55 protein-coding genes, 1 tRNA gene and 2 pseudogenes (1 of these 58 cut by a window edge) are annotated in these 56,578 nt (G+C 54.8%); 40 read left to right on the forward strand and 18 right to left on the reverse strand.

Annotated features, from left to right (window positions below; translation table 11 throughout):
- A pseudogene (locus tag ACWYRJ_RS00795) lies at window positions 1-259 on the forward strand (hypothetical protein); the annotation flags it as partial.
- 607 nt (window positions 260-866) lie between these two features.
- Here ACWYRJ_RS00795 and ACWYRJ_RS00800 read toward each other — a convergent pair.
- A complete protein-coding gene (locus tag ACWYRJ_RS00800) occupies window positions 867-1,154 on the reverse strand; it encodes a hypothetical protein (protein WP_128301981.1) in 288 nt (95 codons plus the stop codon).
- 590 nt (window positions 1,155-1,744) lie between these two features.
- Between ACWYRJ_RS00800 and ACWYRJ_RS00805 the strand changes: the two genes are divergently transcribed.
- The gene (locus ACWYRJ_RS00805) at window positions 1,745-2,191 is read left to right on the forward strand and encodes a hypothetical protein (RefSeq protein WP_455507255.1); all 447 of its coding nucleotides are present in this window, start codon (window positions 1,745-1,747) and stop codon (window positions 2,189-2,191) included.
- 492 nt (window positions 2,192-2,683) lie between these two features.
- On the opposite strand, the gene ACWYRJ_RS00810 is transcribed toward ACWYRJ_RS00805, so the two are convergent.
- The 6 genes from ACWYRJ_RS00810 to ACWYRJ_RS00835 all read right to left on the reverse strand — a co-directional run bounded on the left by ACWYRJ_RS00810 (window position 2,684) and on the right by ACWYRJ_RS00835 (window position 9,518).
- A complete protein-coding gene (locus ACWYRJ_RS00810) occupies window positions 2,684-5,455 on the reverse strand; it encodes a DUF927 domain-containing protein (protein ID WP_455507256.1) in 2,772 nt (923 codons plus the stop codon).
- 117 nt (window positions 5,456-5,572) lie between these two features.
- Window positions 5,573-5,773, reverse strand: a complete 201-nt coding sequence (locus tag ACWYRJ_RS00815) for a helix-turn-helix transcriptional regulator (protein WP_128301978.1) — start codon at window positions 5,771-5,773, stop codon at window positions 5,573-5,575.
- A 118-nt stretch (window positions 5,774-5,891) separates the two neighbouring features.
- The gene (locus tag ACWYRJ_RS00820) at window positions 5,892-6,884 is read right to left on the reverse strand and encodes a hypothetical protein (protein WP_128301977.1); all 993 of its coding nucleotides are present in this window, start codon (window positions 6,882-6,884) and stop codon (window positions 5,892-5,894) included.
- Between the two features lie 91 nt (window positions 6,885-6,975).
- Complete coding sequence (locus tag ACWYRJ_RS00825; RefSeq protein ID WP_128301976.1) at window positions 6,976-8,253, reverse strand: tyrosine-type recombinase/integrase; 1,278 nt, start codon at window positions 8,251-8,253, stop codon at window positions 6,976-6,978.
- Window positions 8,254-8,438: 185 nt separating this feature from the next.
- Window positions 8,439-8,513: transfer RNA gene (locus ACWYRJ_RS00830), tRNA-Arg, on the reverse strand.
- A gap of 75 nt (window positions 8,514-8,588) precedes the next feature.
- Entirely contained in the window at window positions 8,589-9,518 is a 930-nt protein-coding gene (locus ACWYRJ_RS00835) for a formate/nitrite transporter family protein (RefSeq protein ID WP_149366423.1), read from the reverse strand.
- Window positions 9,519-9,831: 313 nt separating this feature from the next.
- Between ACWYRJ_RS00835 and mlaA the strand changes: the two genes are divergently transcribed.
- Window positions 9,832-10,584 (forward strand): phospholipid-binding lipoprotein MlaA, encoded by a 753-nt coding sequence (mlaA, locus tag ACWYRJ_RS00840; RefSeq protein WP_023336447.1) that lies wholly within the window; start codon window positions 9,832-9,834, stop codon window positions 10,582-10,584.
- Between the two features lie 44 nt (window positions 10,585-10,628).
- Here mlaA and fadL read toward each other — a convergent pair whose 3' ends face one another.
- On the reverse strand, window positions 10,629-11,912 hold the full coding sequence (gene fadL, locus ACWYRJ_RS00845) for a long-chain fatty acid transporter FadL (protein WP_223580089.1): 1,284 nt from the start codon (window positions 11,910-11,912) through the stop codon (window positions 10,629-10,631).
- Window positions 11,913-12,284: 372 nt separating this feature from the next.
- On the opposite strand from fadL, the gene ACWYRJ_RS00850 reads away from it, so the two are divergent.
- The 4 genes from ACWYRJ_RS00850 (at window position 12,285) to sixA (ending at window position 17,000) form a co-directional block, all read left to right on the forward strand.
- On the forward strand, window positions 12,285-12,569 hold the full coding sequence (locus ACWYRJ_RS00850; RefSeq protein ID WP_149366424.1) for a YfcZ/YiiS family protein: 285 nt from the start codon (window positions 12,285-12,287) through the stop codon (window positions 12,567-12,569).
- A gap of 278 nt (window positions 12,570-12,847) precedes the next feature.
- Window positions 12,848-14,158, forward strand: coding sequence for an acetyl-CoA C-acyltransferase FadI (fadI, locus tag ACWYRJ_RS00855; protein ID WP_111965243.1), 1,311 nt, complete (start codon window positions 12,848-12,850; stop codon window positions 14,156-14,158).
- Window positions 14,158-16,305 (forward strand): fatty acid oxidation complex subunit alpha FadJ, encoded by a 2,148-nt coding sequence (gene fadJ / locus ACWYRJ_RS00860; protein WP_455507257.1) that lies wholly within the window; start codon window positions 14,158-14,160, stop codon window positions 16,303-16,305. Before fadI ends, fadJ begins: the two co-directional genes overlap by 1 nt.
- 209 nt (window positions 16,306-16,514) lie before the next feature.
- Complete coding sequence (gene sixA / locus ACWYRJ_RS00865) at window positions 16,515-17,000, forward strand: phosphohistidine phosphatase SixA (RefSeq protein ID WP_045330962.1); 486 nt, start codon at window positions 16,515-16,517, stop codon at window positions 16,998-17,000.
- Between the two features lie 46 nt (window positions 17,001-17,046).
- Here the strand turns inward: sixA and smrB are convergent, their stop codons facing one another.
- The gene (gene smrB / locus ACWYRJ_RS00870; protein WP_008502613.1) at window positions 17,047-17,598 is read right to left on the reverse strand and encodes an endonuclease SmrB; all 552 of its coding nucleotides are present in this window, start codon (window positions 17,596-17,598) and stop codon (window positions 17,047-17,049) included.
- Window positions 17,599-17,743: 145 nt separating this feature from the next.
- Here smrB and prmB point away from each other — a divergent pair, with 145 nt between their 5' ends.
- Genes prmB through ACWYRJ_RS00900 form a run of 6 tightly spaced genes read left to right on the forward strand, consistent with a single transcriptional unit; the run spans window position 17,744 to window position 22,295 of the window.
- Complete coding sequence (gene prmB, locus ACWYRJ_RS00875; RefSeq protein ID WP_008502612.1) at window positions 17,744-18,676, forward strand: 50S ribosomal protein L3 N(5)-glutamine methyltransferase; 933 nt, start codon at window positions 17,744-17,746, stop codon at window positions 18,674-18,676.
- A gap of 60 nt (window positions 18,677-18,736) precedes the next feature.
- Entirely contained in the window at window positions 18,737-19,822 is a 1,086-nt protein-coding gene (aroC, locus tag ACWYRJ_RS00880; RefSeq protein ID WP_455507258.1) for a chorismate synthase, read from the forward strand.
- A 2-nt stretch (window positions 19,823-19,824) separates the two neighbouring features.
- Window positions 19,825-20,649: a penicillin-insensitive murein endopeptidase gene (gene mepA, locus ACWYRJ_RS00885; protein ID WP_111965247.1), complete on the forward strand. Its 825-nt coding sequence runs from the start codon at window positions 19,825-19,827 to the stop codon at window positions 20,647-20,649.
- Window positions 20,649-21,458 (forward strand): sulfite exporter TauE/SafE family protein, encoded by an 810-nt coding sequence (locus ACWYRJ_RS00890; RefSeq protein WP_008502609.1) that lies wholly within the window; start codon window positions 20,649-20,651, stop codon window positions 21,456-21,458. Before mepA ends, ACWYRJ_RS00890 begins: the two co-directional genes overlap by 1 nt.
- Window positions 21,458-22,003 carry an elongation factor P hydroxylase gene (locus ACWYRJ_RS00895; protein WP_111965248.1) on the forward strand — a complete coding sequence of 182 codons (546 nt, stop codon included), beginning with the start codon at window positions 21,458-21,460 and terminating at the stop codon, window positions 22,001-22,003. Before ACWYRJ_RS00890 ends, ACWYRJ_RS00895 begins: the two co-directional genes overlap by 1 nt.
- Before the next feature lie 13 nt (window positions 22,004-22,016).
- Window positions 22,017-22,295 (forward strand): YfcL family protein, encoded by a 279-nt coding sequence (locus ACWYRJ_RS00900; protein ID WP_048029667.1) that lies wholly within the window; start codon window positions 22,017-22,019, stop codon window positions 22,293-22,295.
- A 58-nt stretch (window positions 22,296-22,353) separates the two neighbouring features.
- Here ACWYRJ_RS00900 and mnmC read toward each other — a convergent pair whose 3' ends face one another.
- Window positions 22,354-24,351 (reverse strand): bifunctional tRNA (5-methylaminomethyl-2-thiouridine)(34)-methyltransferase MnmD/FAD-dependent 5-carboxymethylaminomethyl-2-thiouridine(34) oxidoreductase MnmC, encoded by a 1,998-nt coding sequence (gene mnmC / locus ACWYRJ_RS00905; RefSeq protein ID WP_455507259.1) that lies wholly within the window; start codon window positions 24,349-24,351, stop codon window positions 22,354-22,356.
- A gap of 158 nt (window positions 24,352-24,509) precedes the next feature.
- Between mnmC and fabB the strand changes: the two genes are divergently transcribed.
- Together fabB and ACWYRJ_RS00915 are read left to right on the forward strand one after the other, a co-directional pair.
- Window positions 24,510-25,727, forward strand: a complete 1,218-nt coding sequence (gene fabB, locus ACWYRJ_RS00910; protein WP_455507260.1) for a beta-ketoacyl-ACP synthase I — start codon at window positions 24,510-24,512, stop codon at window positions 25,725-25,727.
- 207 nt (window positions 25,728-25,934) lie between these two features.
- Window positions 25,935-27,113, forward strand: a pseudogene (locus ACWYRJ_RS00915) (arabinose transporter).
- Window positions 27,114-27,155: 42 nt separating this feature from the next.
- On the opposite strand, the gene flk reads toward ACWYRJ_RS00915, so the two are convergent.
- Window positions 27,156-28,160 carry a flagella biosynthesis regulator Flk gene (flk, locus tag ACWYRJ_RS00920; protein WP_045402671.1) on the reverse strand — a complete coding sequence of 335 codons (1,005 nt, stop codon included), beginning with the start codon at window positions 28,158-28,160 and terminating at the stop codon, window positions 27,156-27,158.
- Window positions 28,161-28,273: 113 nt separating this feature from the next.
- On the opposite strand from flk, the gene pdxB reads away from it, so the two are divergent.
- The 15 genes from pdxB (at window position 28,274) to hisP (ending at window position 42,288) form a co-directional block, all read left to right on the forward strand.
- Window positions 28,274-29,410 carry a 4-phosphoerythronate dehydrogenase PdxB gene (gene pdxB, locus ACWYRJ_RS00925; protein ID WP_455507261.1) on the forward strand — a complete coding sequence of 379 codons (1,137 nt, stop codon included), beginning with the start codon at window positions 28,274-28,276 and terminating at the stop codon, window positions 29,408-29,410.
- 67 nt (window positions 29,411-29,477) lie between these two features.
- The gene (locus ACWYRJ_RS00930) at window positions 29,478-30,491 is read left to right on the forward strand and encodes an aspartate-semialdehyde dehydrogenase (RefSeq protein WP_024908943.1); all 1,014 of its coding nucleotides are present in this window, start codon (window positions 29,478-29,480) and stop codon (window positions 30,489-30,491) included.
- A complete protein-coding gene (gene truA, locus ACWYRJ_RS00935; protein WP_111965254.1) occupies window positions 30,491-31,303 on the forward strand; it encodes a tRNA pseudouridine(38-40) synthase TruA in 813 nt (270 codons plus the stop codon). Before ACWYRJ_RS00930 ends, truA begins: the two co-directional genes overlap by 1 nt.
- A gap of 28 nt (window positions 31,304-31,331) precedes the next feature.
- Window positions 31,332-31,991, forward strand: a complete 660-nt coding sequence (locus ACWYRJ_RS00940; protein ID WP_008502599.1) for a DedA family protein — start codon at window positions 31,332-31,334, stop codon at window positions 31,989-31,991.
- A 154-nt stretch (window positions 31,992-32,145) separates the two neighbouring features.
- A complete protein-coding gene (accD, locus tag ACWYRJ_RS00945) occupies window positions 32,146-33,051 on the forward strand; it encodes an acetyl-CoA carboxylase, carboxyltransferase subunit beta (protein WP_111965256.1) in 906 nt (301 codons plus the stop codon).
- Window positions 33,052-33,121: 70 nt separating this feature from the next.
- Entirely contained in the window at window positions 33,122-34,390 is a 1,269-nt protein-coding gene (folC, locus tag ACWYRJ_RS00950) for a bifunctional tetrahydrofolate synthase/dihydrofolate synthase (protein WP_455507262.1), read from the forward strand.
- Window positions 34,380-35,078, forward strand: a complete 699-nt coding sequence (dedD, locus tag ACWYRJ_RS00955) for a cell division protein DedD (protein WP_111965258.1) — start codon at window positions 34,380-34,382, stop codon at window positions 35,076-35,078. Before folC ends, dedD begins: the two co-directional genes overlap by 11 nt.
- 165 nt (window positions 35,079-35,243) lie before the next feature.
- A complete protein-coding gene (gene cvpA / locus ACWYRJ_RS00960; protein WP_000262116.1) occupies window positions 35,244-35,732 on the forward strand; it encodes a colicin V production protein in 489 nt (162 codons plus the stop codon).
- A gap of 33 nt (window positions 35,733-35,765) precedes the next feature.
- Window positions 35,766-37,283, forward strand: a complete 1,518-nt coding sequence (gene purF / locus ACWYRJ_RS00965) for an amidophosphoribosyltransferase (protein WP_455507263.1) — start codon at window positions 35,766-35,768, stop codon at window positions 37,281-37,283.
- Window positions 37,284-37,372: 89 nt separating this feature from the next.
- A complete protein-coding gene (locus ACWYRJ_RS00970) occupies window positions 37,373-37,942 on the forward strand; it encodes a UbiX family flavin prenyltransferase (protein WP_149366434.1) in 570 nt (189 codons plus the stop codon).
- A gap of 284 nt (window positions 37,943-38,226) precedes the next feature.
- A complete protein-coding gene (argT, locus tag ACWYRJ_RS00975; RefSeq protein WP_023616063.1) occupies window positions 38,227-39,009 on the forward strand; it encodes a lysine/arginine/ornithine ABC transporter substrate-binding protein ArgT in 783 nt (260 codons plus the stop codon).
- A gap of 226 nt (window positions 39,010-39,235) precedes the next feature.
- Window positions 39,236-40,018, forward strand: coding sequence for a histidine ABC transporter substrate-binding protein HisJ (hisJ, locus tag ACWYRJ_RS00980; RefSeq protein WP_023336423.1), 783 nt, complete (start codon window positions 39,236-39,238; stop codon window positions 40,016-40,018).
- An 88-nt stretch (window positions 40,019-40,106) separates the two neighbouring features.
- On the forward strand, window positions 40,107-40,793 hold the full coding sequence (locus ACWYRJ_RS00985; RefSeq protein WP_014832782.1) for a histidine ABC transporter permease HisQ: 687 nt from the start codon (window positions 40,107-40,109) through the stop codon (window positions 40,791-40,793).
- A complete protein-coding gene (locus ACWYRJ_RS00990; protein WP_008502590.1) occupies window positions 40,790-41,506 on the forward strand; it encodes an ABC transporter permease in 717 nt (238 codons plus the stop codon). The genes ACWYRJ_RS00985 and ACWYRJ_RS00990 overlap by 4 nt, the downstream gene beginning before the upstream one ends.
- A gap of 8 nt (window positions 41,507-41,514) precedes the next feature.
- On the forward strand, window positions 41,515-42,288 hold the full coding sequence (hisP, locus tag ACWYRJ_RS00995; RefSeq protein WP_014832781.1) for a histidine ABC transporter ATP-binding protein HisP: 774 nt from the start codon (window positions 41,515-41,517) through the stop codon (window positions 42,286-42,288).
- Window positions 42,289-42,336: 48 nt separating this feature from the next.
- Here hisP and ACWYRJ_RS01000 read toward each other — a convergent pair whose 3' ends face one another.
- From ACWYRJ_RS01000 to yfcG, 4 genes are all read right to left on the reverse strand, one after another.
- Window positions 42,337-42,846, reverse strand: a complete 510-nt coding sequence (locus ACWYRJ_RS01000) for a GNAT family N-acetyltransferase (RefSeq protein WP_223580061.1) — start codon at window positions 42,844-42,846, stop codon at window positions 42,337-42,339.
- Window positions 42,847-42,890: 44 nt separating this feature from the next.
- Entirely contained in the window at window positions 42,891-43,784 is an 894-nt protein-coding gene (locus ACWYRJ_RS01005) for a TIGR01777 family oxidoreductase (protein ID WP_455507264.1), read from the reverse strand.
- Between the two features lie 13 nt (window positions 43,785-43,797).
- Window positions 43,798-44,166, reverse strand: a complete 369-nt coding sequence (folX, locus tag ACWYRJ_RS01010) for a dihydroneopterin triphosphate 2'-epimerase (protein ID WP_023312555.1) — start codon at window positions 44,164-44,166, stop codon at window positions 43,798-43,800.
- A gap of 75 nt (window positions 44,167-44,241) precedes the next feature.
- Entirely contained in the window at window positions 44,242-44,871 is a 630-nt protein-coding gene (yfcG, locus tag ACWYRJ_RS01015) for a GSH-dependent disulfide bond oxidoreductase (protein WP_023312554.1), read from the reverse strand.
- Window positions 44,872-45,012: 141 nt separating this feature from the next.
- On the opposite strand from yfcG, the gene yfcF reads away from it, so the two are divergent.
- From yfcF to yfcD, 3 genes are read left to right on the forward strand one after another with little or no spacing between them, the layout of a single operon-like run.
- Window positions 45,013-45,657, forward strand: coding sequence for a glutathione transferase (yfcF, locus tag ACWYRJ_RS01020; RefSeq protein ID WP_455507265.1), 645 nt, complete (start codon window positions 45,013-45,015; stop codon window positions 45,655-45,657).
- Between the two features lie 56 nt (window positions 45,658-45,713).
- Window positions 45,714-46,265 (forward strand): phosphodiesterase, encoded by a 552-nt coding sequence (gene yfcE, locus ACWYRJ_RS01025; protein ID WP_455507266.1) that lies wholly within the window; start codon window positions 45,714-45,716, stop codon window positions 46,263-46,265.
- A 55-nt stretch (window positions 46,266-46,320) separates the two neighbouring features.
- Window positions 46,321-46,875, forward strand: coding sequence for an NUDIX hydrolase YfcD (gene yfcD, locus ACWYRJ_RS01030; RefSeq protein ID WP_032641987.1), 555 nt, complete (start codon window positions 46,321-46,323; stop codon window positions 46,873-46,875).
- Between the two features lie 3 nt (window positions 46,876-46,878).
- On the opposite strand, the gene ACWYRJ_RS01035 is transcribed toward yfcD, so the two are convergent.
- A complete protein-coding gene (locus ACWYRJ_RS01035; RefSeq protein ID WP_029741925.1) occupies window positions 46,879-47,898 on the reverse strand; it encodes a LacI family DNA-binding transcriptional regulator in 1,020 nt (339 codons plus the stop codon).
- A 234-nt stretch (window positions 47,899-48,132) separates the two neighbouring features.
- Here ACWYRJ_RS01035 and ACWYRJ_RS01040 point away from each other — a divergent pair, with 234 nt between their 5' ends.
- The 5 genes from ACWYRJ_RS01040 to ACWYRJ_RS01060 all read left to right on the forward strand — a co-directional run bounded on the left by ACWYRJ_RS01040 (window position 48,133) and on the right by ACWYRJ_RS01060 (window position 52,115).
- Complete coding sequence (locus tag ACWYRJ_RS01040; protein WP_111965265.1) at window positions 48,133-48,576, forward strand: PTS sugar transporter subunit IIA; 444 nt, start codon at window positions 48,133-48,135, stop codon at window positions 48,574-48,576.
- A gap of 80 nt (window positions 48,577-48,656) precedes the next feature.
- Complete coding sequence (locus tag ACWYRJ_RS01045; RefSeq protein ID WP_003861447.1) at window positions 48,657-48,929, forward strand: PTS sugar transporter subunit IIB; 273 nt, start codon at window positions 48,657-48,659, stop codon at window positions 48,927-48,929.
- Window positions 48,930-48,950: 21 nt separating this feature from the next.
- Window positions 48,951-50,342: a PTS ascorbate transporter subunit IIC gene (locus tag ACWYRJ_RS01050; protein WP_023617386.1), complete on the forward strand. Its 1,392-nt coding sequence runs from the start codon at window positions 48,951-48,953 to the stop codon at window positions 50,340-50,342.
- The gene (locus ACWYRJ_RS01055; RefSeq protein ID WP_111965266.1) at window positions 50,339-51,169 is read left to right on the forward strand and encodes a transketolase; all 831 of its coding nucleotides are present in this window, start codon (window positions 50,339-50,341) and stop codon (window positions 51,167-51,169) included. Before ACWYRJ_RS01050 ends, ACWYRJ_RS01055 begins: the two co-directional genes overlap by 4 nt.
- Window positions 51,162-52,115 (forward strand): transketolase family protein, encoded by a 954-nt coding sequence (locus tag ACWYRJ_RS01060; RefSeq protein ID WP_133294857.1) that lies wholly within the window; start codon window positions 51,162-51,164, stop codon window positions 52,113-52,115. The genes ACWYRJ_RS01055 and ACWYRJ_RS01060 overlap by 8 nt, the downstream gene beginning before the upstream one ends.
- A gap of 72 nt (window positions 52,116-52,187) precedes the next feature.
- Here ACWYRJ_RS01060 and pta read toward each other — a convergent pair whose 3' ends face one another.
- A complete protein-coding gene (pta, locus tag ACWYRJ_RS01065) occupies window positions 52,188-54,329 on the reverse strand; it encodes a phosphate acetyltransferase (protein WP_271368583.1) in 2,142 nt (713 codons plus the stop codon).
- A 76-nt stretch (window positions 54,330-54,405) separates the two neighbouring features.
- Window positions 54,406-55,608 carry an acetate kinase gene (ackA, locus tag ACWYRJ_RS01070; RefSeq protein WP_063145415.1) on the reverse strand — a complete coding sequence of 401 codons (1,203 nt, stop codon included), beginning with the start codon at window positions 55,606-55,608 and terminating at the stop codon, window positions 54,406-54,408.
- A 337-nt stretch (window positions 55,609-55,945) separates the two neighbouring features.
- On the opposite strand from ackA, the gene yfbV reads away from it, so the two are divergent.
- The gene (gene yfbV / locus ACWYRJ_RS01075; protein ID WP_023312543.1) at window positions 55,946-56,401 is read left to right on the forward strand and encodes a terminus macrodomain insulation protein YfbV; all 456 of its coding nucleotides are present in this window, start codon (window positions 55,946-55,948) and stop codon (window positions 56,399-56,401) included.
- A gap of 91 nt (window positions 56,402-56,492) precedes the next feature.
- A protein-coding gene (locus tag ACWYRJ_RS01080) for a YfbU family protein (protein WP_023617380.1) crosses the window boundary here: on the forward strand, window positions 56,493-56,578 show its 5' portion. It continues 409 nt past the right edge of the window; only the first 86 of its 495 coding nucleotides appear in the window; it begins with the start codon at window positions 56,493-56,495; the stop codon falls past the right edge of the window.

The raw sequence follows: 56,578 nt of genomic DNA on the forward strand, positions 1-56,578 counted from the left end.
AGGTGGGCCAGTTGGTGATTTTGAACTTTTGCTTTGCCACGGAACGGTCTGCGTTGTCGGGAAGATACGTGATCTGATCCTTCAACTCAGCAAAAGTTCGATTTATTCAACAAAGCCGGCCGAGAGCCCAATGCGTTCTATATCACGCCATTCTCCTGGATTAGAAATGACATTCATCAGGCACATCTGGATTATCTGGATAAACATGGCGGACACCGTGCTCAAAACGATGAATCAACTCATCACGCTATATCAGTAAAACGCATTGCTGGCTGGAAAGATAACTGGGAGCAGATGGGTTTTTAGTAGCAAGAGTTGTCATGAATACATCTTTGATATGAGCGTGCCATAAAGCTTCATGATGTCGTTCTAATTCCCCGGCAAGGATGCCAGCGAGACATTTCTCATTCTGCACATCCCTCGACTATCCCACTTGTTTTGAAGGTCAACAGGCAGACAATTTCAGGGTACTGATTATATCCTGGATTGAGCTGATGGAACCAGTCTCCCGTATAAGCTCGTAACTAATGACAGTCCGGTAAACCACAGCCTGCTTGGCTTTAAGGTTGGTAAGTTATCAGTTAATCTCATTTTGCGCGGTATGCTTTTTTTAATGGGATGCATATAGTGGTTTCGTTGTTTTTTATTTCAGGCTGAAGTGAGTGATTCTTCATATCTTCGATCGTGTGATTTTCCTCTGACTGATATTTTATCTGTCGCATCAAATTTGATGTGATAGATGAAATTGAACATTCACCTTATGCTTTTTTGATGACTAGATAACCCACCCTCTGCGCAATAGTGAACATCAACCAAATTTTGACAGATAAGCTCAGAGGGTTATTGTTTTTTTGCCCTATGGAGTATTAGTCGATTTCATCATTGATTAATGAACTCCGGAATGCACAATATTCGTTACTCAGAAGAATTAACTGGGTAAGAAACACTCGTGGGACAGCGCGAAACCCCATCTCTTGCTCGACTTCATCCTGCCGGATGACTTCAAAAGCATCAAATAGCTCATAGGCTGCTGAGTTTCCATTTGCTATATATTCCTGAAGTTCTTTCAGATTAATGGTTATTTGTTCTAGATTAAATAATTCAGGTTGTCGCTCCAGTAGCTCACCATATTTTTCCCACAGGCTATTTTTCATTTCGTTACTCCTAAGGATGAATGCCGTTTTGTTATTTTCATTGTTCTGTCCTTTGGTTTGTTTTTACTGTTTTAATTCAGTCTATATATGCGTGCTTATCTCGATAAAAAGTGCACTCTGATGTATAGCTTGGCCTGACCATGTTTAAGTTTCACTAAAAGCACTTGAATAGGTTGTTAGCCATGCTGGAATGTCAGGTTGCACCGCTCAAGAAATCATACCATCCAAAAGGGAAATGCCAATGTTAATGCGTTATATGACGATCGATAGTTTTGATTTAATAGGTTTTATCTATCAAGATTATTATAATTGATCGACACAAACGATATGATGTTTTTAGAGATTAATTTCATGCTATTCGATGCAGGCTATTATAAATCGCGTACTCGATATGATGAACATGGCATGAAGCATTCAACATATAAATTTGATGGTTCGGTCATTTTTTTTAATTTTAGTTAATAAAGCGACCAATACAACTGCAGACGTTCGAGAGTATATATTGAAATATGATTGTTCAATATTACTTGGAATGCAGGCGAGGTGGCATGAATTGTTTATTACAAGCATGTATTACGGAGGGCTTACGCATGAAAAAAATTATGATTGCTGTGCTACTGATCGCATCCAGCGCCAGCGCACTGGCTGACGGGCAGCAAATTCAAAGGGGGTTTCCTGAGTACAAAGTAACTAAGCCACAGGTACCAGCTTCAAAGGCCAAAGAATGCCCGATTAAAATGGACTTTATGCAGCAGCAGATCTCCGATGCCTTCGTGCAATATGATGGCTCAAGGCTAACAGCAGAGGATTTCTGTAAAAACGGCACCATTGCACAGATAACATTCATGATGAAAATGGCTGCGCGTGAGGGCCGCAGCTATAAGGGGATGAAGGTGAACCCGAACAGGCTTGACGATCGTGCTTGGGAGGAAGTATCTAAATTAAGCTACTGGCGGTTTTACGGGGTGAATAGCGCTCTTGGTGGTGCGTTGGTCGAATTATATAAAGCCTCATTTATCGCGGCCCAGATGGCGTAAAGAACTATGTGAAACTGCATTTTCATTGTGTAGCATTCACCTGAGAATTTGTTATCGTTGCTGGTGGTGCGGGACTGGGGATCTGCCACCAGCCGCCCGTATGCTGAAATTTGTGCTGTCATTATTTCCTCGCCGAATTATTAGTTTATTTATGGCAATTTCCTAATGTGGGACACCTGCCAATTTTTTTGTATATAAACAGAAATTGTGTCGGTTCAGTCGGTTCAGTTGGTTCACGGGCTGGCAGGCCTTGTCACTTCTGGGTTTCACTGAACCAACATTGGTGATTTTGTGTTGGTTCAGTAGCCCTTTATGTTGGTTCACTTCCAGCCAGGTGAAATACTCAAAGTAATGCTGTTGGTTCAAAACAGGTATTTGTTGGTTCAGTGTTGGTTCAATGCCTGCAATAAAATCCTTTAAAAACAATGATACTTACATATTGAACCAACTGAACTAACTGAACCGACACCAAAACTACGCACATGAAAAAAATCATTCTTCTGGCTGGCTGATCTCCGGCATGTAGTGGAGCACATAGACATTGAACTGCCGCCCATCGATACGAGGGGATTTACGCTGATAGCCACGCCCGCTTGTAGGCGGTGTCAGCATCCCGGCATTTTTCAGAACTTCAGCAAACTGCTTATGATTGAAGTTCTGCGCTATCTCTTTTTCAAATGCGCCGGGGAAGGTATAAAAAATCATAGGGCTTTCGTCGTGACTCCCTTTTTGGCGGTATCCAGCCAGATCCTTAATGGGCATGTCTGTTGAACAGTATGGAAACGGCGCAAAGCGGCTCAGGCCAAAGGAATTTAGAAATGCTTCTGTCTGCTCAACAATCTGCTGATGCTCTTTGTTACCGGTGCCAAACTCTCGCAGCCACGCGTTGTAACTGTGCTGTACCGCGTCACGGCATGTTTGCACATCCCATCCTGTGATAACGTTCCCCAGAATCAGCGCTGCTTCCAGAATGGCAAAGCGAGCGCCTACGCGGTGAACCTGTTCCCCATAGTCAGCAGGAATAAGACTGCGCCAGCGGGCTTCGCACTCGCGCACGGTATCAATGGCCTGCTGCTGATGGTCTGCCAGCCACTTGATCCACTCTCGGCCCGCTGCGCCGTGGTGGTGCTGGTAGGCGTCTTTCAGCGCATCAGCGTGTTGTTTGCCGTTCTGGTGGTCGTGGAAGCGTACCGCCTTACTCAGCGGAATATTCAGCAGGCGCACTAGTTGCCCGGCTTTGGTCTTGCGTCCGGCGCTTGCAATAAAGGTATCCAAGTCCATTTCCCCAGTGCTGATCGCCACCGTGCGCCAGCGTTTTAAATCACGGTTGCCGCCTTCCTTTGCCCCCTGCAATTTTCCCACACCGTTAAACAGCGCATAGGCAGACTGAGACACGCTTACCGGGTCAGCGCCTTGCCCGACCTCATCCAGTGGCATCAGTCCGTCATTGTGGGCAGCAGCCTCGTTTGCCAGCCCCAGCGCGGTGCCGTACCACGTCAGGCGTAATAAGTCCGGGCTACCGTATAAGCTGCTGGCCACGTTCGCCGTGGTGGTCTTGCCTGAGCTCGATTGCTCGTAGAAATGAATGCCGAAACCATCAGCGCCAGCCAGCCCGATTAGTGGTGCTGCCAGTGCGGCGGCGGTGGCTGTCATCATGGAGTAGTTGCCGTATGTCAGCCGCGCCACACAATTACACCAGCTCGCGGTGGTGCCCTGGATGGTATAACCGGCAGCAGCAGAACTGCGACCGCTGAATAAAACCGGATGTGCTGGCGTGCCGATTATCTCCCCGTCAGGCATGATGTATGCCCCGCATTGCCAGCCAGTAGCATGAGCAACACGCCATAGCTCACGTGAGCCACTGCGCTGTAACCAGTCAGCCAGAATTTCCCGAAAGCTGCTTTTGGTTGTGACGTTAACACCACCCGCTTTCATAGTGCGCCAGCCTTCACGCTCCCCGATATCGGCCAGGGGAATTGCGGCGGTTGTTGAAACATCGGAACCAAAGGCCAGCCAGCGCAATATCAGATACTGATCCTTATCGTCACGCCCGGTGCCGATAACGTCCATTGGTGAAGCCAGCCAGCTTTCATTGCAGATGATTTCCCCGCTTTCCTTGTCAACCTTCGGCGTAACCCAGAACACGCCATCTTTTCGGCTCTCGATGTGGGGTTTCAACGGGTCTTTCTCTGGCTGGCTATCCTTGTTGCCCTCAATGGCCTGTAACTGTGGCTTCACACTATCCCCCTGCGGCTGGTACATTGAATCGTTAAAGGCTGCTGTAGTGGCTGCCAGTCCGTTTTGCTGGTGGTAGTCGTTCCAGTCTGCTTTGCAGTCAGTCGGTGGGACTGATACCCAGCCAGCCACGGATAAAGCGGCTTTCTCTGCGGACTTCTTACCGGTGTTGGTGGCTCCGGTTTCGGCGTCACCTTCGTGGTTGTCGTTATCGGCGGCAATGATGATCTGCGCGTCCGGGTGCCGCTGGCGCATGACCTGGGCAACGGGCAGCAGGTTGCCAGCATCAATAGCGCATACTGTCAGCGCGTCAGGGCACACAAGGTGAACGGATAAGGCCGTTGCCAGTCCTTCGGCAAGGATCACTTCCTGCGGTTGCTCTGATACTTTAATGGCGTGGAATGCTCCGCGTTTGGCTGAATCCAATAGAAGGCGCTTTTCCCCGCTCGAAGTAATGGTTTGTGCGGCGGTGACCGCACCGGTGTTATCCACCAGCGGCAGTAGGATCGCGCCATTAGTGAGAAGCGGATAGATGAAACCGTTCAGCCCCTTTGATTTCAGATAGTCAGATTCGCCCTGCGTGACGTTCTGGCACATCGCAGCATAGCGGCTAGCAAAGGCTAGGCGACGGTGCTCTGTGTCCTGTGTGGCCCGTTCCTGTCGCGTCTGCTCACATTGCAGGCGCTCTGTCTCAAGTAATGCCCGGCGCTCAATGACAGCGCTTGGATCGGTTTGCGTTGTCCGGTAATCAATACCCAGTACTTCCGCCACCAGTTGTGCGGCCTTTGTCGTGTCGCAGTCATTCACCTTCTTAATCAGGTCAAGGCCATCGCCAGCGCCACACTGATTGCATATATGGTTCCCGCGCCCGTTGTCGTCGAACCGGAAACGATCTGTTCCTCCGCACGCGGGGCAGGGAGTATGCCTGAGTGGTGAATCAGATACTGCGATGCTGAGGGCCGACAGAACAGACTGCCATTGCCCAGCAGCGATGTGTGTCACTTCGCGGATAATGTCGATATTACGCATCGGATTCACCGCACCTGTGTTTGAAAATGATTATTAGCGGATCACTTTTTTCAGCGTGAGTTTGGCCACTGGCAATTAAGCCAGAATTATTTAATTTCATGGTTTTTACTCCAGGGGTTAGTTGTGTTTCTTCGCTTCCAGCCAGGACCGGATCTCTGCTGCATCGTATACTGTGACACGCTCAGAAAGACGAATGGATTTCGGAAAGTCGGGTTTGCTTGTTTCCCAGCGCCAAAGAGTGACGGTACTGACTTTAAGAAAATCAGCAGTAGCTCGTGGTCGGGCATGCCCGGTTTGAGGGTAGGAATTTGTGGTCATGTGTTCTTACCTGCCATGTTGTGTTGCTTGTGTAATCGACAGGTAGATTTTGCAGAGAATATTATGCGTGTATCAGTGGCAGCATTTTGTTTTTATTGTGGAATAAATTATCCCCATACTAATTTTTACCCGTCATAGCTATCCTAAGGCATTGTTTTACTTTATCTATTCCTAGCTCAATCTTAGCTTTAGGATTGTTTTTTTCAGCGATGATTTTTTCTGCCCAAGCTTCAATAGTCAGATCGCCGCGCTTACCTTTGCAAGCCGAAGGGTCATGTTTTAACCAGTAAATTGCCGCTTGGTAGACAGCCTCTCTCTTTGCTGCGGAGGCTTCGACATTCCCATGCTCTTTGATGGGGACTTCCGATTCTGGATGATGCACTCCGCCATTTATGTAGCTTGGAATTAATTTTCCTCGATAGCGATCAATTTGTTCTATATGTTTTCTGGTGATAAAAAAATCTGATGAAGTAATAACAAATAGATCAGGTGCTGGTCCAATAGGATTACCTAATTCAGTAAAGCTATCAAACAATTCAGACCATACGGGTTGTATTCGGATCGAGTCTGATGTCAATTCTTCATCTGCGGCTTTTAGTTGTAAATTTAATGCGGTCACTTGTACTTTTTCTGATGATTGTAATTCTGAAAATAAATTATCAAACGGGTTTGATATCAGTCCCCATAATCCAAAAATATGGCATATAGGTGAGGGGAATGTATCTTCAATGCAGTAGTTTTGCTCAATACTTCCGTCATTATTGAGTTTTGTTGGCTCAGGAATTAGTTGTAACAACCCAAGTTGATTGTGGTTATTCGTTGTGTATTTATTTAAAAATCCTGAATTAATTTTCTCTTTAATCCAGTCGTTAGGATTGCTTCGATATTTAGTGTTTAGGTCTATAGATTTTATTGATGCTCTAAATGCATTGAATTTTAAACATAATTCGATCGCCCCAATGTCAGCCCAATGGAGTAAGTCAGCCACTTTGCAATTGAGTAATTTGGCTGCACGGTTAAGATCACAATATTCCAGCGCTGGCAGATTATTTGTTTCCCAGATGCTGGCGTCCCCTTGATTTTTTGGAGGAGCGGGTATTCTATTAGTCATTACGCCACCGATATATGCACCTGATGAAAACTGAGGCAGGCAGCAGGTGTTACTGCTTTTCGCCTGACCGGGCTAGCCTCAGTTTGTTCGGTTAACTGCCAACAACCCGTAATTTCTTCATGTCATATGGTGCGACATGTTTATCCGAGTTTGCTTCAAGATAGTCTGACCACCACTGCATCATTCGGCGGCGCTCCTGCATATGCTGCGCCAGATGAACATAAGCCGCACGTACCTCATTACGTTCCTGATGGCTCATTTGTCGCTCTACGGCATCTCGTGACCACAAACCTGATTCGGTAAGAGCCGAGCAGGCCATTGCCCGGAAACCATGTAGACAAACATCGGCCTGAGTATCATAACCCATAGTACGAAGCGCTTTGTTAACCGTGTTCTCACTCATAGGCTTATAAGGGTTGCTATCGCCAGGAAAAATCAGCGTGTATTGATTACTGATGCTTTTAATAGATTTCAATACGTCAATTGCCTGCGAAGACAGAGGGACTGAATGTCCACTACCCATTTTAGCCCCACGTTCAGAGAATTTTACGCCTGCAATTTCCTCTCGTTGTCCTGGAATTGTCCACATGGCAGTTTCAAAATTTATCTCGTCCCAGCGAGCGTGGCGAAGTTCGCTGGAGCGAACAAACGTATGAAGAGATAGTAATACTGCGAGTTTGGTGAGAGATCTGCCTGTGTACGTTGCAGTTTTCGTCATCAATTCTGGCAGACGATCCAGAGGTAGGGCGGGGCGGTGTTTAGTTTTAGGACTCGTCAAAGCACCTTTCAGGTCATGAGCTGGGTTGTACTCGACAATTCCACGCTGAACCGCATAGCGGAACACGCTGCTCATCGTGGTCTTTACTCTTCCCGTAGTAGCACCAATGCCTTGTTCGTTCATGCTGATAAGCAAGGGTAGCAGATCCCGTGTTTTTAAGTTGTCGATGGGTTTGCTACCGATGAGAGGAAATATGTGGTTTTCCATTTCCCTCAATATCTTATTACGGGTGATCTCTTTCCATTCCGGATGTCCCATCGTTCCGCCGTGCCACTCACGGGCTATAGCTTCGAAAGTCGGCGATGTTGGTTCAGCGCTTACAGCTTTTTTTGCTTCACGCGGATCTCTGCCGTCGGCAAGCAGCTGTCTGGCTTCATCTCTGCGTTTACGTGCTGTTGTCAGTGGAACATCCGGATACACGCCTAGGGCTAATGTCGCCTGCTTACCAGCAAAGCGATAATTCATGCGCCAGTATTTGCCACCGGTCTTTTTGACCAACAGGTACAGGCTGCCACCATCCGTTAGCTTGTAATCGGAATTCTGTGGTTTGGCATTCTCGATCTGTTTGGGTGAAAGCTCGTTTATAGCCATAAGGGGCACCCCTCAAGAGGTAATTGATGGTATCTGGATATCGAACTGACGAATACCATCACTTATACCATCAGAGTGCTGTAATGTCATGAAGGTAATTGAAAGCTGTGTAAGAGGGAGTGTTGCTGAAAGGCCTGGTTTTACTGGGTTTTAGAAATGAACTGAAGTGTTGTGAAATAACTCAATGGTGTCCCCTGCAGGAATCGAACCTGCAACTAGCCCTTAGGAGGGGCTCGTTATATCCATTTAACTAAGGGGACGAGACGGCACGAGTATAGCCTTATTTACACTTTGCGTTAAGCGCATCGCCGCCTGACTGCTCAAAGAGTCACCATTCAGGTCGATTTTTTTGTCGATTTATCATCATTTTCCCGTGCCTTAAGCTCAGCTTTGCGTTTGTTTGACATGTCGTTACGGATTTGGGCGTGGCTTAACAGCGCGAAGATAAACGTTCCGCCGCAGATGTTTCCCGCCAGCGTCGGAAGGGCAAACGGCCAGAAGAAATCGCTCCAGTGAAGCGTACCGTTAAAGACCAGATAGAGGATTTCAACGGTACCGACCACAATATGCGTGGTGTCCGCCAGCGCAATCAGCCAGGTCATCAGTACGATCACGACAATTTTGGCGCTGCCTGCTGAAGGGAACATCCACACCATCGTGGCGATAATCCAGCCGGAGATGATGGCATTCGAGAACATCTCGACCGGCGTGTTTTTCATTACATCCATGCCGATTTTTACAAACGCATCCCGTGTGGGTTCATCAAATATCGGCATATATTCAAACGCCCAGGCCGCGATGCCCGTGCCAATGATATTTCCCAGCAGGACCACGCCCCAGAGCCGAATCAATAAACCGAAATTCCCGAGTGTGGGGTTTTGCATCACCGGCAGAACCGCGGTCACCGTGTTTTCAGTAAATAGCTGCTGGCGGGCCATGATGACAATAATAAAGCCGAAGGTATAACCGAGGTTCTCGAGTAAAAAACCGCCGGGTACGCCCTCCAGCTGCACATGAAATATCCCTTTCGCAAGCAGAGATGCGCCCATTGAGAGCCCTGCAGCGATGGCTGACCAGAAGAGAGCCATCGCGTCGCGCTCCATCTCTTTTTCACCGTCCTGGCGGATATGCTCGTGAATGGCCATCGCGCGGGAAGGGAGTCGATCTTCGTCAATTTCTATTTTCTCGCCGCGCGCTTTCTCCTCGCTTTCAATTTCAAGTTCCTCATTGCTTTCGCCAATTTTTTCTTCGCCCACTTCTTTCATATATGCTCCCGGAGATTGATCTTTCTGTTAAGCGTAGCGGCTTTTGTCGGGATGCCTGTGGGGATGCTCTTAAATTGGCAGCAATGACAACAAAGGTGATACATCTCTTTCAAAGGCATTATAAAATTGCCAGCGAAACGAATTCTAAAAGCCAGGCTATTCTGAGATCAGAGTCACGGTGGTTACTGCCCGTAATTGTGCTCATAGACATCGGTAAACGTGCTGTTACAATCGCTTGCACGTTTACAGACGGAGCATCAGGCTCCGTTACGGATGGCAATCAACGATAGCCATACTGAACAGGGAGATATTTATGAAACTTCGGCTGTCGGCGCTTGCGCTGGGCGCGACGATGCTTGTGGGCTGCGCCAGCTCTGGGGAGCAAACGGGCCGCTCCGATCCTCTCGAAGGATTTAACCGCTCCATGTATAGCTTCAACTACAACGTGCTGGACCCGTATGTGGTTCGCCCGGTGGCAGTGGCATGGCGCGATTATGTTCCACAGCCCGCGCGTAACGGGTTAAGTAACTTTACCAGTAACCTCGAAGAGCCGGCGGTAATGGTGAACTACTTCCTGCAGGGCGACCCTTATCAGGGGATGGTCCACTTTACCCGCTTCTTCCTGAACTCCATTCTGGGGATGGGCGGCTTTATTGACGTCGCAGGCATGGCGAACCCGAAACTGCAGCGTGAACAGCCGCACCGTTTTGGTAGTACGCTGGGGCATTATGGTGTCGGTTACGGCCCTTACGTTCATCTGCCGTTCTATGGCAGCTTCACCGTGCGTGATGACGGCGGTGATATGGTCGATACGCTGTATCCGGTTCTGTCATGGCTGACCTGGCCGCTTTCGGTGGGTAAATGGACGGTAGAAGGGATTGAAACCCGCGCGCAATTGCTCGACTCTGATGGCCTGCTGCGCCAGTCTTCCGACCCGTACATTATGGTACGTGAAGCGTACTTCCAGAATCATGACTTTATTGCCAACGGCGGTAAGCTGAAGCCGGAAGAGAATCCAAACGCGAAGGCGATCGAAAACGAACTAAAAGATATCGATTCTGAGTAAATAAAAAAGGTGAGCAATGCTCACCTTTTTTGATTCTGTCGCGGTTAGAACGCGTAGTTGAAGTTCGTACCGAACAGCCAGGCTTTACCTTCAGAGGTAAACTCGTAAGGGCCTTCCTGGAACGTCACTTTCTGACCGTGCATATAAGATACGCCCGCATCGATGGATGCATTCTCGTTGAACGCATACGTCGCGCCCGCGCTTAACCAGAAACGGTCCTGATCCGGAATGGAAATGGAACGTTTGTCTGCCGGAACCGGGCTGTCGTCAAATGCGATACCGGAGCGGAAAGTCCAGTTTTTATCGTAGTAGTAGGTGGTACCCAACGCAATACGATAGGCGTCGTGGAAGCTTTCGTCCTTATAGAACAGCGTCTGGCCATTGGTTCCGGTCGCTTTCAGCTCCTGGAACTGGCTCCAGCTGGTATAGGCCAGGCTATAGTGGATAGCCCATTGCGGTGCTACACGGTTGTAACCGGACACTTCCCACATTTCTGGTAAATGCAGTGACAGTGAACCTGGAACGGTCTGGTTGGACGTTCCCCAAGGAATGGTTGTACCCGCACCAGGAACCAGGTTGTTCACAGGCTTCAGGATGCCGCTCTTGTAATCGCCGTCGAAGTCAATTTTCACTTCGGAACGATAGGTCAGGCCCCAACGGTTGTTTTTGTCCAGCTCGTACAGGATACCGGCGTTCCAGCCATAGCCCCACTCATCACCTTCAAGACTGGCAATTTTATTGCTGTTTTTAGGCAGGCGTGCAGTCTGTTCCCCGGAATAACGTTCGATTTTGGCATCGGCGTAGACGGCATCAAAGCCCAGACCAAAGCTCCAGTTATCGTTCAGGCGATACGCACCGCTCAGGTTGAGGTTCAGCGTAGTAAGGTCTGTTTTACCGCCGTATTCACCAGCCGGGTAGTTGTTATTGAACTCGGTAGCCAGGCCGTAGTTAGACGTTACGGATGCACCCCAGCCAAACTGTTCGTTAATAGGCGCAACGAAGTGCAGGTTGGGGATCCATGCTGTTGGGGCAATGTTGTCCGCTTTAAGGCTCGCACCCGTATAAGGCGACTTACCAGAAACGTTGACATCAGGGTCGATATAAACCGCACCGGCAGAGAAAGTCGGACGATCGAACATCATGATCAACGCGGGGTTACGACTCGCGTTACCCGCATCATCAGCAATAGCGCCTTCCCCGGAATACGCACGGCCAAGGCCAGAGGAAGAAAATTCGTTTAACTGAAAGCCCGCTGACCAGGCGGAAGTGGAGACGAGTGCCACTGCGACTGCCAGCGCAGTCTTGTTGAACAGGGTTTTCTGGCTCATGACCATAACCTCATTGAGTTATTTTTATTCAATAATTGTTACATACCGTAACAGGAGCGCGAAGTGTAGGGTCTGAGGTATGACAGACAAATCAGACCAGTGGCCAGAGTATAGGTCTGACCAGCCAGAATGTTGCAAGTTTGTTTATTAATATTTTCAAACATGTTTCGCGAAACGAGATCTGGTTGGCAAAATTGTGACCATCGCGACTCACCCAAAAGGGTGGTTTTTGTTCTGGATCATTTTTTAGTGTGATATTGGTCACTTATCCGTTTTTGCGCCATTAACGGCTGGAGAGAGCCCGCGCCGGGGCGTAAAATATCAGCATCGTGTTTATCTCGCGCGCTGCGCGAATACAGAGGAAATTGAGCTATGAGTAAATGCAGTGCTGATGAAACCCCGGTTTGCTGCTGTATGGATGTTGGGACCATCATGGACAACTCCGATTGCACCGCGTCTTACAGCCGTGTGTTCACTAACCGTGCCGAAGCGGAAGAGACCCTGGCCGCGCTGAGCAAGCGTGCGCGTGATGTTGAATCCGATCCGTGTGAAATCAAGTCGACCTTTACCGAAGTGGAAGGCGGCGTGAAGCTGGACATCGACTTTGTTTTCTCCTGCGAAGCAGAAACGCTGATTTTCCAGCTGGGTCTGCGTTAATTTCTGCGGCCTGATGCCCTCACCCCGACCCTCTCCCACGGGAGAGGGCGCAAACATTAAAAACGGTAACCGACGGGTTACCGTTTTGCTTTTACCTTTCGCACCCGGCAACAAACCGCACAAATGCCTCTGTCATACAGGGGCATTTTCTTTTTCTTCTCTGTGTTTTAGCTCGCACTTTTTCGTTTCCCCGATTGGCTGAATGTAAAAAAATGGTTAAGACTATTATCAGGTCAGACCACTTTATGTTTGCGAAAAATTTTTTACAGGGGAGTGTTATGAGTCAGGCATTACCGCTAATTACCCGTCAGGGCGATCGCATTGCCATAGTCAGTGGATTGCGAACGCCATTTGCGCGTCAGGCAACGGCGTTTCATGGCATACCGGCCGTTGACCTGGGGAAAATGGTAGTGGGGGAGATGCTGGCTCGCAGCGAAATTTCGCCTGAGGTCATCGAGCAGCTGGTGTTCGGTCAGGTCGTGCAGATGCCTGAAGCTCCCAATATTGCGCGGGAAATCGTACTCGGTACCGGGATGAACGTGCATACCGATGCCTACAGCGTCAGTCGCGCCTGCGCAACCAGTTTCCAGGCCGTGGCTAACGTCGCTGAAAGCCTGATGGCGGGCACTATTCGCGCCGGAATTGCAGGTGGGGCAGACTCCTCTTCGGTGCTGCCGATTGGGGTCAGTAAAAAGCTGGCGCGTATCCTGGTCGATGCCAACAAAGCCCGTACGACGGGTCAGAAACTCAAACTCTTCTCGCGTTTACGTCTGCGCGATCTGATGCCCGTGCCACCTGCCGTAGCGGAATACTCCACTGGCCTGCGCATGGGCGATACCGCCGAGCAGATGGCTAAAACCTACGGCATTACCCGTGAGCAGCAGGATGCGCTGGCGCATCGTTCACATCAGCTTGCGGCAAAAGCCTGGTCGGAAGGCAAGCTGACCGATGAGGTCATGACCGCCTATGTTCCCCCCTACCGTGAACCGCTTGTGGAAGATAACAATATTCGCGGCACCTCGACGCTGGCGGATTACACAAAGCTGCGCCCGGCGTTTGACCGCAAGCACGGCACGGTGACGGCGGCGAACAGTACGCCGCTGACGGACGGGGCCGCCGCCGTGATCCTTATGACCGAATCCCGCGCGAAAGAGCTGGGCATCACTCCCCTGGGCTATTTACGCAGCTATGCCTTCACCGCCATTGATGTCTGGCAGGACATGTTGTTAGGTCCGGCATGGTCCACGCCGCTGGCGCTGGAGCGCGCGGGGCTGACGATGGCTGATTTGACCCTGATTGATATGCATGAAGCGTTTGCCGCGCAGACTCTGGCAAACGTTCAGCTACTGGCAAGCGAGCGTTTCGCGCGCGATGTGCTGGGCCGCGCCCATGCCACAGGCGAAGTGGATCAGAGTAAGTTCAACGTGCTGGGTGGTTCTATCGCCTACGGTCATCCGTTTGCCGCCACCGGTGCGCGAATGATCACGCAAACATTACATGAACTCCGTCGCCGCGGCGGCGGGTTTGGCCTCGTTACCGCCTGTGCGGCGGGTGGCCTTGGCGCAGCAATGGTTCTGGAGGCTGAATAATGGATATGCCATCTGCATTTAATCTGACGGTTCGCCTCGATAACGTGGCCGTTATCACTATTGATGTGCCTGATGAAAAGATGAATACCCTGAAGGCCGAATTTGGTGTTCAGGTGCGCGCGATGCTAAAGCAGATCCGCGAAAACAAAGCCATTCGCGGCCTGGTGTTTATCTCAGCCAAACCCGACAACTTTATAGCCGGGGCGGATATCAACATGATCGACCGGGCGCAAAACGCACTGGAAGCCGAAGAGCTGGCGCGTCAGGGCCAGCAGGTAATGTCGGAGATCAACAGCCTGCCGATCCCGGTTATCGCAGCGATCCACGGCGCCTGTCTGGGCGGCGGGCTTGAGCTGGCGCTGGCATGTCACAGCCGGATTTGTACTGACGATGCAAAAACCATCCTGGGCCTGCCGGAAGTGCAGCTGGGCCTGCTGCCTGGCTCCGGCGGAACGCAACGACTGCCGCGCCTCGTGGGCGTCAGCACGGCGCTGGAGATGATCTTAACCGGTAAACAGCTGCGCGCCCGTCAGGCGCTAAAAGCCGGTCTGGTCGATGACGTCGTGCCGCAGTCTATTTTACTGGAAGCCGCCGTCGAGCTTGCGCTGAAAGGGCGTCAGGCAAAACGTCCTCTGCCGGTCCGTGAGCGCGTGCTGGCTGGTCCGCTGGGAAGAACGCTTCTGTTCAACATGGTGGGTAAAAAGACGGAACAAAAAACCAAAGGCAACTACCCGGCGGCAAAGCGGATCCTGGAAGTGATCGAAACCGGGCTGTCGCAGGGAAGCAGCAGCGGCTATGCCGCGGAGGCCAAAGCCTTCGGCGAACTGGCGATGACGCCGCAGTCACAGGCGCTGCGCAGCATCTTCTTCGCCAGCACAGACGTGAAAAAAGATCCCGGCAGCGAGGCTGAGCCTGCACCGCTGCGTGCCATTGGCGTACTGGGTGGGGGGCTCATGGGCGGCGGTATCTCTTTTGTTACCGCCAGCAAAGGCAAATTACCTGTACGTATCAAAGACATTAACCCTAAGGGGATCAACCACGCGCTGCAGTACAGCTGGCAGAACCTTGATCAAAAGGTCAAACGCCGCCATATCAAAGCAAGCGAGCGTGATAAAACCCTGGCGATGATCTCCGGTACGACGGATTACAGCGGTTTTGCGCACCGCGATCTGGTGATTGAAGCCGTGTTTGAAGATCTGGCGCTTAAGCAGCAGATGGTGGCAGACGTTGAGCAACATTGTGCTCCGCATACCATTTTTGCCTCCAATACGTCGTCATTACCGATTGGCGATATCGCGGCGAAAGCCGCGCGTCCGGAGCAGGTGATTGGGCTGCACTTCTTTAGCCCGGTCGAAAAAATGCCGCTGGTGGAAGTCATTCCACACGCGACGACCAGTCCGCAAACCATCGCCACGGTAGTCAAACTTGCGAAGAAGCAGGGGAAAACGCCGATCGTAGTAGCAGATAAGGCCGGCTTCTACGTCAACCGCATTCTGGCTCCCTATATTAATGAAGCCATGCGGTTGCTGACGGAAGGCGAGAAGATCGAGTACGTCGACGAGGCGCTGGTAAAGTTTGGTTTCCCCGTAGGCCCAATCCAACTTTTGGATGAGGTGGGAATAGACACCGGCACTAAAATTATACCAGTGCTGGAAGCAGCATACGGCGATCGTTTCAGCCCACCTGCAAATATTGTTTCTGCGATTTTGAAGGACGATCGCAAAGGCAGAAAAAATGAACGCGGTTTCTATCTTTACGGCGCGAAAGGGCGTAAAAGCAGAAAACAGGTCGACCCTTCTGTTTATGGACTTATTACGACTTCTGGTCAGGGAAAACTCTCCGCCGTTCAGTGCGCTGAGCGCTGCGTGATGATGATGCTCAATGAAGCGGCGCGCTGCTTTGGTGAGCAGGCGATCAAGAGCGCGCGCGATGGCGACATTGGTGCGGTATTTGGCATTGGTTTCCCGCCGTTCCTTGGCGGCCCGTTCCGTTACATGGATACGCTCGGCGCGGGTGAAGTGGTTGCAATCCTGCAACGTCTGGCTTCGCAGTATGGTCCACGGTTTACACCGTGTGACCAATTATTGCAGATGGCGGAACGGGGCCAGACATTTTGGCCAGCAAGGGAAACTGTCCTCGTAAGCTGAGGTCAAAGAAGGGTAAATCCTGAGGTGAAGGAACCTGTTCTGGCGATTTTGTAAACAGAGATTGACTATACTTACGCCATTGAGGTAAAAAACAGCGTTTCATTCACCGAATGGATCAGGCACAATGCCCGGCCATCGGGTTTTCTACCTCTCAGCATTTATCGCGGGTAGTTAACGCCGGTGATTCTGGTTAACAAAAGCGGTGCAATATGCAAGTTTTTATCATGCGTCACGGCGACGCGGCACTCGATGCCGCCAGTGACTCAGTACGTCCTTTGACCGTCTGTGGCTGCGACGAATCTCGTCTGATGGCGACCTGGCTTAACGGTCAAAAAGTGGACATCGAACGCGTTCTGGTGAGTCCGTTCCTGCGTGCAGAACAGACGCTGGACGTGGTAGGGGAGTGTATGAACCTACCATCCAGCGTGGATGTCCTCCCTGAACTCACCCCGTGTGGCGATGTAGGCCTTGTCAGCGCTTATCTTCAGGCGCTGTGCAATGAAGGTGTCGCTTCCGCACTGGTCATTTCCCACCTGCCACTGGTTGGCTATCTGGTATCTGAGCTTTGCCCTGGCGAGACCCCTCCTATGTTCACGACATCCGCTATTGCCAATGTTTCTCTCGACGAAACGGGCAAAGGTGTCTTCAACTGGCAAATGAGTCCGTGCAACCTGAAGATGGCAAAAGCGATCTGACGTGACGTGCGATATGGCGGGGTGCAATGTGCTTCCCGCCATTCTGTCAGGGCAATTCTGGCGGTTGCCACTCTTCCACTTCAATCAACACCAGCAACGCGGCATCTCCGCCGTACTCTTTCGGTGCCTGATGAAAAGCCATCACGTGCGGGTGCTGCGCCAGCCACAGGGGCGTCTGTTGCTTGAGAATATGTTTACCGTGGCCATGCATTACGCAGGCGCAAAAAACATGTTCGCGACGGCAGGCGGCGATCAATGCCCCCAACTCCTGTTTCGCCTGCATCTGCGTTAAGCCGTGGAGATCGAGAAACAGCTCCGGCGAATAATCCCCGCGGCGTAATTTTTTCAGCTCAAAATGGCTGACGTCTTCGCGTACATACTTAACAGCCCCTTGCGTATTAAGCAGCGGCTGAAATTCATCTGAAAAATAGTGGCTGTTATCGGCCTGCTCCTGCAGCAGGCGTTTGACCGGTACTTCGCTGATTTTTTTACGCTGCGGGCGATGGACAATGGTGTCCTGCGCGATCTTACGCGTCCCGGTCATCAGCTGTCGGAAGAGCGCCTGATCCTCCTCACTGAGCGATGTTTTCTTTTTCATTCGTCATTCTCATCTCGTATTTCCGATAGTGTACCCGACTAAACGCATTTTTTAACCTCAAGCGGTACGCGTCATTGCTGATTTATCGCCGTCTTCATGGCAAACTAGCCGCCGAAAATTATGCGAGCATGCCCTGGAGGAAAGAGTGGATAAAATATTTGTCGATGAAGCAGTAAACGAGCTGCATACCATACAGGACATGTTGCGCTGGTCGGTTAGCCGCTTCAGCGCCGCCAATATCTGGTACGGTCACGGTACCGATAACCCTTGGGATGAAGCCGTGCAGCTGGTGCTGCCGTCCCTCTACCTGCCGCTGGATATCCCGGAAGACATGCGCACCGCGCGCCTGACCTCCAGCGAAAAACACCGCATCGTTGAGCGCGTGATCCGCCGCGTGAACGAGCGTATTCCGGTCGCCTATCTGACCAACAAAGCCTGGTTCTGCGGCCACGAGTTCTATGTCGATGAACGCGTGCTGGTGCCGCGTTCCCCGATTGGCGAGCTGATTAACAACCACTTTGAAGGCCTGATCGGCCATCAGCCGCAGCACATTCTCGATATGTGTACCGGGAGCGGCTGTATCGCCATTGCCTGCGCTTACGCCTTCCCGGAAGCGGAAGTGGACGCGGTTGATATCTCCACCGACGCGCTGGCCGTGACCGAGCACAACATCGAAGAGCACGGCCTGATCCATCACGTTACGCCAATTCGCTCCGATCTGTTCCGCGATCTGCCGACGCTGCAGTACGATCTGATCGTCACCAACCCGCCGTACGTCGATGCGGAAGACATGTCCGATCTGCCGAACGAATACCGCCACGAGCCGGAGCTGGGTCTGGCGTCTGGCTCTGACGGCCTGAAGCTGACCCGCCGCATTCTGGCCTGCGCGCCGGATTATCTGACCGACGACGGCGTTCTGATTTGTGAAGTGGGCAACAGCATGGTACATCTGATAGAGCAGTACCCGGATGTGCCGTTCACCTGGCTTGAGTTCGACAACGGCGGTGACGGCGTCTTTATGCTGACCAAAGCGCAGCTGCTCGACGCGCGCGAACACTTCAGCATCTATAAAGATTAATCCAGCGGGCTTCGGCCCGTTTCACAACGCTCAAACACAAACAACAACATCGGAGCCGTGATGGCAGGAAACACTATTGGACAGTTATTCCGCGTGACCACCTTTGGCGAGTCACACGGGCAGGCGCTGGGCTGTATCGTTGATGGCGTACCGCCAGGCATCGAACTGACCGAAGCCGATTTACAGCACGACCTCGACCGTCGTCGTCCGGGCACCTCTCGCTACACCACGCAGCGCCGCGAGCCGGACCAGGTCAAAATTCTCTCCGGCGTCTTTGAAGGCCGCACCACCGGCACCAGCATTGGTCTGCTGATTGAAAACACCGATCAGCGCTCCCAGGACTACGGCGCCATCAAAGACGTCTTCCGTCCGGGCCACGCCGACTATACCTACGAACAAAAGTACGGGTTCCGCGACTATCGCGGCGGCGGACGCTCTTCCGCCCGTGAAACCGCAATGCGCGTGGCGGCTGGCGCCATTGCCAAAAAATACCTGCAGCAGAAATTTGGCATCGTTATCCGCGGCTGTCTGACCCAGATGGGCGAGATTCCGCTGGCGATCAAAGACTGGGATCTGGTCGAGCAAAACCCGTTCTTCTGTGCCGATGCCGACAAGCTGGACGCGCTGGACGAACTGATGCGCGGCCTGAAAAAAGAGGGCGACTCCATCGGGGCGAAAGTGACCGTGGTGGCCGACGGCGTTCCGCCAGGCTGGGGCGAACCGGTATTTGACCGTCTTGACGCCGACATTGCCCACGCGCTGATGAGCATCAACGCGGTAAAGGGCGTAGAGATTGGCGACGGTTTTGACGTGGTATCCCTGCGCGGCAGCCAGAACCGCGACGAAATCACGAAAGCGGGCTTCCAGAGCAACCACGCGGGCGGCATCCTGGGCGGGATCAGCAGCGGGCAGCAGATTGTTGCCAACATCGCGCTGAAGCCAACCTCCAGCATTACCGTGCCGGGCCACACGATTAACCGCGATGGCGAAGAAGTTGAGATGATCACCAAAGGACGTCACGATCCGTGCGTGGGGATCCGCGCGGTGCCGATCGCAGAGGCGATGCTGGCGATCGTGCTGATGGATCACTTCCTGCGCCAGCGCGCGCAGAATGCGGATGTGACGACCACCATTCCACGCTGGTAAACATGAAAAAAACCGCAATTGCTCTGCTGGCGCTGCTTGCCAGTGGAGCCAGTCTGGCCGCCACACCGTGGCAAAAAATCACCCATCCGGTGGCGGGGAGCGCGCAGTCGATCGGCGCCTTTTCCAACGGCTGTATAGTGGGCGCGCAGGAACTTCCGCTGCAATCGGATACCTATCAGGTGATGCGTACCGACCAGCGTCGTTACTTCGGCCACCCGGATCTGGTGCTGTTCATTCAGCGACTGGGAAACCAGGTTCATAACCTGGGGCTGGGCACGATGCTGATCGGCGATATGGGGATGCCTGCCGGCGGTCGTTTTAACGGTGGACACGCCAGTCACCAGACCGGACTGGATGTTGATATCTTCCTGCAGTTGCCTAAAGCCCGCTGGACCGCCGCCCAACTGCTGAAACCGCAGGCGCTGGATCTGGTGGCGAGCGACGGCAAGCGCGTTGTGCCGTCCCTGTGGACGCGGGACGTATCCAGCATGATCAAGCTGGCGGCAGAAGATAACGACGTCACGCGGATTTTCGTTAACCCGGCCATCAAGCAGCAGCTCTGCCTGGATGCCGGAACCGATCGTGACTGGCTGCGCAAAGTGCGGCCGTGGTTCCAGCATCGTGCGCACATGCACGTTCGTCTGCGCTGCCCGGCGAATAGCCTGGAATGTGAAGATCAGCCGCTACCACCGCCAGGCGATGGCTGCGGTGCGGAACTGCAAAGCTGGTTTGAACCGGCAAAACCTGGAACCTCTAAGCCTGAGAAGAAGACACCGCCTCCGCTGCCGCCTTCCTGCCAGGCGCTACTGGATGAGCATGTACTTTAATGGATAATTTCGTCGATCTGTTTATGGTGTCACCGCTGCTGCTGGTGGTGCTGTTCTTTGTGGCCATGCTGGCCGGTTTTATTGATGCCCTTGCGGGCGGCGGCGGGTTATTAACCGTACCCGCGCTGCTGGCGGCGGGCATGAGCCCGGCGCAGGCGCTTGCCACCAATAAGCTGCAGGCCTGCGGCGGCTCGCTCTCGGCGTCGCTCTATTTTATTCGCCGCAAGGTGGTGAGCCTGGCCGATCAGAAGCTCAATATACTGATGACCTTTATCGGCTCAACGTCGGGCGCGCTGCTGGTGCAGCACGTGCAGTCGGATATTTTGCGCCAGATCCTGCCGGTTCTGGTTATCTGCATCGGTCTCTACTTCCTGCTGATGCCGAAGCTCGGCGAGGAAGACCGCCAGCGTCGTCTGCACGGCCTGCCGTTTGCCCTGATTGCCGGGGGCTGCGTCGGCTTTTACGACGGTTTCTTCGGCCCGGGGGCAGGCTCGTTTTACGCGCTGGCGTTCGTGACGCTAGCCGGGTTTAACCTCGCCAAGTCGACCGCCCATGCCAAAGTGCTTAATGCCACCTCGAACGTCGGCGGCCTGCTGCTGTTTATCATTGGCGGCAAGGTCATCTGGGCAACCGGGTTTGTGATGATGGCAGGGCAGTTCCTGGGCGCGCGCGCGGGCTCGCGCCTGGTATTAAGCAAAGGGCAAAAACTGATTCGCCCGATGATCGTCATCGTCTCGGCCGTGATGAGCGCCAAACTACTTTATGACAGCCATGGACAGGAGATCCTCACCTGGTTGGGGATGCACTAATGAACAGTACGCATAAATACGAACAGCTGATTGAGATTTTCGACGGCTGTTTTGCTGACGATTTTAATACCCGTCTGATTAAAGGCGACGACGAACCGATCTATCTTCCTGCAGATGACGAGGTTCCGTATAACCGCATCGTCTTTGCCCACGGCTTTTATGCCAGCGGCTTGCACGAGATTTCGCACTGGTGCATCGCCGGAAAAGCGCGGCGCGAGCTGGTAGACTTTGGTTACTGGTACTGCCCGGACGGACGTGACGCCGCGACGCAGGGGCAGTTTGAAGATGTGGAAGTCAAACCGCAGGCGCTGGAATGGCTGTTCTGCGTGGCGGCGGGTTTCCCGTTCAACGTGAGCTGTGACAACCTCGAAGGCGACTTCGAGCCAGACCGTATCGTCTTCCAGCGCCGCGTGCATGCGCAGGTGATGGAATATCTTGAGAAAGGCATCCCGGAACGTCCGGCGCGCCTGATCGAGGCCTTACAGAATTATTACCACACGCCGGCGATCGCGGCGGAATGCTTCCCTTGGCCGGAAGATCTTTAACAGAGGAAAGAAGATGATCGCAGAATTTGAATCACGCATTCTGGCGTTAATTGATGACATGGTGGAACACGCCAGCGATGATGAGCTGTTCGCCAGCGGTTATCTGCGTGGTCACCTGACGCTCGCGGTAGCCGAGCTTGAAGCGGGGGACGATCACTCTGCCGACGCCGTTCACGAAGAAGTGACCCGCAGCCTGGAGAAAGCCATTCAGGCCGGGGAACTCTCTCCGCGCGACCAGTCTCTGGTGCTGGGCATGTGGGACAACCTGTTCCAGCAGGCAAAAGCGAAGTAAGTGTTTCACCACCCTCTCCCTGTGGGAGAGGGGCGGGGTGAGGGCCCCGGAACGCACCCTACTTAATCTTCTTCCCCTTCAGCAGTTTCCGCACCCACAATCGATTCGGATTCAGGCCCGCAAGCGTAATTCTGTCCAGCGGAATCGGCTCTCCGCTCATTTGCGCGGCTAAGACTTCGGCCAGAAGCGGCGCAGAACACAGCCCGCGAGAACCCAGCCCGCCGAGTATATACAGTTCCGGATAAACCGGAGCGCTCACCGCTTTATCCCGGTTATCAGCAAGGTTCTGATAAACCTCAAGCGTTGCCTCATAGTCCGGCACATTGCCCGCCATCGGCAGATGATCGCGGGTGGCGCAGCGCACGCCGCAGCGCGCGTCTCCGGCGCTGACGTCGACTTCTTTCGCCCACGCCGCATCCGGGAAGCAGTCAATCAGACGCTGGCGGTTCTGCGCCTGATCCACTTCGCTGTAGCGCATATCCGTTTTGCCACGATGATAGCTGGCCCCGATGCAGTGATGGCCGTTAGACGGATTTTGCGGCGTCAGATAGCCGTCATAGCACAGCACCTGGCGCAGTTTGCCGAGCTCAGGCGCGGTGGGAATATGGCTTACCTGGCCGCCAACAGGATAAACCGGCAACGACTCCGTCTGGGTAAACTGGCTGATGTGATGTCCGTTTGCCAGCACAACGCTGGCATGGCGTGCCTCTTTGCCATTAGCAAAACGCAGATCCCAGCATTCTGTCCGGCTCAGCGATTCAACCTTGTAGGCATACTGCACCGTCAGCCCGCGCGACTGCGCCAGGGCAATGACCGCCGCGGTCAGTTCAGCCGGGCACAGCCAGCCGCCGAGCGGATACTGAATGCCCCCACACCCGGTTTCCACGCCAGCGGTGTCTTCCACCTCTTGCGCACTTACCGCGCGGGCAATCTCTTCGGGCAGGCCCAGAGACAGCATCTGCGCGATCTTCTGCTGGCTCTTCTCATCCCAGCCGAGCTGCGTGACGCCGCACCAGTCATGGTCGAAGGCCACCGGAAGCGCGTCATAAAGGCGACGAGCGAAGGTAAACGCTGCCGGGAAAAACTGGAACAGAGCCGGGTCGTGCGCGCTTAAAAGCGGATAGAGCGCCCCCTGACGGTTGCCGGACGCGCCGCTGGCGGGCGCGTCGTCAGCACAGTAGAGCGTGACCTGCCAGCCGCGCTGGAGAAGGGCGAGCGAGAGCAGGGCGCTGGCGATCCCGCCGCCAACGATCGCTACGTCGCGCGATGCGCTGGCGCGGCGCGCAAACCAGGGCGTCTGAGCGGGGATGTCCAGCGTCTGCTCCATCCTACCGACCAGCATGTCGCGCTTGCGGCCAAAGCCTTTGGTCTTCTGCATGGTAAAGCCCGCCTCCTGCAGTCCGCGGCGGACAAAGCCTGCCGAGGTGAAGGTGGCAAGCGTCGCGTCAGGACGCGCCAGCCGCGCCATCGCGTTAAACAGATGCTGGCTCCACATGTCCGGGTTTTTGGCGGGGGCAAAACCGTCCAGGAACCACGCGTCGACCTTCTGATTCATCGAATCATCGAGCCTGTCGGTCAGGTCGTTGATGTCGCCGAGCCATAAGTCCAGCGTGACGCGTCCACCGTCCAGAATCAGACGGTGACAGCCGCCGATGTGGGGCGGCCACTGCGCCTGAAGCTGTTCTGCCCAAGGCGCAAGCTCCGGCCAGCGCTGGTGGGCAAGCCGCAGATCGTGCGCGGTGAGCGGGAATTTTTCGAAACTGATGAAATGTAATCTTTGTAGCGTAGCCTCGGGGTAAGCAGCGTGGAACTGGTTAAACGCCTGCCAGAGGGTTAAAAAATTCAGCCCGGTGCCGAATCCACTTTCCGCGACCACAAACAGGCTCCGCGGGTGCGCCGGGAAGCGGGTGCTGAGCTGGTTTCCATCGAGGAAAACATAGCGAGTTTCTTCGAGTCCGTTATCATTAGAAAAATAGACGTCATCAAAATCTCGGGAAACAGGTGTACCCTCAGCGTTGAATTCGAGGTTGGCGGGTTGTATAGCGTTTTGTTTCACGTAAGTTACTCGTCTGACAGGCAGTGGCACGATCTTAACGATGTGAGTCCATCGGTGCAAATTTCCGCAGAAAATGTCTGATCGGACTTGTTCGGCGTACAAGTGTACGCTATTGTGCGACTCGAAACTTACTATAGTGCGACTTACAGAGGTATTGAATGAAACGTGCAGTGATTACTGGCCTGGGCATTGTTTCCAGCATCGGTAATAACCAGCAGGAAGTCCTGGCATCTCTGCGTGAAGGACGCTCCGGGATCACTTTCTCTGAAGAGTTTAAAGATTCAGGTATGCGTAGCCACGTATGGGGTAACGTCAAACTGGACACCACCGGTTTGATCGACCGCAAAGTGGTTCGTTTCATGAACGATGCCTCTATTTACGCTTATCTCTCCATGCAGGAAGCGATCAAAGATTCCGGCCTGAGCGAAGAGGTTTATCAGAACAACCCGCGCGTGGGTCTGATTGCCGGTTCCGGCGGCTCATCTAAAGCGCAGGTATTCGGTGCTGACGCAATGCGTAGCCCGCGTGGTCTGAAAGCGGTAGGTCCGTACGTGGTTACTAAAGCCATGGGTTCTGCGGTTTCCGCGTGCCTGGCGACCCCGTTCAAAATCCACGGTGTGAACTACTCCATCAGCTCCGCGTGTGCGACTTCCGCACACTGTATCGGTAACGCTGTTGAGCAGATCCAGCTGGGTAAACAGGACATCGTATTTGCTGGCGGCGGCGAAGAGCTGGGCTGGGAAATGGCCTGTGAATTCGACGCGATGGGCGCATTGTCCACCAAGTACAATGAAACCCCGGACAAAGCCTCTCGTACCTACGATGCGCACCGTGACGGTTTCGTTATCGCGGGCGGCGGCGGTATGGTTGTGGTTGAAGAACTGGAGCACGCCCTGGCACGTGGCGCGCACATCTACGCTGAAATCGTTGGCTACGGTGCGACGTCTGACGGTGCCGACATGGTTGCGCCATCCGGCGAAGGCGCGGTGCGCTGCATGAAGATGGCGATGCACGGCGTTGACACCCCAATCGACTACCTGAACTCCCACGGTACCTCTACTCCTGTAGGCGACGTGAAAGAGCTGGGTGCGATCCGTGAAGTCTTCGGCGACAACAGCCCGGCGATCTCCGCGACTAAAGCCATGACCGGTCACTCTCTGGGTGCGGCTGGCGTGCAGGAAGCGATCTACTCTCTGCTGATGCTGGAAAACGGCTTTATCGCGCCAAGCATCAACATTGAAGAGATGGACGAGCAGGCTGCCGGCCTGAACATCGTGACCAAACCAACGGAAGCGGCGCTGACTACCGTAATGTCAAACAGCTTCGGCTTCGGTGGTACCAACGCCACGCTGGTTATGCGTAAGCTGAAAGCATAAGCTTTAAGTTTGATTCTGAAAGGGAGCCATAAGGCTCCCTTTTTTATGCATTGACAAGCGGCTGATCTCACAGGCAAACTTCACCCCTCAACATTATCCTCACGATAATGCGTAAGCGTTTAACGTCAACCAACGCACCTTAATCCTGATAATCAGGTAGAGGGGGCGTGGCATTTTCCCGCCTTACTCTTCATTTCGGAGTAAAGCATGACTGCAGTAACTCAAACAGAAACAACCCCTTCAGCGAACGTCTCGCTGTTCCGTATCGCCTTTGCGGTATTCCTGACCTATATGACCGTTGGCCTGCCGCTGCCGGTGATCCCGCTTTTCGTTCATCAGGAACTGGGCTATGGCAACACCATGGTCGGCATTGCCGTGGGCATTCAGTTTTTAGCCACGGTATTAACCCGCGGTTACGCCGGACGTCTGGCGGATCAGCACGGTGCCAAGCGCTCGGCGCTGCAGGGCATGTTTGCCTGCGGGCTGGCGGGCGGCGCCTGGCTGCTGGCGGCTCTACTGCCGGTCGATGCCGCGTATAAATTTGCGCTGCTTGTACTGGGCCGTTTAATTCTTGGCTTCGGTGAAAGCCAGCTGCTGACCGGCACCCTGACGTGGGGAATGGGGCTGGTGGGGCCTGCTCGTTCCGGTAAGGTGATGTCCTGGAACGGTATGGCTATCTATGGCGCGCTGGCTGCTGGTGCGCCGCTTGGGCTGCTTATCAATAGCCAGTTTGGATTTGCGGCATTGGCCGCAACCGCCATGGTTTTACCTCTGCTGGCGTGGGCGTTTAACGGCTCGGTGCGTAAGGTGCCCGCGCACAAAGGCGAGCGACCTTCCCTGTGGAGCGTGGTAGGCCAAATCTGGCAGCCGGGTCTTGGCCTGGCGCTGCAGGGCGTGGGTTTTGCGGTGATTGGGACGTTCGTTTCGCTCTATTTTATGAGCCGTGGCTGGGCGATGGCCGGTTTTACGCTCACCGCTTTTGGCGGCGCGTTTGTACTAATGCGCGTCTTCTTCGGCTGGATGCCGGATCGCTTTGGCGGCGTGAAGGTGGCGGTGGCGTCGCTGGTGATTGAGACCATCGGTCTGCTGCTGCTGTAGAATGCTCCCGTGGCTTCCGTTGCGCTGCTTGGTGCGGCGCTGACCGGCTGCGGCTGTTCACTGATCTTCCCGGCGCTGGGTGTTGAAGTGGTGAAGCGCGTGGCCCCGCAGGTGCGCGGTACGGCGCTGGGCGGCTATGCGGCGTTTCAGGATATCTCATACGGGGTAACCGGACCGCTGGCAGGGGTGTTAGCCACCTCGTTTGGCTATCCGTCCGTCTTCCTGGCAGGTGCGGTTTCCGCGGTGGTTGGGATCGTGGTGACGCTGGTGGCGTTTCGCAGGACTTGAGCCGTTGTAGGCCCGGTAAGCGCAGCGCCACCGGGCCAAACCTCAGACAACCAGCCAGAAAATCGCCAGTGCAATCAGTAGCGCAATAAACATCAATCCCGGACGCGCGGAGAGCGTTCTGAAGGTTTCCACGACCGGCGCAAACAGCGGGCTGTAGATCGGCTGAATGTTTCTTACCTCGGGCACGCCGCCTTCACGCTCTGCGCGGCGAACGAAGATCTGGTTGAGCAGATCCTGCACCTGCGCGGTGGTCAGTACCGTTTGCGGCGTGGCCTGCCAGTTTTGCTGGGCGTAATCCCGAATCACCTCGAACTCGTGCGGCTCAAGCGGCTGTTTCAGCGCGGCCTGGACGGTATGCAGGGTAGGGGCGCTCTGGGTGCTGAGCGTCTGGCGCGCCTGAAGCCAGGTCACCAGATGAGTAAACTGTTTGGCCGGGATCAACTCACCCGCCTTCACGCCGGACAGCTCCAGCATGGATTGCCAGATAAGCTTCGTTGGTTCACCGGTGGCCGCTGCCAGCTTCGTCACCATCTGCTTGAGCGTATTGTGCTCGGCGGGCAGCAGAGGACGCTCGGTCGCCGGGCGCACCTGTGGCTGCGGAATAGACAGCTCGTTATTCTGCAGCAGGGTCAGCACGGTTTTGAGCTGGTCGGGCGTCAGCTGGCCCAGCGCGGTCTGACCATACTGCTGGCGAATAAAATCACTCACCGCCTGGCGGTTATTTCCCTGGCCCAGCAGCTCCGTCAGCTGAGAAACAATCTGGCGCGTGGTGTGGTTCTGCTGCGCGGTCGTAATACGCTGGTTCAGATTTTGTTCGGCCGCCGGGAAATGGCGCGACTGCAGCGGTGCGTCGTTCCTCACGCCTAAATCATGCTTCACCCCGGCCCAGACTTCCGCGTTTTGCTGCGAAGTCAGCGCAATCAGGCGCGTGATCAGTCGCTCCAGCACGGTGCGCTGTTGCGTGGATAGCGGTTGTTCACCGGCAACGTTTGGCGTGACCGGGCCTTCACCCGGAGGGCGTGGCGGCGTACCTGAAATGGGCTGCATCGTCAAAAATCCTTAAAGTCAAAACTCAGCGTAAACCTGGCAGACGTATATGCCTGGCGGCCAGATTATGGCACACTTGGCAGGTTTTCTTCCTCTCAAACAGGTACTCAGACGTGAAAATCCTCGTTGATGAAAATATGCCTTACGCCCGTGAGCTATTTAGCCGCTTGGGTAACGTTAAGGCTGTTCCTGGTCGCCCGATCCCGGTCAACGAACTGGACGATGCCGACGCCCTGATGGTGCGCTCGGTGACCAAGGTAAATGAGGCGTTGCTCGCCGGTAAGGCGATTAAGTTCGTTGGGACCGCAACGGCAGGGACCGATCATGTGGATGATAAATGGCTGAAGCAGGCCGGAATCGGTTTTTCCGCCGCACCGGGCTGCAACGCCATTGCCGTCTTGGAATACGTTTTCTCCTCGCTGCTGATGCTGGCCGAGCGCGACGGTTTTGCGCTGAAAGACCGCACCGTGGGGATTGTCGGCGTGGGTAACGTCGGCGGGCGCCTGCAAAAGCGCCTGGAAGCGTTAGGGATCCGCACGCTGCTGTGCGATCCGCCGCGCAAAGACAACGGCGAGGACGGGGATTTCCGCTCGCTGGACGAGCTGGTTGAACAGTGTGACGTGCTGACATTCCACACGCCGCTGTTTAAAGAGGGTCCGTATAAGTCGCTGCATCTTGCCGATGAGGCGCTCATTCGCCGTCTGAAGGCTGGCACTATTCTGATAAATGCCTGTCGTGGTCCTGTGGTAGACAACGCCGCGCTGCTGACGTGTCTGAACGAAGGACAAGACCTCAGCGTGGTGCTGGACGTCTGGGAGCCGGAGCCGGACCTCAACGTTGAGCTGCTTAACAAGGTGGACGTGGGCACCGCGCATATCGCCGGTTATACCCTCGAAGGGAAAGCCCGCGGCACGACGCAGGTCTTCGAGGCCTATAGCGCCTTTATCGGTCATCCGCAGCAGGTGGCGCTGGATACCTTACTCCCCGCGCCTGAATTTGGCCGCATTACTCTCCACGGCCCGCTCGATCAGGCAACGCTGAAAAGGCTGGTGCATTTGGTGTATGATGTGCGCCGCGATGATGCGCTGCTGCGTAAAGTGGCGGGGATCCCGGGCGAGTTTGATAAGCTGCGCAAGAACTACGTTGAGCGCCGCGAGTGGTCTTCCCTGTATGTGATGTGCGACGACGCCCCGGCGGCGACGCTGCTGCACAAGCTGGGGTTTAACGCCGTTCATCACCCGGCGCATTAATGTCTTCTTAATGCTCCCTGTCGGATACTCCGACAGGGACGCTTTTTTATTTCTGGAGTAAACCACCATGTCTGAAGGCTGGAACATTGCCATTTTAGGTGCCACGGGTGCCGTGGGCGAAGCCCTGCTCGAAACGCTTGCTGAGCGTCAGTTCCCGGTGGGCGATATCTATGCGCTGGCACGTACCGATAGCGCGGGTGAGCATCTGCGTTTTAACAGTAAATCCGTCATGGTTCAGGATGCGGCGGCGTTCGACTGGACGCAGGCGCAGCTGGCGTTTTTCGCTGCAGGTGCTGAAGCCACTGCGGCGTACGTTGAAGAGGCGACCAACGCAGGCTGCCTGGTGATTGACCTGAGCGGCCTGTTCTCCATGGAGCCGGATGTGCCGCTGGTGGTGCCGGACGTGAACCCGTTTGTGCTGGCTGACTACCGCAACCGTAACGTCATTGCGGTGCCGAACAGCCTGACCAGCCAGCTGCTGACTGCACTGAAACCGCTGATCGACGACGGCGGCCTGTCGCGCATTACCGTCACCAGCCTGCTGTCGGCGTCCGCAAACGGCAAAAAGGCCGTTGACGCGCTGGCCGGGCAGAGCGCGAAGCTGCTGAACGGCATTCCGATTGATGAAGATGATTTCTTTGGCCGCCAGCTGGCGTTCAACATGCTGCCGCTATTGCCGGATCGCGAGGGCTCCGTGCGCGAAGAGCGCCGTATCGTCGATGAGGTGCGTAAAATTCTGCAGGACGATGGCCTGATGATCTCCGCAAACGTCGTACAGTCCCCGGTCTTCTACGGTCATGCGCAGATGGTCGGCTTTGAAGCGCTGCGTCCGCTGGCGGCAGAAGAGGCGCGCGATGCGTTTGGCCGCGGGGAAGACATCGTCCTCTCCGAAGAGAGCGAGTTCCCGACCCAGGTGGGCGATGCCACCGGCAGCGCGCATCTTTCCGTTGGCTGCGTGCGTAACGACTACGGTATGCCGGAGCAGGTCCAGTTCTGGTCCGTTGCCGACAACGTTCGTTTCGGCGGCGCGCTGATGGCGGTCAAGATCGCTGAAAAACTGGTGCAGGAGTACCTGTACTGATGTCAGACGTGGAACAAACGCCGGTTCATAAAATTGCCCTCGGTATTGAATACGACGGCAGTAAATATTATGGCTGGCAGCGTCAGAATGAGGTTCGCAGCGTTCAGGAGAAGCTGGAGAAAGCGCTCTCTCAGGTGGCAAACGAGCCGATTAACGTCCTGTGCGCAGGCCGTACGGATGCCGGCGTTCACGGCACGGGGCAGGTGGTTCACTTTGAAACCACCGCCGTGCGTAAGGATGCCGCCTGGACGCTGGGCGTAAATGCGAATTTACCTGGTGACATTGCGGTGCGCTGGGTGAAAGCTGTGCCGGATGATTTTCACGCGCGCTTCAGCGCCACGGCGCGCCGTTACCGCTACGTCATCTACAATCAGCGCCTGCGTCCGGCTGTGTTAAGCCAGGGCGTGACGCATTTTTATGAACCGCTCGACGCAGAACGTATGCATCGCGCGGCGCAGTGTCTGATTGGTGAAAATGACTTTACGTCGTTTCGTGCGGTGCAGTGTCAATCCCGTACGCCGTGGCGCAACGTCATGCACATCAACGTCAGCCGTTTTGGCGCGTATGTGGTGGTGGATATCAAAGCCAATGCCTTTGTACATCATATGGTTCGGAATATTGTGGGCAGCCTGATGGAAGTAGGTGCCGGACACCAGCCGGAGAGCTGGATTGCAGACCTGCTGGCAGCGAAGGACAGAACGCTTGCGGCAGCCACGGCGAAAGCGGAAGGATTGTATCTGGTCTCAGTAGACTATCCGGAACGATTTGACCTGCCGAAACCGCCAATGGGCCCGCTGTTTTTAGCGGACTAAACAAAGGTGCAATAAGGGCTTAGACAATATGGACGTAATACGTTTTCTGATTGATTTCATTTTGCATATTGATGTTCACCTGGCGGAGCTGGTCGCGCAGTACGGCGTCTGGGTTTACGCCATTCTGTTCCTCATTCTGTTTTGTGAAACCGGTCTGGTCGTTACCCCATTCCTGCCAGGGGATTCACTGCTGTTCGTTGCCGGGGCGTTATCGGCGTTACCCACCAATGACCTGAACGTGCATCTTATGGTTGTGCTGATGGTAATTGCCGCCATTGTCGGTGATGCGGTCAACTATACGATTGGTCGCGTATTCGGTGAGCGGCTTTTCAGCAATCCGGATTCGAAAATTTTCCGTCGCAGTTATTTAGATAAAACCCATGCGTTTTATGAACGCCATGGCGGTAAAACCATTATCCTTGCGCGTTTTGTGCCTATTGTGCGCACATTTGCACCGTTTGTGGCGGGAATGGGACATATGTCCTATCGTCATTTTGCCATGTATAACGTCGTGGGGGCGCTGCTGTGGGTACTGCTGTTTACCTATGCGGGTTACCTGTTTGGCGATCTTCCGGTTGTTCAGGAAAACCTTAAGTTACTGATTGTAGCGATTATTGTGCTTTCCGTACTGCCTGGCGTTATCGAAATTATTCGTCACAAACGTGCGGCGGCAAAACAAGCGAAGTAAATGCACGCTGGCGGTTCGACCACTTTTTTATCCAAAGTTTCGGGCTGTTATGTTTTAATGTGCAACATTCATGGTCTGTTGGAGGCAAAAATGGCATTATTCGCCTCTTATAGCAAAACTGGCATACGACCAGGTTCAGGCAGAAAGGTTATCAATGAGCTGGATTGAACGAATTAAAAGCAACATTACCCCAACGCGCAAAGCGAGCATTCCTGAAGGGGTATGGACGAAGTGTGATAGCTGCGGTCAGGTTCTGTATCGCGCAGAGCTGGAACGCAACCTTGAGGTGTGTCCGAAGTGTGACCACCATATGCGTATGTCGGCGCGCAACCGCCTGCATAGCCTGCTGGACGAAGGTTCTCTGGTAGAACTGGGCAGCGAGCTTGAGCCAAAAGACGTGCTGAAGTTCCGCGATTCCAAGAAATATAAAGATCGTCTGGCCTCCGCACAGAAAGAGACCGGCGAGAAAGACGCGCTGGTCGTCATGAAAGGCACCCTGCATGGGATGCCGGTTGTTGCCGCTGCGTTTGAGTTCTCCTTTATGGGCGGCTCAATGGGCTCGGTGGTCGGTGCGCGCTTTGTGCGTGCCGTTGAGCAGGCGCTGGAAGATAACTGTCCGCTGATCTGCTTCTCTGCCTCCGGCGGTGCACGTATGCAGGAAGCGCTGATGTCTCTGATGCAGATGGCTAAAACCTCAGCAGCGCTGGCGAAGATGCAGGAACGCGGTCTGCCGTACATCTCCGTGCTGACCGACCCAACCATGGGCGGCGTCTCCGCGAGCTTCGCGATGCTGGGCGACCTGAACGTCGCTGAGCCAAAAGCGCTGATCGGCTTTGCGGGTCCTCGCGTTATCGAGCAGACCGTTCGTGAAAAACTGCCGCCGGGCTTCCAGCGAAGTGAGTTCCTCATCGAGAAAGGCGCCATCGACATGATCGTCCGCCGTCCGGAAATGCGCCTGAAGCTGGCGAGCATCCTGGCGAAGCTGATGAATCTGCCAGCGCCAAACCCGGATGAGCCGCGCGAAGGCGTGGTGGTACCGGATCAGGAACCCGAGGCCTGATAACTGAAAAGGGCAGGGCCGGTTGGCGCTGCCCTTTTGCTTTCTAATCTGTTAATGACAACCGGGCATTATGGAAAATAAAAGCATTCCCCAAGCCACGTCGCCCCTGGCCGCGTGGCTTTCTTATCTGGAAAACCTGCACAGTAAAACCATCGATATGGGGCTTGAACGGGTGAGCCAGGTTGCCGCGCGTCTTGATGTGCTCAAACCGGCACCTTTCGTGTTCACCGTCGCAGGGACCAACGGTAAAGGCACGACCTGCCGCACGCTGGAGTCCGTCCTGATGGCGGCCGGTTACAGGGTAGGCGTTTACAGCTCTCCACACCTGGTCCGCTACACCGAGCGGGTTCGCGTGCAAAATCGCGAACTGCCGGAATCCGCGCATACGGCGTCGTTCGCGGAAATTGAAGCCGCGCGCGGTGAGATCTCATTAACCTATTTTGAATACGGCACCCTGTCGGCCCTGTGGCTGTTTAAACAGGCGCAGCTGGATGTGGTGATCCTTGAGGTTGGCCTCGGCGGACGTCTTGATGCAACCAATATCGTGGATGCAGATGTGGCGGTGGTCACCAGCATCGCGCTGGATCATATCGACTGGCTGGGTCCGGATCGTGAAAGCATTGGCCGCGAGAAGGCCGGTATTTTCCGCGCAAATAAGCCCGCCGTGGTCGGCGAGCCGGATATGCCGCACACTATTGCTGACGTAGCAAGCGAGAAGGGCGCGCGTCTGCTGCGCCGCGGCGTTGACTGGCAGTATGAAGTGTGTGACAACGCCTGGTGCTTTAGCGATGCACAGGGCGCGCTGGACAACCTGCCGCTGCCGCAGGTACCACAGCCTAACGCGGCGACGGCCCTGGCGGCACTTCGTGCGAGCGGCCTCGTGGTCAGCGAGCAGGCGATCCGCGACGGCATACAGAACGCGATTCTGCCCGGGCGTTTCCAGATTGTCAGCGAGTCACCGCGCCTGATTCTGGACGTGGCGCATAACCCGCATGCGGCGGCGTATCTCGCGGGACGTCTCAAATCGTTACCAAAAACCGGGCGCGTGCTGGCGGTTATCGGTATGCTTCATGATAAAGATATCGGCGGGACGTTGGCCTGCATGGAGAGTGTGGTCGATAGCTGGTATTGTGCTCCTCTGGAGGGGCCGCGCGGCGCGACGGCTGAGCAGCTGATGGAACATCTCGGCAAAGGCGCAATCTACAGTAGCGTGGCTCAGGCCTGGCATGCCGCGATGGCGGATGCTAAACCAGAAGATACCGTGCTGGTGTGTGGTTCATTCCACACGGTGGCACATGTCATGGAAGTGATGGACGCGGGGAGAACCGGTGGCGAGTAAGTTTCAGAACCGTTTAACAGGAACCATTGTGCTGGTCGCGCTCGGGGTGATTATTCTTCCCGGGCTGCTCGACGGGCAGAAAAAGCATTATCAGGATGAGTTTGCCGCTATTCCGCTGGTGCCTAAACCGGGTGACCGCGATGAGCCGGATATGCTGCCAGCGGCGACGCAGGCGCTGCCTGCTCAGCCACCGGAAGGGGCGGCGGAAGAGGTGCGCGCGGGCGATGCCGCAGCACCGTCGCTCGATCCGTCTCGCCTGGCGGCAGCGAGCAGCAGCGATATCGATCCGGTGCCGGTAGAGCAGCCTAAACCGGTTGAAAAACCGAAGCCGGTTGAGAAGCCGCAGCCGAAACCGCAGCGGGATAAAACGGCAGAACAGCTCGCCGCGGCGTCAGAAACCCCACCGCCAGCAAAACCGGCGCAGCAGGACGCTGCTGCCCCAACGGGTAAAGCCTACGTGGTGCAGCTCGGTGCGCTGAAAAATGCCGATAAAGTCAACGAGGTCGTAAGCAAACTGCGCAGTGCGGGATATCGTGTTTACACTTCACCTTCCACGCCGGTGCAGGGTAAAATTACCCGTATCCTCGTGGGGCCAGAAGCGTCTAAAGACAAACTGAAAGGGTCGCTGGGTGAGCTGAAGCAGATCTCCGGCCTGAGCGGTGTGGTGATGGGCTACAGCGCAAACTAAGTACGACCTGCTCCTTTAAGAGAGAGGCGATAGGCCACGGCGTTGAACATTTTTTCAGCGCCTTTTTTATTTACGCGCGGGAAGGAAATCCCTACGCAAACGTTTTCTTTTTCTGTTAGAATTCGCCCCGAACTGGATGACAGGGCGTTTAATCGTGGGACACATATGGTCTGGATTGATTACGCCATCATAGCGGTGATTGGTTTTTCCTGTCTGGTTAGCCTGATCCGTGGCTTTGTTCGTGAAGCGTTATCGCTGGTGACTTGGGGTTGTGCTTTCTTTGTCGCCAGTCATTACTACACTTACCTGTCTGTCTGGTTCACGGGCTTTGAAGATGAACTGGTCCGAAACGGAATTGCCATCGCGGTGCTGTTTATCGCAACGCTGATTGTCGGCGCTATCGTGAATTACGTGATAGGTCAGCTGGTCGAGAAAACCGGTCTGTCAGGAACGGACAGGGTGCTCGGGATCTGTTTCGGGGCGTTACGAGGCGTGCTGATTGTGGCCGCGATCCTGTTCTTCCTGGATACCTTCACCGGGTTCTCCAAAAGCGAAGACTGGCAGAAATCGCAGCTCATTCCAGAGTTCAGCTTCATCATCAGATGGTTCTTTGACTATCTGCAAAGCTCGTCGAGTTTTTTGCCCAGGGCATAAACCCTGAGATGTGGCTTAACGAGGAAAAGACGAATGTGCGGTATTGTCGGTATCGCCGGTTTCATGCCGGTAAACCAGTCGATTTATGACGCGTTAACGGTGCTTCAGCACCGTGGGCAGGATGCTGCGGGTATCATCACCATTGATGCAAACAACTGCTTCCGTTTACGCAAGGCGAATGGCCTGGTAAACGATGTGTTTGAAGCCCGCCATATGCAGCGTCTGCAAGGTAATATGGGGATCGGTCACGTTCGTTATCCTACTGCTGGCAGTTCCAGCGCCTCTGAGGCACAGCCTTTTTACGTCAACTCACCGTACGGCATCACCCTTGCCCATAACGGCAACCTGACGAACGCACATGAGCTGCGTAAAAAGCTGTTCGAAGAGAAACGTCGCCACATTAACACCACCTCTGATTCTGAAATCCTGCTCAACGTGTTCGCCAGCGAGCTGGATAACTTCCGTCACTATCCGCTGGAAGCAGACAACATCTTTGCCGCGATTGCTGCGACAAACCGTCAGATCCGCGGCGGGTACGCCTGCGTTGCGATGATCATCGGTCACGGTATGGTCGCCTTCCGCGATCCAAACGGCATTCGTCCGCTGGTGCTCGGTAAGCGCGACCTTGGCGATGGCCGTACTGAATATATGGTTGCCTCTGAAAGCGTGGCGCTGGATACCCTGGGCTTCGAATTCCTGCGCGACGTTGCGCCGGGCGAAGCGGTCTACATCACCGAGAAGGGGCAGCTGTTTACCCGCCAGTGTGCCGATAACCCGGTCAGTAACCCGTGCCTGTTTGAATACGTTTACTTTGCCCGTCCGGATTCCTTCATCGACAAGATTTCCGTCTACAGCGCGCGCGTCAACATGGGCACCAAGCTGGGCGAGAAGATTGCCCGCGAGTGGGACGATCTCGACATCGACGTGGTTATTCCTATCCCGGAAACCTCCTGCGATATCGCGCTGGAGATCGCCCGCATTCTGGATAAGCCATACCGTCAGGGCTTCGTGAAGAACCGCTACGTTGGCCGCACGTTTATCATGCCGGGGCAGCATCTGCGCCGTAAGTCCGTGCGCCGCAAGCTGAACGCCAACCGCGCGGAGTTCCGCGACAAGAACGTTCTGCTGGTGGATGACTCCATCGTTCGCGGCACCACCTCTGAGCAGATTATCGAGATGGCGCGCGAAGCGGGTGCGAAGAAAGTCTACCTGGCCTCTGCTGCGCCGGAGATTCGCTTCCCGAACGTGTACGGTATTGATATGCCAACCGCCAACGAGCTGATCGCTCACGGTCGTGAAGTGGATGAAATTCGTCAGATCATCGGTGCCGACGGCCTGATTTTCCAGGATCTGAACGATCTTATCGACGCGGTGCGTGCCGAGAATCCGGAAATTCAGCAGTTTGAATGCTCCGTGTTTAACGGTATTTACGTGACCAAAGACGTTGACCAGCAGTACCTCGACTATCTTGATTCACTGCGCAACGACGACGCCAAAGCCGTCCAGCTGCAGAACGATCTCGAAAGCTTAGAGATGCACAACGAAGGTTGATGCTCCGGCAGGTGAGGGCGAATGCCCTCACTTGCAACTCCCCGCAAAATCCTGCACAGTCTGCCCTGAAATCAGTAAGGGCGAAAATCATGAAACGACTCATTGTTGGGCTCAGCGGCGCCAGCGGCGCGATTTACGGCGTACGTTTGTTACAGGTTCTGCGTAGCGTGGCGGACGTCGAAACCCATCTGGTGATGAGCCAGGCGGCGCGGCAGACCCTCTCTCTGGAAACCGATCTCTCCCTGCGCGATGTTCAGGCACTGGCGGACGTGGTTCACGATGCTCGTGATATCGCCGCCAGCATCTCCTCAGGCTCGTTTAAAACGGCCGGCATGGTTATCCTGCCCTGTTCAATTAAAACGCTCTCCGGCATTGTGAATAGCTATACGGACACCCTGGTGACGCGCGCGGCGGATGTGGTGCTGAAGGAGCGTCGCCCTCTTGTGCTCTGCGTGCGGGAAACGCCGCTGCACCTGGGCCATCTGCGCTTAATGACGCAGGCTGCGGAGCTGGGCGCTGTCATCATGCCGCCAGTACCCGCGTTCTATCATCGCCCGACCTCGCTGGATGACGTGATTAATCAGACCGTTAACCGCGTGCTGGATCAGTTTGACATCGACCTGCCCGAAGATCTCTTCAGCCGCTGGCAGGGTGCCTGAATCTGTGCACAAACCAGGTGCATGAAAAGACAAGTTGCCCTGTTTCAGGGCAATTATGCAACGGCGATCATATCCTCGACATTTAATTCGTTTTTTCCCTTTTTCTCTTTCCGGTTCGTTCGGCAGACCTGCTATCTTTCACCATTAAGGCAATATCGCAACGTTTTATTAACATATTTAACGTCGAAGTTTTGACCAGACGGCAATGTGGCATAAGACCTGCAAGATGAAGCCTGCAACACAACACAATACATAATAAAATCACGGTACTTGAGGGTAAATGTATGAAGAAGACGGTTCTGGCTCTGTCTTTGCTCGTGGGGTTAAGTGCGGCAGCAGGTAGCTACGCAGCGCTTCCACAGACGGTTCGTATCGGTACAGACGCAACCTACGCGCCATTCTCTTCCAAGGATGCGAAAGGCGATTTCGTGGGGTTTGATATCGATCTGGGTAATGAAATGTGCAAGCGCATTGCGGTGAAATGCACATGGGTGGGCAGCGACTTCGACGCGTTAATCCCGTCGCTGAAAGCCAAGAAAATTGACGCCATTATCTCTTCTCTCTCCATCACCGAAAAACGTCAGCAGGAGATTGCCTTCTCTGACAAGCTCTACGCCGCGGATTCTCGCCTGATTGCGCCGAAAGGCTCCCCGATTAAGCCCACCATAGACTCTCTGAAGGGCAAACACGTCGGCGTGCTTCAGGGCTCGACGCAGGAAGGTTATGCCAATGCTAACTGGCGTGAGAAGGGCGTAGACGTGGTGGCTTACCAGAACCAGGATCTGATTTACTCTGACCTGGCGGCAGGCCGTCTGGATGCTGCATTCCAGGATGAAGTCGCCGCGAGCGAAGGCTTCCTGAAGCAGCCTGCGGGCAAAGAATTCGCGTTTGCTGGCCCGTCTGTAAAAGACAAAAAGTACTTTGGTGACGGCACCGGTATTGGCCTGCGTAAGGATGATACCGAGCTGAAAGCCGCCTTCGACAAAGCCTTTGCAGAGCTGCGTAAAGACGGTACTTACGACAAACTGGCGAAGAAATACTTCGACTTCAACGTATACGGTGAATAATACCTGGCGCTAACGCACCGAAAAAGTGCGTTGCGGGAGAGGTTGACCCAATGCGGTGCATTTGCTGCACCGTATTGGATCGCTTTGTGCATACTTACGCATTTATAATGCAAAAATTCCCGCCTGAAGGGCATTAGTCTTTGCCTGGCAGAGGGGATTAATGGCACATTAGCACCACCCCGTCGTCGTAAAAATCCCGTATGAAGACAGTTTGTTGAGGATAAATATGAAAAAACTCGTGTTGTCACTATCTCTGGTACTGGCCTTTTCCAGCGCCACCGCGGCATTCGCAGCCATTCCGCAGAAAATCCGAATTGGTACCGATCCAACCTATGCGCCGTTCGAATCGAAGAATTCAAAGGGTGAACTGGTCGGTTTTGACATCGATCTGGCCAACGAGCTGTGCAAACGCATCAAAGCACAGTGTACCTACGTTGAGAACCCGCTGGATGCGCTGATCCCGTCCCTGAAAGCGAAAAAAATCGACGTAATCATGTCCTCGCTCTCCATCACCGAAAAACGCCAGCAGGAGATTGCCTTCACCGACAAACTCTATGCGGCCGATTCACGTCTGGTGGTAGCTAAAGCTTCTGACATTCAGCCAACGCTGGAGTCGCTAAAAGGCAAACGCGTCGGCGTGCTGCAGGGCACCACGCAGGAAACCTACGGCAACGAACACTGGGCGCCCAAGGGGATTGAAATCGTCTCCTATCAGGGCCAGGAAAATATCTACGCTGACCTGACGGCAGGCCGAATTGATGCGGCATTCCAGGACGAAGTCGCGGCAAGCGAAGGCTTCCTGAAAACGCCGGTGGGTAAAGATTACAAGTTTGGCGGCCCGTCCATTAAGGACGTGAAGTTGTTTGGTGTGGGCACCGGTATGGGCCTGCGCAAAGAAGACAACGAGCTGCGTGAGGCGCTGAACAAAGCGTTCGCTGAAATGCGTGCTGACGGTACCTACGACAAGCTGGCGAAAAAGTACTTCGATTTTAATGTTTACGGCGGCTAATCGCCCCGTCAAATAACGTGCGGCCCCTCCCGCTGCGGGAGGGGAAAAGACACGGTTCCACCACTCACGATACGACAGGGCTCGCGGTATGCTGTACGGATTTTCTGGCGTTATTTTACAGGGCGCGCTTGTCACCCTTGAGCTGGCTATCAGCTCCGTGGTGCTGGCGGTGCTGATAGGTCTGGCAGGCGCAGGGGCGAAGCTTTCGGCGAACAAACCGCTGGCGCTGATCTTTGAAGGCTATACCACGCTTATTCGCGGCGTTCCCGATCTGGTGCTGATGCTGCTTATCTTTTACGGTCTGCAGATTGCGCTGAACAGCGTGACGGACGCGATGGGCATGGGACAAATTGATATCGACCCAATGGTGGCCGGTATTATTACCCTCGGTTTTATCTACGGCGCCTACTTCACTGAAACCTTCCGCGGTGCTTACATGGCCGTGCCGAAAGGCCACATTGAAGCGGCAACCGCATTTGGTTTTACCTCTTCACAAACGTTTCGTCGGATTATGTTCCCGGCCATGATGCGCTATGCGCTTCCGGGCATCGGCAACAACTGGCAGGTTATCCTCAAAGCCACGGCGCTGGTCTCACTGCTCGGTCTGGAAGACGTCGTGAAAGCGACTCAGCTGGCGGGCAAGAGCACCTGGGAGCCGTTCTACTTTGCGGTGGTCTGCGGCGTGATTTATCTGGTCTTTACGACCGTCTCCAATGGTGTGCTGCTTCTTCTCGAGCGTCGCTACTCCGTGGGTGTGAAGAGGGCTGACCTGTGATTGAGATTATTCAGGAATACTGGAAATCGCTGCTGTGGACAGATGGCTACCGCTTTACCGGCGTGGCGATTACCCTCTGGCTGCTGATCTCCTCCGTGGTGATGGGCGGTATTCTGGCGGTGTTTCTCGCCATTGGCCGCGTGTCGAACAATAAATTCATCCAGTTCCCGATCTGGCTGTTCACCTACGTATTTCGCGGTACGCCGCTGTACGTGCAGCTGCTGGTGTTCTATTCGGGGATGTATACGCTTGAGATCGTAAAAGGCACTGAGATGCTGAATGCGTTCTTCCGCAGCGGTCTGAACTGTACGGTGCTGGCGTTGACGCTCAACACCTGCGCCTACACCACCGAGATTTTCGCGGGGGCGATTCGTTCTGTCCCTTACGGTGAGATTGAAGCGGCGCGCGCGTACGGCTTTTCCTCGGTGAAACTTTATCGCTGCATCATTCTGCCGTCGGCCCTGCGTATCGCGTTACCGGCGTACAGTAACGAAGTGATTTTGATGCTGCACTCCACCGCGCTTGCCTTTACCGCGACGGTGCCGGATCTGCTCAAAATCGCGCGCGATATTAACTCCGCGACCTATCAGCCGTTTACCGCGTTTGGCATTGCGGCGGTACTCTATTTAATTATCTCTTATGTTCTGATTAGCCTGTTCCGTAAGGCTGAAAAACGCTGGTTGCAGCATATAAAACCTTCTTCGACGCACTGAGAAAGATGATGGCTGAGAACAAATTAAACGTTATTGATTTGCACAAACGCTACGGCGAACATGAAGTGCTGAAAGGGGTGTCGCTGCAGGCAAATGCTGGCGACGTGATCAGTATCATCGGCTCATCCGGCTCGGGGAAAAGTACCTTCCTGCGCTGCATTAACTTCCTCGAAAAGCCGAGCGAAGGCTCGATTGTGGTGAGCGGGCAGAATATTAACCTGGTCCGTGACAAAGACGGACAGCTGAAGGTTGCGGATAAAAATCAGCTACGCCTGCTGCGTACCCGCCTGACGATGGTGTTCCAGCACTTCAACCTCTGGAGCCACATGACGGTGCTGGAGAACGTGATGGAAGCGCCGGTTCAGGTGCTGGGCCTGAGCAAGCATGAAGCTCGCGAGCGCGCGGTGAAATACCTGGCGAAAGTGGGCATCGACGAGCGCCAGCAGATGAAATACCCGGTGCATCTCTCCGGCGGTCAGCAGCAGCGTGTCTCCATCGCACGCGCGCTGGCGATGGAGCCCGAAGTGCTGCTGTTCGACGAACCGACCTCCGCGCTGGACCCCGAACTCGTTGGCGAAGTGCTGCGCATCATGCAGAAGCTGGCCGAAGAGGGTAAAACGATGGTGGTGGTGACGCACGAGATGGGCTTCGCCCGTAACGTCTCGAACCACGTTATCTTCCTGCATCAGGGGAAAATTGAAGAGCAGGGGCACCCGGACGAAGTGCTGGCGAACCCGCAAAGCCCGCGTTTGCAGCAGTTCCTGAAGGGGTCGTTGAAGTAGATTTTGTCTTTCCCCCTCTCCCTATGGGAGAGGGGCGAGGTGAGGGCATCAGGCCGCACCGCACTCCAACCTGTACACCCAGTCGTCATAGCGCACGCCGTCAATCTCATACGCCTTTTCCAGCACCTGCGTACGCACGAACCCGACTTTCTCCAGCACCCGCACCGACCCGCCGTTGTCCGCCAGGACATACGCGTTAATCGCTTTCACGCCGGTCTGGTTGAACGCATAATCACACACCGCGCGCAGCGCTTCGCTGGCGATACCTTTGCCCTGCGCGGCAGGCACAACCGTATAGCCAATATCTGCCTCTTCACGATTCTCAGGGCTGATTTGCAGGCCGATATCGCCCAGCGGCGTATCATCATCCCGGGCGCGAATAACAAACACATGAGCAGCAGCGAGTCGCGCGGCAAACACGCGTCGGGTCTCTTTTTCCGGGGCGATGGCGGCCATGTAGCGCATGATACTGCGATCTTCTCGTAGCGAGCGGAAGAAGGCCCAGTCAGTGGGTTCGAAGGGGGTGAGGTAAAGCCGGGGTGTGGTGATGGTTGCCATTGTTACGCCATATCTTCAGAACATGGCCTGTCACTGTACCATATTCACCGCACCACATCCCCCAGCGCCTCTTCTAATTCATACCAGCGGAACGCAAAGCCGGCCGCTTCCAGCCGTTTGGGCAGTGCCCGCTGCCCGCCTAATACCAGAACAGACGCTTCACCCATCATCAGGCGAATAACCGTCGCAGGCACGCGCAAAATTGCCGGACGGTGCAGGGCATGCCCCAGCGCGTGGGCAAACTGTTCATTGCGCACCGGATACGGCGCAACCATATTGAACGGCCCGCGCAGTTCGTTATCCAGCAGCCAGAGAATCCCGTTGACCATATCGTCGATATGGATCCAGGCCAGGTACTGACGACCATTACCGATGGGGCCACCGAGTCCGAGCCGGAAAGGGGGAAGCATCTTAGCCAGAATGCCGCCTTTCGGCGCGAGAACGACACCGGTCCGCAGCAGGCAGACGCGGGTCCGATCGCTCTGCGCCGCGCAGGCGATACGCTCCCACTGGGCGCAGAGCTTATGGGTAAACTCGTTATGGGGCGGCTCTTCCTCGGTTACAACCACCTCGCCAAGATCGCCGTAATAGCCCACCGCTGAACCCGAAATCAGCACCGAAGGCGGGGTGTGGCTATTGCGGATCAGCTCGACCAGCTTTTCGGTGATGTTCCACCGGCTGCTGCATAACAGCTGTTTTTGCTCTTCCGTCCAGCGCTTATCGGCGATGGGTTCACCCGCGAGGTTAATGACGGCGTCGAAGCCGTCCAGATTTTGCTGCTCGGCCAGATTTTTCCAGATATCAACACCTGCCCCCAGCACCTGGCGCGCTTTCTCCGGGCTGCGCGTGACCACGGTGATGTCATGGTGCATGGCCTGCAGACGCGCAATGAGGTGACGACCAATAAGGCCTGTACCGCCGGTCAGCAAAATCTTCATACAACCTCCAGGTTTACGCCTGGCGCCGCCAGCTTAACGTCATGGAGACGGAGTCGGCATAGCGCAGGGCGTGAAGTTTATCGATCTCAACTTCAGCATAAGTGACCCAGTGATGTTCGCGTGCGATATCGAGCACATCCTGAGTTAATTTTTCCAGCAGAGAGAAGCGGTTATTCTCAACGTACTGGATGATGTTTTTGGTTATTGTGCGGTAGTTCAGCGCGTCGTTGATGTCTTCGCTGGCCCGCGCTTTGTCTGCGGGGTAGTGAATTACCACGTTAATGACAATATCCTGACGGTTGGCGATCTCTTCCTCTTTGATGCCGATGAAGGTACGCAGGCGTAAATTTTTTATGCGAATAATAGCGTCTGGCTGTGACATTGCAGGTCTTCTCCGTGTCAGTATTTCCTGCCCATAATACATGAGAGCTTCACAGGCACCCAGCCTCATACCGGGTTAAATTTGCTGGATTTTTTGCATCGCCCGCTCGGTCGCCGGGCGGGTCCGGATGCGCTCAAACCAGTTGTTCACCGCCGGGTAAGCGGCCAGGTCAATGCGGTGTTTTTCATGCGTATTCACCCACGGCCAGCAGGCGATATCGGCAATACTGTAATGATCGCCCCCGAGCCACGGCGTTTTCTTCAGCCGACGGTTCAGAACGTCATAGAGCCGTTGAGTCTCAACCTGATAGCGTTCTATCGCGTAAGGAATAGGCTGCGGGGCGTAAGCGGTAAAATGATGATTTTGTCCCAGCATGGGGCCCAGCCCGCTTGCCTGCCAGAAAAGCCACTGCAGGGTATGGTGACGCTCGCGCAGTTCGCCGCTCAGCAGCTTGCCGGTTTTCTCCGCCAGATAGAGCAAAATTTCACCGGATTCAAACAGGCTCAATGGTCTGCCCCCGTCCGCCGGCTGGTTATCAATAATGGCCGGGATTTTATTATTCGGCGAGATAGCCAGAAAGAGAGGGCTGAACTGTTCGCCTTTGCTGATATCCACGCGAATGATCCTGTAATCCAGCTCGGCTTCTTCAAGAAAGAGGGTGATCTTATGGCCGTTTGGGGTAGGGGCGTAATAAAGGTCGATCATTCTCAACTCCTGTCCATGCGAATAGTGGTGCCATGACAAATGAGTATAGGTGGTTGTTGTAAATCGTGAGTTTTCATCAAGTGACAGCGAGGCAAAGAGATTATATGTTGAGTAAAAACCCGATCAGCCGATGAGGATGTTATGAACCAGCCCGTAATCACGTTGTGGTCCGATGCGAATTTCTTTTCTCCCTATGTTATGAGCGTATACGTTGCGCTGGCCGAAAAAGGACTCACCTTTACGCTGAAGACCGTTGATCTCGACGGCGGTGAACATCTCAATCCACAGTGGCAGGGTTACGACCTGACCCGACGCGTGCCGGTGCTGGAGATTGACGGTTTTGCCCTGAGCGAATCGTCGGCGATCGATGAGTATCTGGAAGATCGGTTCGCCCCCCCGGAGTGGGAACGTATCTATCCTCACGATCTGCAAAAGCGCGCGCGGGCGCGGCAGATCCAGGCGTGGCTGCGTAGCGATCTGGTGCCGATTCGCGTCGAACGCTCGACGGACGTTGTGTTTGCCGGGGTGAAAAAGCCGGCGCTGAGCGCAGAAGGTGTAGAAAGCGCGAAGAAACTGATTGAAACCGCCACCTCTCTGCTTGCCCATGGCAACCCGAATCTTTTTGGCGAGTGGTGCATTGCCGACGCCGATCTGGCGTTGATGCTAAACCGCCTGATCTTCAACGGTGATGAGGTGCCGCAGCTGCTGGTGGATTATGCTGCGTTTCAGTGGCAGCGTGCCTCCGTGCAGCGCTATGTGGCACTCTCGGCTAAGCGCGCGGGCTGATAAGCCCAGACGCTTAAGGTATGATGGGGGCAGTCTGTTTTCCCGAGGAGTGACTGATGAAACTGATGTTTGCGTCGGATATCCATGGATCGCTGCCCGCAACCGAGCGTGTCCTTTCCCTGTTTGCACAAAGCGGTGCGCAGTGGCTGATTATTTTGGGCGACGTGCTGAATCATGGCCCTCGCAACGCGCTGCCGGAGGGCTATGACCCTGCGCAGGTCGTGGAAAAACTCAACCCGTATGCCTCGCGCATCATCGCCGTTCGCGGCAACTGCGACAGCGAAGTGGACCAGATGCTGCTGCATTTTCCCATTACCGCGCCGTGGCAGCAGGTGCTGCTCGAACAACACCGCCTGTTCCTGACCCACGGACATCTTTTCAGCCCGGATAATCTCCCGGCTCTCGCAGCTGGCGATGTCCTGGTTTACGGTCATACTCATATTCCGGTTGCGGAAAAACGCGGTGAGATTTATCACTTTAATCCGGGCTCGGTTAGCATCCCAAAAGGCGGATATCCTGCGAGCTACGGCATGCTGGAAGGAAATACCCTGAGCGTTATCGCACTTAATGATCAGCAAGTTATTGCGCAGGTAGCGATTAATCCGTAAGTTACACCTCAACTGCAAACGCGCCGAAAGAGCGCTTAGAAGAGAAGGTTTCCCGATGGTGGAGCAGAGTCATTTGGCAAGTACAGAGTGGGTTGACATTGTCAGCGAAGAGAATGAAGTGATCGCGCAGGCCAGTCGCGAACAAATGCGTGCGGAGCGTCTGCGTCACCGTGCAACGTACATCGTTGTGCATGACGGTATGGGCAAAATTCTGGTCCAGCGCCGTACGGACACCAAAGATTTTCTCCCAGGGATGCTGGATGCCACTGCAGGCGGGGTTGTCCAGGCAGATGAAGTGCTGCTGGATTCCGCGCGTCGAGAAGCAGAAGAAGAGCTAGGTATCGCCGGTGTGCCGTTTGCCGAGCACGGTCAGTTCTATTTCGAAGACGAAAACTGTCGCGTCTGGGGCGGGCTGTTTAGCTGCGTTTCTCACGGCCCGTTTGCCCTGCAGGAAGAAGAGGTGAGTGAAGTCTGCTGGATGACGCCAGAAGAAATTACCGCGCGTTGCGACGAGTTTACGCCGGATTCGTTAAAAGCGCTGGCGCTGTGGATGACCCGCAACGCCAAAAACGAATCGACCAAATCAGAGAAAGAGGAAGAGGCTGAGTAAGCTTCAGCAACTCTCTCTCAGACACAGACTGGACGCGATTGGCTTTTGATCGCGCCAGTCACCGTCATTCAGACGCTCCAGCAACGCTTTCCCGGCTTCAATTCCAATCTTACGATGCGGCACCGCCATCGTCGTCAGCGGCGGCTGACAGACGCGGCTCACGTCGCTATCGCCAAAGCCTACCACTGCCAGATCGTCCGGCACCTTGATTCGCCTGCGCTGGCACTCATATAGCGCGCCGCAGGCCAGCTCGTCAGAGACGCATACCAGCGCATCCAGCTCCGGCCAGGCCAGCAGGAACTCGGGCAGCTGCGCCGCGCCGGTCGAGAAGCTAGGCGGCATCGCCGCGTTAATGACCCGGTTCGGCGACATATGGTGGCGAAGCATGGCTTTGTACCAGCCCTGAAGGTGCTGCTGGAAAATCCACTGCTCCTGGTTGGCGCACAGCAGGCCAATATTTTGATAGCCGCGCTTAATCACCATTTCCGTGAGTTCATACATGGCCGCCACGTTATCAATCCCGATATTCATATCAATCGGATCGGCGCGCATGGCGCCCATCTCCATCACCGGAATAGAGGCATTTTTCAGCCAGTGGCGAACAGTATCGGTATGTTCAACGCTGAGCAGGATAGCGGCGGCAATGTTCGACGCCAGCAGCGTCTCCAGCAGTTTCTCCTCCTGCTCAAGGCGATGCTGGGATTCTGCCAGCATGATCTGATATCCGGCAGGCTGCAGCACCTGCTGTAGCCCGGCGAACATCTCCGAGCAGCCGGCTTCGGAGAGGTTGGGCACCACCATGGCTATCGTCCATGACGACGCCGAGGCAAGGGCACTGGCGGCAAGATTAGGCATATAACCCAGCTCCTGCACGGCAGCTTCAATTTTTTCTCGTAGTTTATCGGAAACCTGTTCGGGCGTGCGAAGCGCACGGGACACGGTCATCGTGCCCACACCGGCAAGCTGTGCGACATCGGCAAGTGTCACTTTACCAGTACTGCGCCGTTTTCGGGTTAGAGACATACACCTTCCTGCTGACCAGACGCGTTTTTATTTTCCTTCGTTTCACGTGACAGGCAGTATACGCCTTAAATCCCTTTTTTTGCTGTGATTTAGCACCGTGATTGCAATTTGATAGCGCTATCACATTTTTGTATGTTAACTATTGGTAGCGCTATCTTTGTGATCGCGATCGCAGTCATCCAGCGATCTGTTGAATAAAGTTTGCTCATCTTAAGCGTGTAGCGGGAGTGAAAAGTGCTCAAAAAATGGATATATGATACAACCATCACGCTGCAGGATAGCGTGGAAAACTGGCCGCAGGCGCTGGAGCTGTGCGCGAAGCCGCTTCTGGATTTGCAGGTGATTGAGCCCGAATACGTCACGGCCATCATCCAGCAACACCACACGTTAGGACCCTATTATGTGCTGGCACCAGGGCTGGCGATGCCGCATGCGCGGCCGGAGGAAGGTGCCAAAGGACTGGGGTTGTCTTTATTAAAACTAAAACAGGGCGTCTCGTTTGGTGCCGGTGAGTTTGACCCTGTCGATGTGATTATCATGCTCGCGGCACCGGACAAACATAGCCATATTGAAATGATATCCGCACTCGCGGAATTATTTTCCAGCGACGAGGATATGGAGAAACTGCATCAGGCGAATACGCGGGAGGAAATTAAAACAATTATTAACCGCTTCTGATTTAATTCTGTAATCCGGTTTTTCACAACATTACGCGTCAGCGTGATGGGGCGTACTCTACTCAAAATAAGGGGATAACAATGAAAATCATGGCTATTTGCGGTTCTGGCCTGGGCAGCAGTTTTATGGTCGAAATGAATATAAAAAAGGTGCTCAAAAAGCTGGAGATTGAGGCTGAGGTTGAACATTCCGATCTCTCCTCGGCCACGCCAGGCGCGGCCGACCTGTTCGTGATGGCAAAAGACATTGCGGCCAGCGCCAGCGTGCCGGAAAGCCAGCTGGTGGTGATCAACAACATCATCGACATCAACGAACTTGAAGCGCAGCTGCGCGCCTGGTTCGAAAGACAATAACCCTGATAAGGCGAGGTGGATATGTTTATCCTTGAAACGCTGAATTTCGTTGTTGATATTTTAAAAGTCCCTTCGGTGCTGGTCGGTTTAATTGCGCTTATTGGTCTGGTTGCGCAGAAAAAAGCGTTTTCGGACGTGGTGAAAGGAACCATTAAAACTATTCTGGGCTTTATTGTGCTGGGCGGCGGCGCCACGGTGCTGGTCGGTTCATTAAATCCGTTAGGCGGTATGTTCGAACACGCCTTTACGATTCAGGGCATTATTCCAAACAATGAAGCGATTGTGTCCATTGCGTTGGAAAAATACGGTGCAGCGACCGCGCTGATTATGGCCTTCGGCATGGTGGCGAATATTATCGTCGCGCGCTTTACTCGCCTGAAGTACATCTTCCTGACCGGGCACCACACGTTTTACATGGCGTGCATGATTGGCGTGATCCTGACGGTGGCGGGCTTTGAAGGCGTAGGACTGGTCTTTACAGGCTCGCTGATCCTCGGCCTGATCATGGCTTTCTTCCCGGCGATTGCGCAGCGCTACATGAAGCGCATTACCGGCAACGATGAGATTGCCTTCGGCCACTTCGGCACGCTGGGCTACGTGCTTTCAGGCTGGATTGGCAGCAAGGTCGGCAAAGGCTCCCGCTCAACCGAAGAGATGAACCTGCCTAAGAATCTGAGCTTCCTGCGCGACAGCTCGATCTCCATTTCCCTGACCATGATGATTATCTACCTGATCATGGCGGTGAGCGCCGGGCGCGAGTACGTCGAGGCTACCTTCAGCGCCGGCCAGAACTACCTCGTCTACGCCATCATCATGGCAATCACCTTTGCGGCGGGGGTGTTCATTATCCTGCAGGGCGTACGCCTGATTCTGGCAGAAATTGTCCCGGCCTTTACCGGCTTCTCGGAGAAACTGGTGCCGAACGCGCGTCCTGCGCTGGACTGCCCGGTGGTGTACCCCTATGCGCCAAACGCGGTGCTGATTGGTTTCCTGTTTAGCTTCCTCGGCGGGATTGTGGGGTTGTTCATCTGCGGTCAGTTCAGCTGGGTGCTAATCCTCCCGGGTGTGGTGCCGCACTTCTTCACCGGCGCAACCGCTGGCGTGTTCGGTAATGCCACCGGCGGACGTCGCGGGGCGATGATTGGTGCGTTTGCCAACGGTCTGCTGATTACCTTCCTGCCGGTCCTGTTGCTGCCGGTACTGGGCGCCATTGGTTTTGCCAACACCACCTTCTCGGACGCCGACTTCGGCGCGGTCGGGATTGTCCTCGGCAACCTGGCGCGCTTCCTGTCGCCGCTGGCCATCACCGGGCTGGTCGTGGCGCTGTTCGCGCTGCTGGTGGCGTACAACGTCTTCGCGAAAAACAAACCTGCGGGCGGTAACGCGCAGGAAAACACCGGAGCCAAATCATGAATGAGAAAGAGATAACCGAACTCGCGCGTCAGATCCGTCTTGAGACGCTGAAGTCGCTGACGCAGCTGGGCTTTGGACACTATGGCGGCAGCATGTCGGTGGTTGAAACGCTGGCCGTGCTCTACGGCGCGGTGATGAAAATCGACCCGGCGGATCCGGACTGGCCGGAGCGAGACTATTTTGTCCTGTCGAAAGGCCATGCGGGCCCGGCGCTCTACAGCACGCTGGCAATCAAGGGCTACTTCCCGGTGGAAGAGCTAAGCACGCTAAACCAGAACGGCACGCGCCTGCCGAGCCACCCGGACCGCCTGAAAACGCGCGGCGTAGATGCTACCACCGGTTCGCTGGGACAGGGGATTTCCATCGCCGGCGGTATGGCGCTGTCGCACAGGCTGGCCGGGCGACCGAATCGGGTCTTCTGTATCGTCGGCGACGGCGAGCTGAACGAGGGGCAGTGCTGGGAAGCATTCCAGTTTATTGCCCACCATCGCCTGAACAACCTGACGGTATTTGTCGACTGGAACAAACAGCAGCTCGACGGCGAGCTGGACGAGATCATCAGCGCGTTCGACCTGGAGGGCAAATTCCGCGCCTTTGGCTTTGACGTGGTGACGGTGAAGGGGGACGACATTCCTGCGCTGCTGGAGGTGACGTCCCGGGTGCCTGCCGCGGACGCTCGCCCGCGGGTGGTGATCCTCGACAGCATCAAAGGCCAGGGGGTGCCGTATCTGGAGCAGCTCAGCAATTCGCACCACCTGCGATTGACCGCGGAGAGCAAAGCGGCCCTCAACGAGACGATTCGCCAACTGGAGGCTTCACATGATTAAGGTTGCACCGGCAGGACAGAAAGACGCCGTTGAGATGCGTAAGGTCTACGCTGGCTTCGTGGCAAAACAGATTGAGGCCGGAAGTGACATCATTGCGCTCGAAGCAGATCTGATGAGCTCGATGGCGATGGACGGCGTGGCGCGCGATTATCCGCAGCACGTGATTAACTGCGGCATTATGGAGGCCAACGTCATCGGCACGGCGGCGGGGCTGTCGCTTACCGGACGCAAGCCGTTCGTTCACACCTTCACCGCCTTTGCCAGCCGCCGCTGTTTTGACCAGCTGTTTATGTCTCTGGACTATCAGCGAAACAACGTGAAGGTGATTGCTTCAGACGCGGGCGTGACGGCCTGCCACAACGGCGGAACGCATATGTCGTTTGAGGATATGGGCATCGTGCGCGGTCTGGCGCATTCGGTGGTGCTGGAGATGACCGACGCGGTGATGTTCGAGGACGTGTTGCGACAGCTTATCGATCTCGACGGTTTCTACTGGGTGCGGACCATCCGTAAGCAGGCACCGAGCGTGTATGCGCCTGGCTCAACCTTCACCATTGGCAAAGGCAACGTGCTGCGCGAAGGAACCGATATTACCCTGATTGCCAACGGCATCATGGTGTCGGAAGCGCTGGAAGCCGCGCGCCAGCTTGAGCAGGAGGGCGTCAGCGCGGCGGTCATCGACATGTTTACCCTGAAGCCTATCGACCGGATGCTGGTGAAAAACTACGCCGAGAAGACCGGGCGCATCGTCACCTGTGAAAACCACAGCATTCACAACGGCCTCGGGTCGGCGGTGGCGGAAGTGCTGGTGGAAACCTGCCCGGTGCCGATGCGGCGGGTGGGCGTTAAGGAGCGTTACGGCCAGGTGGGGACGCAGGATTTTCTGCAGAAAGAGTATGGCCTGACGGCACATGACATTGTATCGGCGGCGCGCGAGCTGCTGTAAATAAAAAAGGCGACCGGTTAAGTGGTCGCCTTTCTTGCCCGGTAAGCACTAGCGCCACCGGGCTTTTTAACATTACTGCTGCTGCGAAGACTGGATAGCCGTCAGCGCGATGGTGTAAACGATATCGTCTACCAGTGCGCCACGAGACAGGTCGTTCACAGGTTTGCGCATGCCCTGCAGCATCGGCCCGATGGAGATCAGGTCGGCAGAACGCTGGACCGCTTTGTAGGTGGTGTTACCGGTGTTCAGATCCGGGAAGATGAACACGGTAGCGCGGCCTGCAACCGGCGAGTTCGGCGCTTTAGATTTCGCAACGTCAGCCATAACCGCGGCGTCGTACTGCAGCGGGCCGTCGATCATCAGATCAGGACGTTTTTCCTGCGCAATACGGGTCGCTTCACGCACTTTTTCTACGTCGCTACCTGCACCTGAGGTGCCGGTGGAGTAGGAGAGCATCGCTACGCGCGGTTCGATACCAAAGGCAATCGCAGAGTCCGCGGACTGGATAGCGATTTCGGCCAGCTGTTCTGCGGTTGGATCCGGGTTGATCGCGCAGTCGCCGTAAACGTAAACCTGTTCAGGCAGCAGCATGAAGAACACGGAAGAAACCAGAGAGCTGCCTGGCGCGGTTTTGATCAGCTGCAGCGGTGGACGGATGGTGTTCGCTGTGGTGTGAACCGCACCGGAAACCAGACCGTCGACTTCGTCCTGCTCCAGCATCAGCGTGCCCAGCACTACGTTGTCTTCCAGCTGCTCGCGCGCAACGGCTTCGGTCATGCCCTTGCTCTTACGCAGCTCAACCAGACGGGCAACGTAGCTTTCGCGAACCACTTCTGGGTCAACGATTTCAATGCCAGCGCCCAGCTCAACGCCCTGAGAGGCCGCTACGCGGTTAATCTCATCCGGGTTACCCAGCAGCACACAGGTCGCGATGCCGCGCTCTGCACAGATAGCCGCTGCTTTAACGGTACGTGGTTCATCGCCTTCTGGCAGAACAACGCGTTTGCCCGCTTTGCGCGCCAGCTCGGTCAGCTGGTAACGGAATGCTGGAGGAGACAGACGACGGCTGCGCTCGGAGGTCGCGGTCAGGGATTCGATCCAGTCTGCGTTGATGTAGCCCGCAACGTATTCCTGAACTTTCTCGATACGCTCGTGGTCATCAACCGGCACTTCCAGGTTGAAGCTCTGCAGGCTCAGGGAGGTCTGCCAGGTGTTGGTGTTCACCATGAAGACCGGCAGACCGGTGGCGAACGCGCGTTCGCACAGCTTGCTGACGCGCGGGTCCATCTCGTAGGCACCGGTCAGCAGGATCGCACCGATTTCCACGCCGTTCATCGCGGCCAGGCAGGCTGCAACCAGCACGTCAGGACGGTCTGCGGAGGTCACCAGCAGGGAACCTGCGCGGAAGTGTTCCAGCATGTGCGGAATGCTACGCGCACAGAAGGTCACGGACTTCACGCGGCGGGTGTTGATGTCGCCTTCGTTAACGATGGTGGCGTTCAGGTGACGCGCCATGTCGATTGCACGGGTGGCAATCAGATCGAAGCTCCATGGCACCGCGCCCAGAACTGGAAGCGGGCTGGATTCCTGCAGCTTAGCCGGGTCAACTTTGATGACTTTCGCTTTGGAAGAGTCGTCGAAGATCTCGGACAGGTCAGGGCGAGTACGGCCCTGCTCATCCACTGGCGCGTTCAGCTTGTTGACGATCACGCCGGTGATGTTGGTGTTTTTCGCGCCGCCGAAGCTGCTGCGCGTCAGCTCGATACGCTCGTTCAGCTGCTCTGGGGTGTCGGTGCCCTGAGACATCACGAAAACGATCTCTGCGTTCAGGGTTTTCGCGATTTCGAAGTTCAGAGACTGCGCAAACTGGTGTTTGCGGGTTGGCACCAGACCTTCAACCAGCACCACTTCCGCGTCTTGCGCGTTAGCATGGTAGTTGGCGATGATCTCTTCCATCAGCACGTCTTTCTGGTTGCTGGAGAGCAGAGACTCAACGTGGCTCATCTTCAGCGGTTCGGCCGCCGGCAGATTGGAGTTCTTGCGAACGATGGTGGTGGTCTGGTCTGGCGCATCGCCACCGGCACGTGGCTGGGCAATTGGCTTAAAGACGCTCAGACGAACGCCTTTGCGTTCCATAGCACGGATAACGCCAAGGCTGACGCTGGTCAGGCCGACGCTGGTTCCGGTAGGGATCAGCATAATAGTACGGGACACGGTTTATCCTCTTTCGTTACCGCCGCAATTGGGCGGGTTACAAAACAGCACCGCCAGCATTGCTGGCGGTGTGGAATCAGGCAGTCAGGCGGTGCGCGTCTTGCGCAATAACCAGCTCTTCGTTAGTTGGGATTACGAGAGCAGGGCGGGTGCCTTCTTTGTTGATGAAGCCAGACTTGCCGAAGCGGGCAGCCAGGTTACGCTCGTGATCAACCTCAAAGCCCAGAACGCCCAGTTTGCCCAGGGACAGTTCACGAACCATTGCCGCGTTCTCACCGATACCACCGGTGAAGATAACCGCGTCCAGACGGCCTTCCATCAGCGCAGTGTAAGAGCCGATGTACTTCGCCAGACGGTGGCAGTAAACGTCCATTGCACGTTTAGCGTCTTCTTTCTCTGCGTAGTTGTCTTCAACGTAACGGCAGTCGCTAGTGACTTCGGTCAGACCCAGCAGACCAGACTCTTTGGTCAGCATTTTGTTGATCTGGTCAACGCTCATGCCCAGGGTGTCATGCAGGTGGAAGATGATTGCCGGGTCGATGTCACCGGAACGGGTACCCATCACCAGACCTTCCAGCGGGGTCAGACCCATGGAAGTATCAACACATTTACCGTTGCGGATAGCCGAAACAGAACCACCGTTGCCCAGGTGGCAGGTGATGATGTTCAGTTCTTCAACCGGCTTGTTCAGGACTTTTGCGGCTTCCTGAGTCACATAGAAGTGGCTGGTGCCGTGCGCGCCGTAACGACGTACTCCATGTTCTTTGTACAGGCTGTATGGCAGGGCATAGAGGTAAGACTCTTCCGGCATGGTCTGATGGAACGCGGTGTCGAACACGGCCACGTTTTTGTCTTTCAGATTCGGGAAGGATTTCAGTGCTTCAGCGATACCGATCAGGTGAGCTGGGTTGTGCAGCGGTGCGAAGGACGCAGAGTCCTTGATGCCCTGGATCACAGATTCGTCGATCACCACGGAGCTGGTGTATTTTTCGCCGCCGTGGACGATACGGTGACCAATCGCAGTCAGCTGAGCAGACAGTTCTGGTTTTTGTGCCAGAATAGTGTTAACGATAAAGTTCAGCGCTTCACTGTGAGCGGCGCCTGCACCTAAAGCCGCTTCTTGTTTGCTGCCGTCCATCTTCCACTTGATGCGTGCTTCAGGCAGATGGAAACATTCGGCCAAACCAGAGAGGTATTCGTCACCGTTGAGCGCATCGATGATGGCGAATTTCAGTGAGGAGCTACCGCAGTTCAGAACCAGTACTAACTTACTCGACATGGAAGTACCTATTATTGATACGTGGCTAAAAAAACGTCAGTGAGTCTAACAGCGTAACGCATGATGACTCGGACATTTATGATTAACATCATGCCAAACGAACATTGTGGCATGATGGAAGAAATAACTATGATTTTATGCCATTTTGCACAATTTTCAGCCAATGGCATAATATGCAATAATTTGACGAGCTAATGATTCTCGTCTATGGCCCTATCAGGCTGGCACAGGATACCCGATACGGGGTAGAGATGACAAAATATTTTGAACGTTGTCATAGCTTGTTGTGGTTTTGCACGAAAATTTTAATTTTTATATGTGAAGTTGAGGTACAGCCATGTCGACACCAGAGAACCCGTCCGTAAATTTCTTCAGTCTGTTTCGTCGGGGACAGCATTATGCAAAGACGTGGCCAATGGAAAAGCGCCTTGCGCCGATGTTTATTGAGAATCGCACCATCCGCGCCACGCGTTATGCGATTCGCTTTATGCCGCCTGTCGCTGTCTTTACGCTGTGCTGGCAGATTGCGCTGGGTGGGCAGCTTGGACCCGCCGTCGCCACGGCGCTCTTCGCATTAAGCCTGCCGATGCAGGGCCTGTGGTGGTTAGGTAAACGGTCCATCACGCCACTTCCACCTTCTATTTTACACTGGTTTTATGAAGTGCGCGGTAAGCTTGAAGAGGCCGGGCAGGCGCTCGCCCCGGTTGAAGGCAAGCCGGATTACCAGGCGCTGGCGGACACGTTAAAGCGTGCTTTTAAGCAACTGGATAAAACATTCCTCGATGATTTGTGATTGATCATCGAAACGACGACGAAAAGAAGGCACAGTAACAATCAGTTACCGTGTCTTTTTTTTAAGTGCAATGCGCTACAGGAGTCGAAAGATGGAAATGACCCATGCTCAACGTCTGATTTTGTCTAACCAGTACAAGATGATGACTATGCTTGATCCCGATAACGCTGCGCGCTA

Source organism: Enterobacter sp., from assembly GCF_977039595.1.

Excerpts from the sequence above, each read along its gene's own strand:
- ACWYRJ_RS00800 (WP_128301981.1), bottom strand. The coding sequence starts at position 1,154 with ATGAAAAATAGCCTGTGGGAAAAATATGGTGAGCTACTGGAGCGACAA.
- ACWYRJ_RS00805 (WP_455507255.1), top strand. The coding sequence starts at position 1,745 with ATGAAAAAAATTATGATTGCTGTGCTACTGATCGCATCCAGCGCCAGC.
- ACWYRJ_RS00810 (WP_455507256.1), bottom strand. The coding sequence starts at position 5,455 with ATGCGTAATATCGACATTATCCGCGAAGTGACACACATCGCTGCTGGG.
- ACWYRJ_RS00815 (WP_128301978.1), bottom strand. The coding sequence starts at position 5,773 with ATGACCACAAATTCCTACCCTCAAACCGGGCATGCCCGACCACGAGCT.
- ACWYRJ_RS00820 (WP_128301977.1), bottom strand. The coding sequence starts at position 6,884 with ATGACTAATAGAATACCCGCTCCTCCAAAAAATCAAGGGGACGCCAGC.
- ACWYRJ_RS00825 (WP_128301976.1), bottom strand. The coding sequence starts at position 8,253 with ATGGCTATAAACGAGCTTTCACCCAAACAGATCGAGAATGCCAAACCA.
- ACWYRJ_RS00835 (WP_149366423.1), bottom strand. The coding sequence starts at position 9,518 with ATGAAAGAAGTGGGCGAAGAAAAAATTGGCGAAAGCAATGAGGAACTT.
- mlaA (WP_023336447.1), top strand. The coding sequence starts at position 9,832 with ATGAAACTTCGGCTGTCGGCGCTTGCGCTGGGCGCGACGATGCTTGTG.
- fadL (WP_223580089.1), bottom strand. The coding sequence starts at position 11,912 with ATGAGCCAGAAAACCCTGTTCAACAAGACTGCGCTGGCAGTCGCAGTG.
- ACWYRJ_RS00850 (WP_149366424.1), top strand. The coding sequence starts at position 12,285 with ATGAGTAAATGCAGTGCTGATGAAACCCCGGTTTGCTGCTGTATGGAT.
- fadI (WP_111965243.1), top strand. The coding sequence starts at position 12,848 with ATGAGTCAGGCATTACCGCTAATTACCCGTCAGGGCGATCGCATTGCC.
- fadJ (WP_455507257.1), top strand. The coding sequence starts at position 14,158 with ATGGATATGCCATCTGCATTTAATCTGACGGTTCGCCTCGATAACGTG.
- sixA (WP_045330962.1), top strand. The coding sequence starts at position 16,515 with ATGCAAGTTTTTATCATGCGTCACGGCGACGCGGCACTCGATGCCGCC.
- smrB (WP_008502613.1), bottom strand. The coding sequence starts at position 17,598 with ATGAAAAAGAAAACATCGCTCAGTGAGGAGGATCAGGCGCTCTTCCGA.
- aroC (WP_455507258.1), top strand. The coding sequence starts at position 18,737 with ATGGCAGGAAACACTATTGGACAGTTATTCCGCGTGACCACCTTTGGC.
- mepA (WP_111965247.1), top strand. The coding sequence starts at position 19,825 with ATGAAAAAAACCGCAATTGCTCTGCTGGCGCTGCTTGCCAGTGGAGCC.
- ACWYRJ_RS00890 (WP_008502609.1), top strand. The coding sequence starts at position 20,649 with ATGGATAATTTCGTCGATCTGTTTATGGTGTCACCGCTGCTGCTGGTG.
- ACWYRJ_RS00895 (WP_111965248.1), top strand. The coding sequence starts at position 21,458 with ATGAACAGTACGCATAAATACGAACAGCTGATTGAGATTTTCGACGGC.
- ACWYRJ_RS00900 (WP_048029667.1), top strand. The coding sequence starts at position 22,017 with ATGATCGCAGAATTTGAATCACGCATTCTGGCGTTAATTGATGACATG.
- fabB (WP_455507260.1), top strand. The coding sequence starts at position 24,510 with ATGAAACGTGCAGTGATTACTGGCCTGGGCATTGTTTCCAGCATCGGT.
- flk (WP_045402671.1), bottom strand. The coding sequence starts at position 28,160 with ATGCAGCCCATTTCAGGTACGCCGCCACGCCCTCCGGGTGAAGGCCCG.
- ACWYRJ_RS00930 (WP_024908943.1), top strand. The coding sequence starts at position 29,478 with ATGTCTGAAGGCTGGAACATTGCCATTTTAGGTGCCACGGGTGCCGTG.
- truA (WP_111965254.1), top strand. The coding sequence starts at position 30,491 with ATGTCAGACGTGGAACAAACGCCGGTTCATAAAATTGCCCTCGGTATT.
- ACWYRJ_RS00940 (WP_008502599.1), top strand. The coding sequence starts at position 31,332 with ATGGACGTAATACGTTTTCTGATTGATTTCATTTTGCATATTGATGTT.
- accD (WP_111965256.1), top strand. The coding sequence starts at position 32,146 with ATGAGCTGGATTGAACGAATTAAAAGCAACATTACCCCAACGCGCAAA.
- folC (WP_455507262.1), top strand. The coding sequence starts at position 33,122 with ATGGAAAATAAAAGCATTCCCCAAGCCACGTCGCCCCTGGCCGCGTGG.
- cvpA (WP_000262116.1), top strand. The coding sequence starts at position 35,244 with ATGGTCTGGATTGATTACGCCATCATAGCGGTGATTGGTTTTTCCTGT.
- purF (WP_455507263.1), top strand. The coding sequence starts at position 35,766 with ATGTGCGGTATTGTCGGTATCGCCGGTTTCATGCCGGTAAACCAGTCG.
- ACWYRJ_RS00970 (WP_149366434.1), top strand. The coding sequence starts at position 37,373 with ATGAAACGACTCATTGTTGGGCTCAGCGGCGCCAGCGGCGCGATTTAC.
- argT (WP_023616063.1), top strand. The coding sequence starts at position 38,227 with ATGAAGAAGACGGTTCTGGCTCTGTCTTTGCTCGTGGGGTTAAGTGCG.
- hisJ (WP_023336423.1), top strand. The coding sequence starts at position 39,236 with ATGAAAAAACTCGTGTTGTCACTATCTCTGGTACTGGCCTTTTCCAGC.
- ACWYRJ_RS00985 (WP_014832782.1), top strand. The coding sequence starts at position 40,107 with ATGCTGTACGGATTTTCTGGCGTTATTTTACAGGGCGCGCTTGTCACC.
- hisP (WP_014832781.1), top strand. The coding sequence starts at position 41,515 with ATGGCTGAGAACAAATTAAACGTTATTGATTTGCACAAACGCTACGGC.
- ACWYRJ_RS01000 (WP_223580061.1), bottom strand. The coding sequence starts at position 42,846 with ATGGCAACCATCACCACACCCCGGCTTTACCTCACCCCCTTCGAACCC.
- ACWYRJ_RS01005 (WP_455507264.1), bottom strand. The coding sequence starts at position 43,784 with ATGAAGATTTTGCTGACCGGCGGTACAGGCCTTATTGGTCGTCACCTC.
- folX (WP_023312555.1), bottom strand. The coding sequence starts at position 44,166 with ATGTCACAGCCAGACGCTATTATTCGCATAAAAAATTTACGCCTGCGT.
- yfcG (WP_023312554.1), bottom strand. The coding sequence starts at position 44,871 with ATGATCGACCTTTATTACGCCCCTACCCCAAACGGCCATAAGATCACC.
- yfcF (WP_455507265.1), top strand. The coding sequence starts at position 45,013 with ATGAACCAGCCCGTAATCACGTTGTGGTCCGATGCGAATTTCTTTTCT.
- yfcE (WP_455507266.1), top strand. The coding sequence starts at position 45,714 with ATGAAACTGATGTTTGCGTCGGATATCCATGGATCGCTGCCCGCAACC.
- yfcD (WP_032641987.1), top strand. The coding sequence starts at position 46,321 with ATGGTGGAGCAGAGTCATTTGGCAAGTACAGAGTGGGTTGACATTGTC.
- ACWYRJ_RS01035 (WP_029741925.1), bottom strand. The coding sequence starts at position 47,898 with ATGTCTCTAACCCGAAAACGGCGCAGTACTGGTAAAGTGACACTTGCC.
- ACWYRJ_RS01045 (WP_003861447.1), top strand. The coding sequence starts at position 48,657 with ATGAAAATCATGGCTATTTGCGGTTCTGGCCTGGGCAGCAGTTTTATG.
- ACWYRJ_RS01050 (WP_023617386.1), top strand. The coding sequence starts at position 48,951 with ATGTTTATCCTTGAAACGCTGAATTTCGTTGTTGATATTTTAAAAGTC.
- ACWYRJ_RS01055 (WP_111965266.1), top strand. The coding sequence starts at position 50,339 with ATGAATGAGAAAGAGATAACCGAACTCGCGCGTCAGATCCGTCTTGAG.
- ACWYRJ_RS01060 (WP_133294857.1), top strand. The coding sequence starts at position 51,162 with ATGATTAAGGTTGCACCGGCAGGACAGAAAGACGCCGTTGAGATGCGT.
- ackA (WP_063145415.1), bottom strand. The coding sequence starts at position 55,608 with ATGTCGAGTAAGTTAGTACTGGTTCTGAACTGCGGTAGCTCCTCACTG.
- yfbV (WP_023312543.1), top strand. The coding sequence starts at position 55,946 with ATGTCGACACCAGAGAACCCGTCCGTAAATTTCTTCAGTCTGTTTCGT.